This window comes from Novosphingobium sediminis (assembly GCF_007991615.1).
Classification (GTDB): Bacteria; Pseudomonadota; Alphaproteobacteria; order Sphingomonadales; family Sphingomonadaceae; genus Novosphingobium; species Novosphingobium sediminis.
The window spans coordinates 1-56,034 of the sequence record NZ_BJYR01000015.1 but is presented as its reverse complement, the minus strand read 5'-3'; the positions used below and the strand labels follow the sequence as shown (position 1 = coordinate 56,034).

Sequence of the window (56,034 nt, the reverse complement as noted above, 5' to 3'; positions counted from 1 at the left end):
GGGCAAGCCCGCTCTTGCCGGTCAGGATCTGGACCATGTCCTTGCCCAGCGTCTGCGCGTGGCGCATCGTCCGGACGGGGTTGCCTGCGGTTTCGCGCAGCAGCAGCGCCACGGCGCCGACAAAATCTTCACGCGCGAGGCCGACAAGCGGGCCCAGCGCCGTGGTGGACTGAGCAGCCTCATCAACGAGTGAGGCGGTTTCCTTTTTCATCGGTCTCTCCCCCGACCGGCGCTGATTCGCCCAGCGCTTCTGGAGAGGCAACGTATCGGAGCCGCGAAGTCCGTCAACAAAACTACCTATTTTGGGCAGGTGTGCGGCATGGGGCGGCTGAAAGCATGGCTATCGCGGGGTCAAACCCATCTCGCTGGTTATTGTCTATCGGTTTGGTAGAAATAATGCATCGACTCGGGAGCCCGACCTCGCATGAAGACCGCACTGATCATCCGCCACGTGCCGCGCGAAGGTGTCGCTGGATTTCGCGCGCCGATCGAGGCGGCGGGCTATGTGATCGACCGGGTGGACGTGGACGATCAGGATTTCCACGCGCTCGACCTCGTTTCGCCCGATCTCGTGGTGATGATGGGCGGGCCGATGGGCGTCTACGAGCGCGAGGCGCATCCGTGGATCACCTGCCAATTGAAGTTGCTTTCGCGGCGGCTTGCGGCGGACCGGCCTACGCTGGGCGTCTGCTTCGGCGCGCAGATGATCGCCGCCGCGCTGGGGGCGGAGGTCTATCCGGGGCCGGTCAAGGAGATCGGATTTTCCCCAGTGACCATCCACGACCGCGACGGGCCGCTGCGCCATCTGGCGCAGGTGCCCGTGCTGCATTGGCACGGCGATACCTTCACGCTGCCCGAGGGCGCAGAACTGCTCGCCTCAAGCGCAGCCTACCCGCATCAGGCGTTTCGCAAGGGCCGCAACGTGTTGGCGCTGCAATTCCATGCGGAGATGGGTGAGGACGAGCGCTTCGAGGACTGGATCGCGCAGGATTTCGACTATCTCACGGCAGCCGGGCACTCGGCGCAGGATCTGCGCAGCGCGCACGATGCGCATGGGCCGGGGGCGGTGGCAGCCGGTCGGGCCATGATCGCGGAGTGGCTGGCGGGGCTTTCCGCCTAAAGCCCAGCGCGCCAAGCGCTGAACCGAGCGACGGCATCTTCCAGCATCGCGGACGGCTTGCAATGGCAGAGCCGCACGATGGTGGTTGGCCCGCCTTCTCCTTCCCACAGCGCGGAAAGCGGGATCGAGGCAATGCCTGCCTCGCGCACCGCGCGTTCACTGAAAGTGCGGTCATCCAGCGCGATGCCGCTGGCCGGCAAATCGATGCAGGCGAACCATGTCGCGGCGCTCTCGAGCACCTTGAACCCGGCAGCGGCGAGGCCGCCCATCAGCACGCTGCGCGAGGCCGACCATTCCGTATGGAGCGCTGCTGTGATCGCCGGATCGGCAAGGCCCTCGGCAGCGGCCCATTGCAGCATCGGCGGGGTGGTGAAGGTGAGGAACTGGTGCGCCTTGGCGAGAACTGCGGCAAGCGCGGCATCGCCGACCATCCAGCCGACTTTCCACCCTGTCGCGCCGAAGATCTTGCCGGCCGAGCCGATCTTGATGGTGCGCTCCGCCATACCCGGCTCGCTCAGCAGCGAACGGTGCGAGCGGCCATCGAAGCGTACCGCTTCCCACACTTCGTCGCAGATCGCGACGAGATCGTGCTCGCAGGCGATGCGGGTGAGGAGCGCGAGGTCTGCGGCGCTGGCGACCGAGCCGGTGGGGTTGAGCGGATCGTTGAGGATCAGCGCGCGGGTGCGCGGTGTGATCGCGGTGCGGATTGCAGCTTCATCATAGCCCCAAGAAGGCGGGGCGAGGGGGATGAACACCGGTACGCCGCCCGCGCGGCGCACGAGCGGTGCATAGGCATCATAGGCGGGGGAGAACAGCAGGACTTCATCGCCGACCCCGACCACGGCGAGAATCGCGGCGGCAATCGCCTCCGTCGCGCCTGACGTGACCACCACTTGTTCGCGGGTGAGGTTCAGCCCCTGCTCGCGCGCGTAGAATGCGGCGACAGCATCGCGCAGTTCGGGCAGGCCCATGCTCGGCGGATACTGCTGCGAGCGCGTTTCCATCGCGCGCATTGCGGCGGCGGTGAGCGCGGCGGGCGGCGGCGTATCGGGAAAGCCCTGCCCGAGATTGATCGCACCGAGCGTGCGGGCAAGGCCCGACATGTGCTCGAACACGGTGACGGGCATTTCGGCGTAGATCGGGTTGAGGCGCAGGTGGGTCATCGCCTGCTACGCTAGCGCGGTGTTTGCGGCCTGCCCACCCCCGACCCCTCGCGCAAGCGGGAGGGGAGAAGAAGGAGGAGAGACAGACGGCGCGCTTTAAGCCCCTCCCGCCTGCGGGAGGGGTTTGGGGTGGGCCGGCGGCAAAGTACCTGACAAATGAAGAGGACTGGCTGGGGCGGGAGGATTCGAACCTCCGAATGCCGGTACCAAAAACCGGTGCCTTACCACTTGGCGACGCCCCATCAGGGTGGCGCGCTTATAGCGGCGGGTTTTCTCAGGACAAGGGGCGGATGGGGCAGGAATGCGCCCCACCCGCCCTGACCTTCAGAGCGTGCCTTCCGGCAACGCAGCAAAGTCTGCCGCGCTGTGGCGTTCGAGGATGCCCTTGTTGGTGTTGACCAGACGGCCGCGCTTGGCGCCCGGGCGCGCGTCGATTTCGGCGACCCAGCGGCCGACGGCTTCGTATTCGTGCATCGAGAGGAACGTCGCCGCATCGCCATAGGCTTCACCGCGGTAGATATTGCCGAGCCACGGATAGGCCGCCATGTCGGCGATGGTATATTCATCGCCGCCAAGGAAGCGGGTTTCCTTCAGGCGGTTGTTCGCCACATCGAACAGGCGCTTGGTTTCCATCGAATAGCGGTCGATCGCATATTCGATCTTGAACGGCGCGTAGGCGTAGAAGTGGCCGAAGCCGCCGCCCATGAACGGCGCGGAGCCGACCTGCCAGAACAGCCACGAGAGCACTTCGGCGCGGGCCGGACCAGAGGCGGGGAGGAACTTGCCGAACTTCTCCGCGAGATGAACCAGCATTGCGCCCGATTCGAACAGCCGGAACGGCTCCGGTCCGCTGCGGTCGACCATCGCGGGGATCTTGGAGTTCGGGTTGATATCGACAAAGCCGCTGCCGAACTGGTCGCCTTCGAAAATCTTGATCAGCCAGGCATCATATTCCGCTTCCTTGATCCCGAGCTCGAGCAGTTCCTCGAGCAGGATCGTGACCTTCTGGCCATTGGGCGTGCCAAGCGAATAGAGCTGGAACGGGTGTTCGCCGACCGGCAGCTCCTGCTCGCGCTGGGCACCGGCGGTGGGGCGGTTGACGCCGGCGAAGGCGCCGCCGTTGGACTTGTCCCAGACCCAGACCTTGGGGGGCACGTATTCTTCGGACATGAAATTCTCCTTGGGGTCGCTGCCGCTTGCCCCAAGAGTGGCGCTGCGTCGCGCGGATGGCAAGGCGGGCATAGCGCGCAGATATTCTGCGCGGGCCCCACCTTTTTCTATCGAACCAGGTTTTCCAGCGCGGTGACGAGCTCATCGAAGTGGTCGATCACCGCATCGGCGCCCAGTTCGTCTGCCGGCAGATCATTGAACCCGAAACGGACGGCAACGACCGGCAGGCCAGCCGCGCGCGCTGCGCCCACGTCGAAGGTGGTGTCGCCGACGAACGCCGCCGCGCCGCCGCCGCAGCGCGCGACCATTTCGTGCAGCATGTCAGGCGCGGGCTTGGCGCGGCCCGGTCCCAGCGTGTTGCCGCCGATGATCGTGGCAAAGCGCGGCGTCAGGCCCAGTTCGTCGAACAGGCGGCGGGCAAGATCCTCGCGCTTGTTGGTGGCGATGGCGAGGTGGATACCGCGCGCGGCGAGTGCGTCCATCATCGCTTCCCCGCCGGGGAACAAGGCGGTGTGCTGGGCGATGTTCTCGGCATAGAAGCCGAGCAGGCGTTCCTGCAGGGCGGGGAAATCGATCCCGTCCATCCCGCCGCTGGCATTGAGCGCATTGTGCAGCATCTGCGCGCTGCCGCCGCCGATGAAGCGCCGCGCTTCATCCAGCGGGACGAGCGGGCGGCCGACATGGGCGAGCGCGTGATTGAGCGCATTGCCGATGTCATAAGCGGTATCGAGCAAGGTGCCATCGAGGTCGAAGCCGACGATCTGGAAGGGAAAATTCGACATGCCGCGCTCCGTGGCGGCGCGTTCTGGAAACTGCAAGGAAATGCTGGCAAGGAACGCGCATGACTGATGGCTCATCCCCCCTCGCTCTTGTCGTTCTTGCCGCCGGCAAGGGCACCCGCATGAAAAGCGACCTCCACAAAGTGCTGCACCCGATCGCCGGGCGGCCGATGCTGATGCACCTGCTGGCAAGCGCGGATGCGCTCGAACCGCAGCGCAAGGTCGTCGTCGTGGGCGCAGGGCGCGAACAGCTGGCCAAGGCGCTGGGGGAAAGCGCTGAACTGGCCGTGCAGGACCCGCAGCTGGGCACCGGCCATGCGGTGCAGCAGGCCGAGGGGGCGCTGGCGGGCTTCGCGGGTGACGTGCTGATTCTTTATGGCGACGTGCCGTTCGTGCGGACCGAAACGATGCGCGCGATGCTGGAACGCCTCCACGGGGATGACAATCCGGCGGTGGTCGTGCTCGGCTTCGAGCCCGAGGACGCGCTGCAGTATGGCCGCGTGATTGCCCGCGATGGCGTCGTGCAGAAGATGGTCGAGCACAAGGACGCCAGCGCCGAGGAGCGCGCGTGCCGTTTGTGCAACTCGGGCCTGATGGCGGTGCGCGGGAGCGACCTGTTCGGCCTGCTCGCGCGGGTCGGCAATGATAACGCGCAGGGCGAGTATTACCTCACCGATATCGTCAACGTGGCGAACGGCGATGGCCGCGTCTGCGCCGTGGTGGTGACGGACGATCCGGATGAAGTCGCCGGCATCAACAGCCGTGCCGAACTCGCCGAGGCCGAAGCGCGCTGGCAGAATAAGCGGCGACTGCAGGCGATGGCCGATGGCGCCAGCCTCGTCGCGCCGGAGACGGTGTGGTTCGCGTGGGACACGCAGCTTGGCCGCGATGTGACAGTGGAGCAGAACGTGGTGTTCGGCCCGGGCGTGACGGTGGCGGACGGCGTCGTCATCCACGCGTTCTGCCATATCGAAGGCGCGCGGCTGGAAACCGGCACCTCGGTTGGCCCCTTCGCGCGGCTGCGGCCGGGCGCAGTGCTCGAAGAGAAGGCTCGCGTCGGCAACTTCGTCGAAGTGAAGAACGCGGTGCTTCATGCAGGTGCCAAGGCCAACCACCTGACCTACCTCGGCGATGCCGATGTGGGCGCGGGCGCGAACATCGGCGCGGGCACGATTACCTGCAACTACGATGGCTACTTCAAGTACCGCACGGTGATCGGCGAGCGCGCCTTCATCGGCTCCAACTCCGCGCTGATTGCCCCGGTAAAGATCGGTGCGGATGCCATCGTCGCGGCGGGCAGCGCGGTGAGCCGCGATGTCGCGGATGGCGAACTGCGGCTGGTGCGCGCCGAACAACTGGTCAAGCCGGGCTGGGCCGACCGCTTCCATGATGCGATGAAGCGCAAGAAGGCTGAGCGGAAGTGATCGTCATCGCTTCGGCTGGGTCGGAGCACCTCGATGGCTGGGCGCTGCTGCGCCACGTCTTGTGGGACGAGGTTTCGGTGGCCGAGCACCGCGCCGAAGCGGAGGAGCAACTGGCGGAGCCGGAGCGCTTCCTCAATCTGGTCGCGCTGGACGGGGATGCCGTGGCCGGCTTTGCCGAAGCTTCGATCAGGCACGAATATGTGAACGGCTGCGAGGATTCTCCGGTGCTGTTCCTTGAAGGCATCTGCGTGGCGCCAGATGCGCGGCGGCGGGGCATTGCGCGGAAGTTGGTCGCGGCAGTGGCCGATTGGGGCCGGGCGCAGGGTATCCGCGAGTTTGCCTCCGACACTTGGCACGATGATCTCGAAAGCCATGCCTTCCATCTCGCCGCCGGGTTCGCCGAGACCGAGCGCGTGGTCTATTTCCGGCAGGAGCTTTGACCTTGCCGATTGCCCAGCTCAACGTCGCCCGCTTCCGCCGCCCCAAGGCCGATCCCGCCAACCAGACCTTCATGGACGCACTGGACCATGTGAACGCGCAGGCGGATGCGGCGGACGGGTTCATCTGGCGGCTGGTTGGTGAAGGCGATGCCAATGATGCGACGGCGATCGAGGCCGTGGCGGGTGATGCCGATTTCATCGTCAACCTCTCGGTCTGGCGCGACGTGGCCTCGCTCGAAGCCTTCGCCTATCGTCAGGCCGATCACCGCACCGTGCTGGCGCGGCGCAGCGACTGGTTCGATGCGATGGAGCCTTCGCTGGCGCTGTGGGAAGTGCCGGAAGGCCATATCCCGAGCGTGACGGAAGCGCTCGGCAAGCTGGCCGAACTGGGCCGCGACGGACCGAGCGCCGCCGTCTTCACTTTCCGCTGGTGGCGCGAGAACCGCTAGTAGTAGCGCGCCGCGAAGCGATCGAGAAAGGCGACGAGATTGGGCGTCTGGCCGATGGCGCGGCGCACTTCGCTTTCGAGCGGAGCGCGCCAGATGTTGACCAGTTGCGCATAGACGATGGCGTCGGTCGAGCTGGGTTCCGCGCCGAAGAACCATTCCTGATCGCCGAGGATCGCGGCGAGCGCATTCACGTCGCGGCGGCCGATGGTGGCGATTTCGGCGGCCGTATGGATGCCCATCCCGTGCCCTGCGAGCTGCTTCTTCACCCCGCGCCGCGCGACGGGGCCAAGCAGGCGGCGCGCCGGGACGCTCAGCCCGCCGAGCACGACATCGCGAAATTGGCGCCAGTTCGCCTCGTTCATCCAGCGATCATGGACCATCGTCCAGTAGAGGTTCTCGTCGATCAGGCGCTGGATCGCCACGGCCGTGCCACGTTGGGCCGGGGTGAGATGAGCATCGGGATCGACCCCGAACCGCGCTGCAAGGTGCGCCACGATAAAGGTTGAATCGCCCAGTTTCTGCCCATCAAGCTCGATCCACGGAGCCTTGCCCTTTGGTCCGGCAAACGGGGTGGACGCGGTGATGGCTTCGTGGGCGATCCCGGTCATGCGCAGCCAGGCATCGAGCTTGAGGCAGAACGGGCTGACCGTTGGCAGGCCCCAAGCGCCGGGCAGGTGATAGACCTTGAGGGTGGAAGCGTCGGCCATCTGGGATCCCCTTTCCCGCATCGGCTGTACGGACTTGTTTACTCCTTGAGACTAACGTGCAGCGAAGGGGAGGCAAGCCCCCCAAACCGCTTGACATGATATCATGATATGATATCGCGATATCACTATGACGCGCATCCTCGCCGACCTTCCCGACGAAGACATTCGCTGGCTCGATGCCCGCGCGGCTGAGCAAGGAAAGTCGCGCGCATCGGTGCTGCGCGACGCGGTGGCGAGCTACAAGGCGCAGGCGCCATCCCATGAAACCGATTGGATCGATATCGGGTTCGGTCTGTGGAAAGACCGTGCAGATATCGGCGATTCCGTTGAATGGCAGCGGCGCGAGCGGGCCTCCTCGACACGGCCGTGGGACGATGACTACGAAGCCGCGAAAGCCGAATTCCCGGACCTGTTCGACGCCGAGGATGATCGCCAACGCGCGCTCTACCTCGCCATGCGCAGTGCAGCTTCCACACGCGGAGATGACGCGGCGTGAGCGACTACGCGTTCGACAGCAATATCGTGATCGACGCGCTGCTGGGTTTCGATCCGGCGCGGGCCGAACTCAAGCGCGCAACTTCCGGGGGAAGGCGTCTATGGCTCAGCCGGATGGCCTGGATCGAGATTCTTTCGAAGGGCGATGGCGAGACCGTGCGGGCGACGCAATCGTTTCTCGACCGGTTCGCGATTGACGAAATCGACATGGAAATCGCCTCGCGCGCAGCAGCATTGCGGCGCGAACGTCCGCGCCTGAAGTCTCCCGATGCGATCATTCTGGCGACCGCGCTGACACGCGGCCGGGTGCTCGTCACCCGCAACACCAAGGATTTTCCGGCCGAAATGCCGGGCATCCGCGTTCCCTACACTCTCTAGCGAAAGCTGCTCTCCCCATGTGCGGAATCATCGGAATTGTCGGCAAGGAACAAGTGGCGGACCGGTTGGTCGATGGCCTGCGCCGCATGGAATATCGCGGCTATGACAGCGCAGGCATCTGCCTTGTCGAAGACCACGCGCTGGTGCGCCGCCGCGCTGAGGGCAAGCTGAACAACCTCGTCCTCGAACTCGCGCGCAATCCCGCCTCGGGCCTGATCGGCATTGCCCACACACGTTGGGCGACCCACGGCGCACCCAACACCGCCAACGCGCATCCGCACGCGACGGGCGAAGTTGCGCTGGTCCACAATGGCATCATCGAAAACTTCAAGCCGCTGCGTGATGCGTTGATCGCGCGCGGACGCACGTTCGAGAGCGAGACCGACACCGAAGTCGTTGCGCATCTCGTATCGGAGCAAGTCGAGGCGGGGCTCAGCCCGCAGGATGCGGTCAAGGCCGTGCTGCCCACGCTGCGCGGCGCCTTCGCGCTGGCCATCGCGTTCCGCCAGCATGACGACATGCTGATCGGCGCGCGGCTCGGTTCGCCCTTGGTGGTGGGCTACGGCGAGGGTGAGACCTATCTGGGTTCGGACGCGCTGGCGCTGGCGCCGCTGACGCAGCGGATCACCTATCTCGAGGAGGGCGACTGGGTCGTCATCACCCGCGAAGGTGCGACGATCTACGACGTGAACAATGTGCAGGTCACGCGGCCTATCGTGGCATCGGGCGCAACGGCGGCGGCGATCGAGAAGGGCGAATTCCGCCACTTCATGCAGAAGGAAATATTCGAGCAGCCGACCGTGGTGGCGCAGACACTCCGCAGCTACCTCCGCCGGATCGACCAGACCGTGGCGCTGCCGCAGATCGATTTCGACCTCTCCAGCATTAGCCGCGTGACCATCGTCGCCTGCGGGACGAGCTTCTACGCCGGCATGGTCGCCAAATACTGGTTCGAGCAGTTCGCGCGCCTGCCGGTCGATATCGATGTGGCGAGCGAGTTCCGCTACCGCGATCCCGTCCTTGAGCCGGGCGGCCTTGCGCTGTTCATCTCGCAGAGCGGTGAGACGGCGGACACGCTGGCGGCGCTGCGCCACTGCAAGGCCGAAGGGCAGACCATCGCGGTCGTCGTCAACGTGCCGACCAGCTCGATGGCGCGCGAGGCGGACCTGCTGCTGCCGACCCATGCGGGGCCGGAAATCGGCGTCGCCTCAACCAAGGCGTTCACCTGCCAGCTTGCCGTGCTCGCCGCACTTGCCGCGCACCTCGCGGTGAAGCGCGGGCGGCTGAGCCGTGAGGAAGAGGCCGATATCGTTAACCAGCTGGCCGAAACGCCCGCCGCATTGAACGCTGCGCTGAGCCATGACGACGAGATCGCCGCGATGGCGCACCTTATCGCTCCGGCACGCGACGTGCTCTATCTGGGGCGTGGTCCTGACTACCCGCTGGCGCTGGAAGGCGCGCTGAAACTCAAGGAAATCAGCTACATCCACGCGGAAGGCTATGCTTCGGGCGAAATGAAGCACGGGCCGATCGCGCTGATCGACGAGGCGGTCCCGGTGATCGTGCTCGCGCCCTCGGGTCCGCTGTTCGAAAAGACCGTGAGCAACATGCAGGAAGTGCGCGCGCGCGGCGGCAAGGTCGTGCTCATTTCCGATCGGGCAGGCATCGAGGAAGCGGGCGAGGGCTGCCTCGCCACCATTGAAATGCCCAAGGTCCACCCGCTGATCGCACCGCTGGTCTATGCCGTGCCGGTGCAACTGCTCGCCTATCATGTCGCCGTGGCCAAGGGGACGGACGTCGATCAGCCGCGCAATCTGGCGAAGTCGGTCACCGTCGAATGACCGCAGCGCCCGCGCGGCACGCGGATGGCGGCTGGGCTGGCGCGCTCCTGAGGGAGGCGCCGGTCCTGTTGTTCATCACCGCGTGCTCGCTGCTTGTGCGTATCTGGTGGATCGACAATCCGGTCGTTGACCACGACGAGCAATTCTATTCCTACGTCGCGACCGCCATGCTCGACGGGCAGATCCCCTATGTCGACGTGTGGGATCGCAAGCCGCTCGGGCTGTTCCTGCTGTATGAAGGCGCCCATGCGCTGTTGGGGCGCGGGGCCTTTGCCTATCTCGCGATGGCAAACCTGTTTGCCTGCGTGGGTGCATGGCTTGCCTATCGCATGGCTGCGGTGCTGGCCGATCGCCGCACCGGGTGGGTAGCGGCGCTGCTTTATCTGCTGGCGATGACGGTGTTCGGCTGCCGGGGTGCGCAGAGCGAACTGCTGTTCGCGCCGCTGTGCATGGGCATGATGCTCCTCGCGATGCTCTACCCGGGCTCGCTGCGGGCGATGCTTGCGGCAATGCTGCTCGGCGGGCTCGCGCTGCAGATCAAGTATACCGCCGCGCCGTTCTGCGCGGTGTTCGCTCTGTTCGTGCTGATCGAGGACTACCGCCGCGCTCCCGCGCTGGTGCCACTTGCGGGGCGGGCGGCCCTCTACGCGCTGACCGGCCTTGCACCGACGATTGCCTTCGCTGCCTGGTATGCGGCGGCAGGGCATTTCGATGATTTCGTCTACGCGAACTTCGTCTCGATCTTCGAACGCAAGACGAGCATTGGCCGCTTTCATCCCAAGACTCTGACGGTGATCGCTCCGTTCCTGCTGATGATCGCGGCAGGCACTTGGGCGCGGTTCCGCCTCGGCCAGACTTATCCGCGCCGCGCGAGCCTGCTGGTTGTGGTGATGACCGTGGGCGCGCTCGCCTCGATCTACTTTCCGAGCAATGTGCTGGCCTATTACTACGCCTTCCTCGCCCCGTTCGCGGTCCTGCTCGCTGTGCCGTTCTACGATCTGCGCCAGCGTGCAGGGTGGTTCGGCGCCAGCGTGCTGGTCGCGGCGCTTGTCGTCACCGGCAATTTTCCGGCCAATATCGCAGCGGGCCGCGCGGATGTGGCGCAGTTCCATGCGCTCGTGGACCGGATCAAGGCAGGCGGTGCCGCGCGGACACTATACGTCTTTTCGGGGCCGACAGCTGCCTATGCCGCGACCGGCACGCGGCCACGGGCGAAGTATCCGTTCCCGTTCCACAGCGCCGAATACATGGAGCATGGTGCGGTCGGACGGCCGCAGGAACAGATCGTCGAGGAGTTCCTCGCCAGACGCCCGATGTTCATCCTCACGCGTTCGGACATGACCATCTACGAAACCTCGTTCACCGCGCCGATGGTGATGAACGAGGTCCATGCGCATTATGTGCCGGTCGGGCAGTACCTGATCCTCGGCGATGGGCTGATGCTGTGGCAGCGCCGGCCGGACAACGCATCCTAGCCTGCGCTTGCTCGCAGCGCGGCGATATGTTCCGGGCCGATCCCGCAGCAGCCGCCAAGGATCGAAGCGCCAGCGGTGCTCCACGCTGCGGCGAAGCGGCCATAACCGTCCGGCGTCAGGTCTTCGCGGATCGGGCAAAGCGCACTGTTGGCTTCGGCATCGGCAGCCATTGGCGGGAAGGCATTGGCGTAGACGCCGAGCCTGATCGCGCTCTCCGGGCCGAGCTCTTCCTTCGCGGCGCGAATGGCGGCCTCCATCACTTCGGGCTGGCTGCAATTGAACAGCAGGGCCGCTGCGCCGAGTTCTGCTGCAAGGCGGGCCGCCTCGCGCACGCTCTCGCCCGAGCGCAAGGCAGGCTCGGCGGTAGGCGTCTCATCCTCCAGAGTGAAGGATAGCCACAGCGGCTTGCCAATCGGCGCGGTGAGCGAGGCGGCCAGCCGGGCTTCGACGAGCGAGGACAGCGTTTCGGCCAGCCAGTGATCGACGTTCGGTGCAAGCGCCGCGACGAGGACTTCGAGCACCGGGCGGGTGCGGTCGAGGTCGACGAGATCGGGGCGATACGATCCGCAGACCGGCGGCAGCGATCCGGCAACGTGGACTTTCCGGCCTGCCGCGTCGGCCACTTCGCGCGCCAGCGTTCCGGCCAGCGCCGCGAGCGCCGCGCCTTGTTGTGCAAAGCGTTCCTCGCCAATGTGGAAGGGGACGACAGCATAGGAATTGGTGGTGATGACGTCCGCCCCGGCCGCGACATAGGCACGGTGGACGGCGCTGACGAACTGAGGCCCCTCGATGAGCGCAAGGGCCGACCATTCGGGCTGGCGAAACGGCGCGCCGCTGCGGGCAAGTTCGCGGCCGGTGCCGCCGTCGAGGATCAGAGGGGAGGCAGTCATGGTCGTCACGCGGCTCTCGTCAGTGGTCTTTCCGGGGCGCTAGCACGGCCTCTCGCAAAGCGGCAGAGGCAAGCTGCTACCGGTGGGTAGAACGCGGTAAATAAATTGCTGAAGAATTTGCTACCGTCCAAGCTTGTTGGTCTCTTTTCAGCACCTTGCAAAACATCCGGAACGGCAGTGAAAGGGGCCGAATTTTCCAATCGCTTACCATTGCGCAAGGTTTCTCCACTAAGCCGCGAAGTGTGACGCGAACGACCGATCAAACCATGCCCGCCCTGCCGCGGGAGCTGCCGGCCTTGGCCGTGCTCGGCCTCTCCGATTCGGCCGAGGGTGATTGGGGACGGTTGCGCGGACTGCAATATTCCGGTCTCGCGCGGCTGACCCGGCCGCGGCTTGTCGCCCATGGGCTGGCGGCGATGCTCGTCGTGCAGGCGCTGTGGGGTGCGGTCCACATCGCTGCGCTGCTCGGCTGGGCCGCGGTGCTCGCCGGGGTGCTGATCTGGGGTGCGAACTTCGATCACACGCTGGAAGATGCCGATCGCCGCCGGATGACCCGCCAGGAGATCCACCGCCATACGGTCTGCACCGTTGCTGCGAGTGTTCTGTGGGTGATCCCTATCCTTGTGCTGGCGCCCTTCGCCTCGCCCGAGCAGCGGCTGCTGGTCTGGTCGATCATGGCGATGCTGATGGCTGGTACTGCGCTGGCTTTTGCCGCCGTCCCGCTTGGCGCGGTGCTCTTCAACGCCATTCTCGGCGGCGCGAGCGTCCTGGCGTTCCTGTTCTTCGGTAAGGTGACGGCTGCTGCTGCAGCGGCCACTTTCGTGATATTCCTGTGGGTCGGCAGTCTTGAAGCGGCGCGTATGTTCCTTGCCGGCAAGGTCGCCGAAGCGGGCGTCGCCGAAAAGAGCGAGGTCGTTTCGCTGCTGCTGCGCGAGTTCGAGGAAGGCGAGGCCGACTGGCTGTGGCAGACCGATTCCACTCGCCGCGTGCGCGCCGCGAGCCCGCGTTTTGCCTTCGCGCTCGGTGAGGATCCCGAGGATATCGACGGCAAGCCGCTGATCCAGTTGATTGCGGGTACGGCCTGGGAAAGCGGACATTTCCATTCCTCGCTGCACGATCTTGCGGAACGGTTGAAGCGGCGGGAGAGCTTTTCGAACCTGCTCGTCCACGTGACGCTGCATGGCAGCAACCGCTGGTGGGAACTTTCTGCTTCCCCGCGGTTTGACGACAATGGCAACTTCATCGGGTTCCGCGGCGTCGGTTCGGATGTGACCGAGCAGCGCGAGAGCGCCGACAAGATCGCCTACCTCGCCCGCTATGACACGCTGACGGGCCTGCCGAACCGCCTGATGCTGACCGAGACGCTGGGCGATGCGATGCGCGAGGCGGATCGCTGGCGGATGCGCTGCGGGTTCATGATGATCGATCTCGACCGGTTCAAGGCGGTGAACGATACGCTTGGCCATCTCGTCGGCGATCAGCTGCTGGCCAAGGTTTCCGACCGCTTGAAATCGCTGATGAGCGAGAACGAGCTCTGCGGCCGGCTGGGCGGGGACGAGTTCGCGATCGTGGTGCGCGATACGGGCGATGGCTCGCGGATCCGCGAAGTGGCTTACGCTGTCATCACGGCGCTTTCGCAGCCCTACGAGATCGACCACCACACGCTCTATGTCGGCGCCAGCGTCGGTTCGGCGATCGGGCCGCGGGATGGGGCGACGGTCGAGACGCTGATGCGCAATGCCGACCTCGCGCTCTACCGCGCCAAGGACGAAGGCGGCGGGCTGCATTTCGATTACGAGCCGGCGCTGCATGCCCATGCCGAAGAGCGCCGCAAGCTTGAGTTTTCACTGCGCCACGCGCTGGAACGCGGCGAGTTCAAGCTGGCCTATCAGCCGGTAGTCGATGCGATTACCGAGGAGCCGGTGAGCTTCGAGGCGCTGCTGCGCTGGAATTCGGAAGAGCATGGTTCGGTGAGCCCGGTGAAGTTCATCCCGCTCGCCGAGGACACCCGGCTGATCGTGCCGATCGGCGAATGGGTGCTGCGCACCGCGTGCTTCGAGGCGACGAACTGGCCCGATCCGATCAAGGTGGCGGTCAACGTTTCGGGTGAGCAACTGCTCGATCCGAGCTTCGCCGAAGTGGTCGTTTCCGCGCTGGCCGCGAGCGGTCTGCCGCCGCACCGGCTGGAGATCGAAGTCACCGAAAGCATCTTCGTCCGCGACGGAACGGCGGCGCAGCAGACGCTGGAGCGGATCATGTCGCTGGGCTGCGGCGTGGCGCTCGATGACTTCGGGACGGGTTATTCGTCGCTCGGATACCTGCGGAAGCTGCGCTTCTCGACGATCAAGGTGGACCGCAGCTTCGTGCAGGGTGCGGCGAAGGACAATCCCGAGAGCCTGGCGATCGTGCGCGCCGTGGTGGCGATGGCCGACAGCCTCGAGATGTCGACCACGGCGGAAGGCGTTGAAACGGAAGAAGAATTGGCCGTGATCCGCCGCCTCGGCTGCAAGAAGATCCAGGGCTATTACTTCGGCCGCCCGATGACCGCACACGATGCCAGTGCGTTGTTTGACCGCATCGAGTGGCGCCGCGAGGCCTGAGGATCAGGCGGCGACGCCGAGGCCTGCCAGCACGCTTTCGAATAAGGCACGGCCATCGCTGCCGCCCTGCGCGGGTTCGATCATGCGTTCGGGGTGCGGCATCATGCCGAGTACGTTGCCCGCATCGTTGAGGACACCGGCGATATCGCGCTGCGAGCCGTTGACGGGTTCTGCATAGCGGAACGCGATGCGGCCTTCGCCCTCGAGGCGGTCCAGCGTCTCGGCATCGGCGAAGTAGTTGCCATCGTGGTGCGCCACGGGGATCGTGATGTTCTGGCCGGCGGTGTAGCGCGCGGTGAACAGCGACTGGTTGTTTTCAACCACCAGCGGGACATCGCGGCAGACGAAGCGGATGCCGGCGTTGCGCATCAGCGCGCCGGGGAGGAGGCCTGCTTCGGTGAGGACCTGAAAGCCGTTGCACACGCCAAGCACGGTGACGCCCCGGTTCGCGGCGGCGACGACCGCCTGCATGACCGGCGAGCGTGCGGCCATTGCGCCCGAGCGCAGATAATCACCGTAGGAGAAGCCGCCCGGCAGCGCGATGAAATCGAGGCCAGAGGGTAGTTCTGCATCGCCGTGCCACACGCGGTGGACGGTGCCGCCGGTGATCTGCTCGATCGCCACGGCCATGTCGCGATCGCAGTTGGAGCCGGGGAAGGTGATGACGGCAGCGGTAAAGGCCATGGCGACGTGCTCCTCAGGCGACCTTTTCGATGCGGAAGTTCTCGATCACCTGATTGGCGAGGAGCTTGCGGCACATCTCGTCGAGCGCGGCGTCGGTGGTGGTGTCTGCCACGTCCATTTCGATCAGCCGGCCAGCGCGGACATCGTTGACGCCCTGGAAGCCGAGGCCTTCGAGCGCGTGGTGAATGGCGCGGCCCTGCGGATCGAGCACGCCGTTCTTGAGGCTGACGTGGACACGAATCTTCATGGGTGACGGGCCTTTCCGGGCAGCTTGGGGGAGACTCGGGAGCGCCTATGCTCCGGTCGGCGCGCGAGCGCAAGTTGGCCGCAAGTTCGAGCCGAGGTTGACGCGGTTGACACAGTCCTGAGCGAAATCGGCGTGGCCCGGAGCGGCCGCCGGTTGCGCGGCGAACGGGACAGCGAAAGGGCACAAATCCGGGGCATTCGGCGGTCCTAGCAGATCACGGCAGAGTAGGAAAATCGCCGCCCGGCGCATCATCGCCATTTTAAATAACAGACGCGTCTGTTATTTATTCGCGCATGGCACGAGTCACTCCTCCCGACCGACTGGACCGCATCCTCGATGCCGCCCGCGAAGCCTTTGCCACGCGCGGGTTTGCCGCAACGACAATGGAGGACATCGCGCAGCGGGTGGGGATCAGCCGCAGCGCGATCTACAGCCGGTTCGATAGCAAGGAGACGCTGTTTCGCGGGCTGGTCGAAGGCCTGATTGCCGACGTGCTGCCCGAAGCGATGCCGCCGCTGGGCAATGTACCGGCGCCCGATGCACTGCGGCGGTTCATCCAGGTGGTGATGGTGCGGCTGGGCAGCGGCAATATCGCGTTCCTGCCCCGCCTGATTATCGGCGAAGGGCAGGCCTTTCCCGATCTTGTGAAGTTCTATCACGATCACGCGATCACCCGCGTGCTGGGGGCGATCGAGGCGATTATCCGCCACGGCGTGACGCGCGGGGAGTTTACCTGCGCGAACCCGGCGCTGGCCGCGCGCAGCGTGGCGGGGGGCATGATTTTTTCCGCACTTTGGCGGATCGTGTTCGAGCCGGTGGGCGCCGAGCCGCTCTACATCGAGGCCATGGCGGTGAGCCACGCCGAGGTGCTGCTGAAGGGGCTGACGGCCCGAGGAGAACTCGCATGACCATGCGCCAGCGGCTGCCGATCCTGCTGGTGCTGGCCGTGCTGGCAGGCGCCGCGATCTGGTTCCTGACCCGGCCGACCGCGCCCGATCCGTGGCTCGGCTATGTCGAGGGCGAAGCGCTCTATGTGGCGGCGCCGGTTTCCGGAACGCTTGCAAGCCGCCCGGTCGAGCGCGGCGGGCGGGTGAGCGCAGGCGCGGCGCTATTCGCGCTCGATCCGCGCACGGCGGATGCAAGCGCGGCGCAGGCGGCGGCGCAAGTGGCGGGGGCCGAGGCTTCGCTCAGCGACCTTGGCGCAGCGCGCGAACGGACACCGGAAATCGACGTGGCGCGGGCGGCGGAAGCTGCGGCGCGGGCGCAACTGGTCAAGGCGGAGGCTGATTACCGGCGCTTTGCCGATCTGGCGGCGAAGGGTTTTGCCAGCCGCACGCAGCTGGACGCAGCGCAGGCGGCGCGGGACAGCGCGGCGGCAAGCGTGCGCCAAGCGCAGGCGCAGCAGCGCAGCGGCGAGCTGACGGTGGGCCGCAGCGCGCAGCAAGCAGCGGCGGCGGCGCAGGTGCAGGGGGCCAAGGCGGCGCTGGCGGCGGAAGCACGGCGGCGGCAGGAAATCGCGCCAGTATCCCCGGCAGCGGGGCAAGTGGAGCAGACCTATTTCAATCCGGGCGAATGGGTGCCGGCGAACCAGCCGGTCGTTTCGATCATTCCGGATGACAAGCGCAAGATCCGCTTCTTCGTGCCGCAGGACCGGGTGGCGGCTTTGCGCATGGGGCAGGCGGTGAAGTTCACCTGCGATGGCTGCGGCGCGGAGCGGACGGCGACCGTGCGCTATATCGCGCCGCGCGCCGAATATACGCCGCCGGTGATTTACAGCGAACATGCGCGGGCGAAGCTGGTGTTCATGGTGGAAGCGATGTTGCCCGCAGACAAGCCGCTGCCGTTGGGATTGCCGGTGGCTGTGCTGCCGTGACCGACGATCTCGTCATCGATGTGCGGGGGCTGACGAAGCGGTTCGGCGGGCGGACCGTGGTCGATGCGGTCGATCTGGGGGTGGCGCGCGGGCGGATCTGCGGGTTTCTTGGGCCGAATGGTTCGGGCAAGACGACGACCCTGCGGATGATCTGCGGGCTGCTGATTCCCGATGCGGGCGAGGGGACGGTGCTGGGGCAGGACCTCAAGACCCGGCGCAGCGCGATCAAGGCGCGCGTGGGATATATGACGCAGAAGTTCGGGCTGTTTTCCGATCTGACGATTGCGGAGAATCTGGAGTTCTTTGCGCGGGTGCATGGGCTGCCGCGGCGGCGCGAGCGGGTGGCGGAAGCGCTGGAGAAGCTGGGGCTGGCGACGCGGAGCGACCAGCTGGCGGGCAAGCTATCGGGCGGGTGGAAGCAGCGGCTGGCGCTGGCGGCCTGCGTGCTCCACGATCCGGAAATCCTGCTGCTGGACGAGCCGACTGCCGGTGTCGACCCGCAGGCGCGGCGTGAGTTCTGGGACCAGATTCATGGGCTGGCAGCGGACGGGATGACCGTGCTCGTCTCCACACACTACATGGACGAGGCCGAGCGCTGCCACGAGATTGCCTATATCGCCTATGGCCGGATGCTGGCGCGGGGGAGCATTGCCGAAGTTGTGGCGGGCTCCGGGCTGAAGGCGTTGCAGGGTGAAGGCCACCTCCCTGATGGAACGGGTGCGGACCGGCTCGCGGCGGCGATCGAGGCGCGGCCGGGGGTGGCGATGGCGGCGCCGTTCGGCACGGCGCTGCATGTCTGCGGGCCGGATATGGCGGCGCTGCATGAAGCGGTCGCGCCGTGGGCGGATACGATCCACTTCCGCGAGGCGAGCCCGAGCCTGGAGGACGTGTTTATCCACCTGATGCGCGGGGCCGAGGACAACTCGGTGGTGGTGCATCAATGAGCGCGACCCCCCTCCAGCGCATTGGCGCGATGGTGTTCAAGGAAGTGCGGCAGATGCTGCGCGACCGGGGCACGGTGGGCATGATGCTGGTCATGCCGCTGATGCAGCTGATGATCTTCGGCTATGCCATCAACAACGATCCGCGCGGGCTGCCGATGGCGATCGAGCGCGGGGACAATTCGGTGTTTGCCCGGTCTATCGACGCGGCGCTGCGGAACACGACCTATTTCAAGGTGACTGAACTGGTGGAGACGCCGGGCGCGGGGGACGAGCTGCTCCAGAACGGCAAGGTGCAGTTCGTGGTGACGATCCCGGCGGATTTCGGGCGCGATTTGGTGCGGGGGCGGCGGCCGCAATTGCTGGTGACGGCGGATGCGACCGATCCTGCCGCGACGGGCCCGGCGCTGAGCGCCATCGGCGATGCGGTGGGAACGGCGCTGGGGCATGATCTGATCGGGCCATTGGCGGCCCGTGCGGCGGGGCAGAGCCCGGTCGAGCTGGTGCTGCACCGGAGCTACAATCCGGAAGGGATCACCAGCCACAATGTGGTGCCGGGGTTGCTCGCCATCGTGCTTTCGATGACGATGGTGATGCTGACCGCGCTCTCCGTGACGCGCGAGGTGGAGCAGGGGACGATGGAGAACCTGCTGGCGACGCCGCTGCGCCCGTTCGAGGTGATGGTGGGCAAGATCGTCCCCTATCTCGGCATCGGGGTGGTGCAGCTGACGGTGATCCTGCTGGCGGCGCGGTTTCTGTTTCAGGTGCCGTTTGCCGGGCCGCTGCCGCTGCTGCTGGGATCGACGCTGCTGTTCATGATAACCAGCCTGGGCCTTGGCTTCACGCTATCGACGCTGGCGCAGAGCCAGCTTCAGGCGATGCAGATGAGCTTTTTCTACATCCTGCCATCGGTGCTGCTTTCAGGCTTTGCCTTTCCCTATCGCGGCATGCCGGTGTGGGCGCAGACGCTGGCCGAAGTGCTGCCGACGACGCATTTTATCCGGCTGGTGCGCGGGGTGATGCTGAAAGGCTGGGGGTTGATCGACGCGCTGCCCGAGATGGGCGTGCTCGCGGGGATGCTGGTGGTGCTGGGGATACTTGCAGTGCGACGTTACCAGGATACTGTGGCCTAAGCGCAGCAGCCACCGGAGAATCTCATGGCGGGTGAGTATCGCAAGACCAGCGGCAGATTCCTGATCGACTACATGAGGGATACTGCTGAAGGAAATGAGGCGCTGCGGGTTCGTCTTGCCTTGGCCGGAGACGTTTACATCAAGCAGTGGAGCTTCGCTCTCCTCAACAAGATATGCCTGATCCTGGCGTTGATCCTCAGCGCGCTTGTGCTGATGTGGCCAGTGGTCGGGACGAAGATTGCCACGCAATTCGTCTTGGCGGATTCGAGCGTCCTGCAAACAGCGATCACCACCGCAGCCGCCGCGTCCATCTATGGTTACCAGTATTACAAGCGGCGGCAGGCCGCGACCGAGAACCTGCTGCGCGCGATTGTCTTCGGCGCGCAGGATGTTCGCGCACTGGCCAAGGCAGTGATCGCCGAGATGGGCAGGATCGATACCGGCTTCGACTTCAAGGCCCAGAGTGAAGCTGAAGAACCCGACGAGGACGCCAAGACGGGCTGACGTCCGCTAGGTCAGTTCTTCTGGGGGAGCAGGTAGGCCATCGAGAGGCTGCTGGGGCTGCCGGTGAAATCGACGCTGAGGCGGGCGGTTTCGCTGGTCGACTGGTTGCGGATCATCGCGATCTGGCCGGGGCCATAGGCGTGCTGGAAGCTGGCGCCGGGGGCGACAGTGGCGATCAGCACTTCGGGCGAGGAGCCATCCGTCACGGCGAGGACGGTGATCGTGGTCTGGCCGGTGTTGCGGCCGGAGACGACCATGTCTGCCTTCTGCTCGCCGCCGAGGAGGAAGGTGTCGGCGGGCGGGACTTCGAGCTCGCTGTGGCCAGCCATGGCGGCAGTGGGGACGAGCGCGAGCGCGAGCGCGGCGGCGGCGAGTGCGAGGCGGGTGAGCATGGCGGATGGTCCCTCCGGCGGGCGTGGTGCCTGCAAACGGAAGGCTACGCCTAATCGCGCAAAGGCCCATCCTCCCTAACGGGCAGGGGCGGGGGCGCCTTCGGGCAGGACAAGCGCGACGACGGCCTGATCGGGCGCGAGGTAGCGTTTGGCGAGGGCTTGCAGATCGGCGGCGGTAAGCGCGTCGAGGCGTTCGCGCGCTTTCTGGAATCGGTCGAGCCGGTCGGGCTGGCTCTGTGCGCGGTCGATCAGGGCGAGCCAGCCGGCGTTGGTCTTGAGCAGGCTGTCGATCCTCTCGCGCATCGGGGCGCGGGCGCGGGCGAGGATATCGGCGTCCACCGGCTTGGCGCGCAGATCGGCGATGGTGCTTTCGATGGCGCTGCGGGTGGCGGCGACATCGGCGACATCGACCGAGGCGTTGACGGTGAACGTGCCCCAGCCGCGCCAGACCCGGCTGAGCGAGGACGACGCGCCGGGGGAATAGGCCTTGCCGAGCGCCTCGCGCACGGTGTCGAGCACTTCGATGCCGGTGACTTCCTGCAGGAGTTCGAGGCCGATGCTGGTCACGGGGTCGCTATCATCGGTGGTGGGCCAGACATAGCGGACGATGGCCTGATTGGCCGCGCCCTTGTGGCGGATCACGGTGAGGCCGCGCTTGGGCGTAAAGCTGCGCTCGCGGGCATCCGCGTAGGGGCGGAAATCAGGCTCGCGCGCCGGGAGCGCGCCGAGGGTGCGGGCGACCATGGGAATCGCGGCGTCTGGATCGAAATCGCCGACGAGGGTGAGCTCGATGGCGCCGTGGGCCAGCCGATCGCCGATATCGGCCTTGAGGCGGGCCATGGTGAGTGTCTGATAGGTTTCGGGGCTCTGGACGGTGAAGCGCGGATCGCCGGCGGACAGTATGCCGGGCAGCGTGTTGGCGAGCGCGGAGGCGGGGGTCGCATCGAGCCGCGCGAAGAAGTTCGTCATCGTCTGGTGGTAGAGCTCGTCCGCTTCGGTGCGCCAGCCGGGATCGCTGACCAGCGCGGCGAGGAGCTGGAGCTGGAGTTCGGCATCGCGCCGCGTGGTCCCGCCGCCGAGCACGAAGGCATCGCCGACCGAGTTGATGCTGAAGCTGACCGATTGGCCGGCAAGCAGGCTCTGCAACTCGTCGATGCTGTGCTTTCCGAGCCCGCCGGTGGGGAGCATCGAGGTCATCTCGGTGGCAGTGGGATTGGCTTTGGTATCGAGCAGTTCGCCGCCATCGAGGGCGAGCCGCACGAGGATGCGATCCGTTTCGAGATCGGTGCGCTTGAGGTTTAGCCGTACGCCATTGGCGAAGCGGAGCTGGCGGATGCCGAGGTCTGCGCGTGTCACATCGCTGGCGACGGTGCCTGGGGCGCCGAAATCGGTGTAGCCGAAACTGCCGGATTTCACATCGACCTGGCTGCGCAATGGCGCGCGCAGGGCCTGTTCCCAAGCGGCGCGCAGGGCTGGTTCGCCGCCTGCCGGTGCAGTGCGGCCCTGAAAGCGGATCAGCGGATTGGTGAGCGGGATCGCATCGGCGCGCAGCGCGGCGAGGACGGCGGCGGGGGTGAACGAAGCGGCGTGGCGGTTGAAGCGTTCGAGCGCGGAGGCGGGTGTGGTCGGCACCTTTTCATCGCGCAGGAGGAGCAGCGCCGCGCCGACCAATGCATCGTTGCTGCGCGTATCGGCAGAGGCCGCAGCGTTTTCGATGCCGCTGCGCACGCCTGCGACCTGTTCGGCCACTTCGGCTTCGGTAAAGCCCTTGGCCAAGGCTTCGCGGTAGACCTGCGTTGCGGCGACGAGGCCATCTCGCCAGCCCTTGTCCGGCGTATCGACGATGAGGTTGGTGGTGCGCCCGATGTGGAACACCTCGCTGGTGCCGAGCCCTGCGCCGCGGAATGGGGGCTTGGGCAAGCGGCTGAGGCGCTGCATGCGGCGATTGATGACGCCGTAGCCGAGTTGGCGCAGGAGATTGACGCGGCGGCTTTCCTCGGTGTCTGGCTCGCGGCGCCAGCGGCCATGGCGCGAGACGGTGACGCGTTCGGACAGCGCGGGATCGAGGTGAATGCGGCTCATCCCTTGCTGATCGACGAGGACACGGCCCTGATCGGGGCGCTTGGCGGGTTTGCGGGCGGGCCAATCGGCGAAGCGGGCCTTGATTGCTGCTTCCACCGCATCGGCGTCAAGATCGCCGATCACGATGAGGGTGGCTTTGGCGGGCACATATTCCCGCGCCCAGAAGGCCCTGAGGGCGGCTGCGGTCGCAGCCTTGAGCGAGTCCACGGTGCCGATGGGGAGCCGGTCCCGGTAGTGCGCCTGCGGGTAGAGGAAGGCCATCTGGTCCTTGCTGTTCTCCAACGCATAGCCTTGCCCGTCGCGCAGTTCGGAGAGGACGACGCCGCGCTCGCGCTCCACCGCCGAGGGATCGAAGCTGAGTTCGCTCGCCGTCTCGCGCATCAGCATCAGCGCGGTATCGAGGAGGCGCGGCTCGCCCCGGGGGAGGCTGAGCAGGTACATCGTCTGCTCGAAGCTGGTCTGCGCATTGGTATCGGCGCCGAAGGCGAGGCCTTCGCGTTCGAGCAGCTTGACCATTTCGCCCTCGGGCACATGCGTGCTGCCGTTAAAGGCCATGTGTTCGACGAAATGGGCAAAGCCGCGCTCGCTGTCCCGTTCGTCGAGCGAGCCGGTATCGATCTGGAGGCGGACTTCGGCGGTGCCCTTGGGCGTGGCATTGTGGCGGATGACGTAGCGCATCCCGTTGGGCAGACGGCCGAAGCGGAAGGCAGGATCGGGCGCGAGATCGCTGCGTTCGAAGGCCCAATGTTCAAGGGCCTTGGCGGGGGCAGGCTTGGCCCGTGCTGGGGCCACTGCCGGGGACAGCGGCAGCGCGGCGATGAGGAGCAGGGCGAAGAAACGGACAAAAGCGCGGATGAGCATCACCGGCGGTTGTGGCGGCTGCTGCGTGAATGCGCAATGACGCTTGGCACAAGTCCCGCGGGTGGTAAGCTCGCCTTGTTTTGGCGAGGGGGAATTGCATGACGAAGCTGCGCGCGGGTCTGGCTCTTGGGCTTTTGCTGGCGAGTGCCGGGACGGTGTGGGCGGCGCCCGCCAAGGGGCCGGTCTATGACGAGCGGCCCACGACGATCACGCAGCCGGTGGCGGCGCGGGACTATGAGCGGCGCGCGGTGGAAATCCCGATGCGCGACGGGGTGAAGCTGCACACCGTCATCATGATTCCGAAGGGGGCGAAGGGTGCCGCCCAGAAACCGGCAATGCTGCTCACCCGCACGCCTTACAACGCGGAAGAAATGACCAGCCAGCATGGCTCGCCGATCATGGCGGTGGCGCTAGATGGCTATGACCATGCGCCCGATGTGGTGACGGGCGGCGGCTATATCCGCGTGGTGCAGGATGTGCGGGGCAAGTATGGCTCCGAAGGGACGTACGTGATGAACCGGCCCTTCGTGGGCACGTCGCTCAATCCGACCAAGACCGACCACGCGACCGACACGTACGACACGATCGACTGGCTGGTGAAGAACGTGCCCGAAAGCAACGGGCGCGTGGGGATCATCGGGATCAGCTATGACGGGTTTACCGCGCTGGCGGCGCTGGTGAACCCGCATCCGGCGCTGAAAGTGGCGGTGCCGATGAACCCGATGGTCGATGGCTGGCGCGGCGACGACTGGTTCCACAACGGCGCGTTCCGCCAGATCGGGATCAGCTACATCTGGGAACAGGTGGCGACGCGGGACAATGCCAACAAGTATGAAGTGGCCGAGGCGGACGCCTATGCGCACTTCATGAAATATGGCTCGGCAGGCGCGCTGGCGAGCGCGCAGGGGCTGGATCAGATCGGGTTCTGGCAGAAGCTGAAGGCGCATCAGGCGTGGGACAGCTTCTGGCAGGAACAGGCGATGGACAAGGTGTTGGCCAAGGCGCCGCTGAAGGTGCCGACGCTGTTGGTCCATTCGCTGTGGGATCAGGAGGATATCTACGGCGCGCCGGCGGTGTGGAAGGCGCTCAAGCCGCAGGACAAGGACGGCCTGCTGCATATGTCGATCGGGCCATGGTATCACGGGCAGGCCATCGAGAAGGCCGATACGCTCGGTGCGATCAAGTGGGATGCGGATACCGGCAAGTGGTGGCGGATGAACGTGCTGGCGCCGTTCCTCGCGCATTATCTCTATGACAAGCCGATGGATGTGCCGACCGTGACGGCGTTCCAGAGCGGCACGAACGAGTGGCAGAAGCTGGGCGGCTGGCCTGCAGCCAAGGCTGAGAAGAAGCTCTACCTGCTGCCGGGCGAGGGGCTGGGTTTCGCGCCCGCAGCCGAGGCGGGGACGGTGGACTATGTCTCCGACCCGGCCAAGCCGGTTACCTATTACCCGCGCCCGAACCAGCAGGAAGGCTATGACGGCAATCCGTGGCCGACATGGCTGGTGGGCGACCAGCGCGCGGTTTCGGGGCGGCCCGATGTGCTGGCGTTCGTCGGCCCGGTGCTCGACAAGCCGGTGACGATTGCGGGCGCGCCGGTGGTGCACCTGACGGCATCGACCAGCGGGACCGACAGCGACTGGGTGGTGAAGCTGATCGACGTTTACCCCGATGCCGTGGCGGGCGACCGGGCGATGGGCGGATACGAGCTGGCGGTGGGCATGGACATCTTCCGCGGCCGCTTCCGCGAGACGCTGAGCGAGGCGCGGCCTTTGAAGGCGAACACGCCGCTGGGCTATGTGTTTGAACTGCCGCAGGCGAACCATGTGTTTCTGCCCGGGCACCGGATCATGGTGCAGGTGCAGTCCAGCTGGTTCCCGCTTTACGACCGCAATCCGCAGACGTTTGTGCCTTCGATCCTCGATGCGAAGCCGGGGGATTACGTGAAGGCCACGCAGAAGGTGAGCGTGGGCGGGGCGGACGGGAGCTACATTGCGCTGCCGGTGGTGGAGTAGGGGGGCGCGGGCCCACCTCCGACCCCTCCCGCAAGCGGGAGGGAGGGATACGAGTTAGCCCGCCGCTGCGCGGTGCGGCGCTTCACCGGCGAGGCGGGTGATCAGGGCCGGGACGGCGCCATCGGGCACGGGGCGGCTGACGAGGTAGCCCTGGATCAGGTCGCAGCCTTCGCGTTGCAGGGCTTCCATGGTGGATTCGAGTTCGACGCCTTCGGCCAGGGTCTCGATGCCGAGCGCGGCGGCGAGGGTGGTGATGGCGCGGATGATGGCGCCGGCGCTGGCGTCGCGGCCGAGATCGCGGACGAAGCTCTGGTCGATCTTGAGCTTGTCGAACGGGAAGCTGCGCAAGTAGCTGAGCGATGAGTAGCCGGTGCCGAAATCATCGAGCGCGATGCGCACGCCGAGGCCGCGCAGGCTGTGGAGCATGGCGAGTGTGCGCTCGACATTGCCGATGAAGATGCTCTCGGTGATTTCGAGTTCGAGCCGGTTCGCGGGGAGGCCGGAGGCGGCGAGCGCCTGCACGATGGTCTGCGCGAGGACGGGGCTGGTGAACTGGCGCGGCGAGATGTTGACCGCGACCGAGAGGTGGCCGGGCCACGCGGCGGCGCGGGCGCAGGCATCGCGGATCACCCATTCGCCGATCTGGACGATGAGGCCGGTTTCTTCGGCGAGCGGGATGAACTCTGCCGGGCTGACGAGGCCGCGCTCCGGGTGGTTCCAGCGGATGAGGGCCTCGAAGCCCTTGAGGCGCTGCTCGGCCATCGAATAGAGCGGCTGGAAGTGCAGCTCGAAGCCGCCTTCGCGCACGGCGCTGCGCAAATCGAGCTCGAGCTGGCGGCGGCGGCGGGCTTCTTCATCGAGCGCGGCCTCGAAGAAGTGGTAGGTGCCCTTGCCCTCGCTCTTGGCGCGGTAGAGCGCGAGATCGGCGTTCTTGAGGATCTCGTCGCTGGTCGCGCCGTCAGAGGGGCCGACAGCGACGCCGAAGCTGGCGCTGAGCTGGACGGTGCGGCCGCCGATATCGACCTCGTCGTTGAGCGCGGCGTGGATGGTGCGGGCCATCGAGGCGGGATCGGCACTTTCGCCGAGGCCGGTGACGAGGAGGCCGAATTCATCGCCGCCGAAGCGAGCAACCATGTGATCGGGGAAGCGTTCCTGCAGGCGCTGGCCGGCCTGGCGCAGCAGCGCATCGCCGGCGGGGTGGCCGAGCGTGTCGTTGATGATCTTGAAATTGTCGAGATCGACGAAGACGACCATCGTGCGGCTGGTGGGCATCTGGCGGGCGACGGCGCGGTCCAGCTTTTCGATGAAGAAGCGGCGGTTGGGGAGCGTGGTGAGGCCATCGTGCAGCGCGCTGTGGACGATCTGGCGCTCGCGCTCCTCGATGGCGTCGACCATCGCGTTGAAGCTCTGCGCGAGATCGGCGACTTCGGCATCACCGGTGACGGGAACCTTGGAAACGGTGCCGCCGGCATAGCGCTGGGCGGCGCCGGCAAGCTGGCTGAGCGGGCGGCTGATGCTGCGCGCGATGCGCAGCGCGAGCCAGAGGCCGGCGAGCGTGCCGACGAGGGCGATGCCCATCAGCACGGCGTTGAGCGCGCGGTAGGCCTCCATCGCCTGATCGAGCGAATGGCTGAGGATGAGGCGCGGCTCGATCCCGCGCTGGAGGCTGGGGAGCGCGGAGAGGCGGACGAGCTGGCGGCCCTGCGGCGTTTCCAGTTCGCCGATGCGGCCAAGGCCGAGATCGCGCTGCGCCGGGGCGAGCGTGGTGGCGGGGGCGACCGAGGCCTTGATCGGCACGGCGGAGAGGCGGCCCAAGGCTTCGAGATCGCGGGTGCCGAGCGGCTGGGCGAGGATAAGCCACCCCGCGAGATCGGGAATCTCGATCGGGGCGGCGACGGCGAGGCCGAGTTTGCCCTTGAGATCGATCACGCCGCTGCCCTGCCCGGCATCGAGCGCGGGGAGGAGCGCCTTGCCATCGAGCGCGGGGGCGCCGGGGCTGGTGACGACGGTGCCATCGAGCATGACGACGGCGGCGACTTCGGCGCCGCTGCGTTCGCCGAGGCTGGCAAGCGCGGAGCCGAGCGTGGCGCGGTCGTTCGTGGCGAAGGCCTCGCGGAAGCCGAAATCGCGCGCGACGACCGAGGCGGCATCGCGCAATTGCCCGGCGCGGCTGGCGATCAGCTGTTCGAACACGCGGGCGTTGGCCGACATGTCGCGTTCGGCGACGGCGTGGGCGAACAGGCTGACCCCGCTGCCCGCGACGCCGACGGTGACTGCCATGACGCCCGCGAGCAGCGCCATGAACAGCGCGGCGATGCGCGCGCGCAGGGTGCGGGGGCGGAAAGCGGACAGGCGGGCGATGATGCGGCCATTGATGCTGGCGGGGAGGGCGTTGGGCATGAGGTCAGCGCAGCTCTATCGTGAGGCGGGCCGGATTGCCGGACGCGATGGTGAGGGTCTGGACGGTCTCGTTGCCGCTGCCGCGCAGGCGCGGGTGCCACACGGTGACGCGGTGGGTGCCGGGAGCGAGGCCATCGATCTGGCCGCGCCCGTTGAGATCGGTGGCGGCCGCGTAGGGCGTCGAGACGACGCGGATATAGCCGCGCATCTTGTCGTGGATATTGCACCCGAGCGCGACGGTGCCGGTGATCGGGAAACGCTGCGAGCGCGTCTGGTCGCGGCCGTAGAGTTCGATCTGGAAGCGCGCGGGCTTGGAAAAGCTGTAGATGCTGTGGCGCACCGTATCGAGATTGGGGAACGCGACGGACGAGCCCTGCGGCACGATCAGAGTGCCGGGAACGAAGGTCTGGTTGCGCTGGGCCATGGCATTGCGCCACGGGAAGGTGACGGCGCGCGTGCTGCCCGGCGGGGGCGGAATTTCGATCACCGCGCCTTCGACCGGGAGGCCGCGCTGGTCGAAGACCTGAACCACCGAGGTCTGCGGACCGCTTGCCGACACCCCCGTCAGGCACAGGAGCCCAAGGGGCAACCGAGTCACGAACCGCTTCAGCATGTACGCGGTTTCGCAGGATTTTCCTAAGAACTGGTCAATCGTTCGGTGCGCTGCCTTTACCATTCTGCAAGGGGAATTAGCTAACGAGAGGGAATGCGAAAAAGCCCCGTTTTTCCTGCCCTGGCCTGCGTGCTGGGGGCGCTGGTTTCGGCCGCTCCGGCAGCGGCCCGCGACCTTGTCAGCTTCGACAGCGGCAAGCTGATCCTGACCAACGGGATCACCACGATCGAGGGCAGCGGCGGCGGCGGCCTTGCCACGTGGGCGACGATTTCCGGCATGGGCACGGACCGCGCGGTGGGCATCTCGGCGCATGTGACGGGGGTGGAACTACCCGATTTCCGGCTCGATACGCATGGCATTGCGGCGGGCATCCGCGACCGGGTCGAGCTGGCCTATGCGCGGCAGAACTTCAACACACGCAACGTGGGCGCGGCGCTGGGGCTGGGGCGTGGGTTTCAGTTCAATCAGGACATCTTCTCGGCCAAGGTGCGGCTGGCGGGCGATCTTGTCTATGGGCCGGGCTGGCTGCCGCAGGTGAGCGTGGGGGTGGAGCACAAGCGCAGCCTCGATGCCGCCGTGGTGCGCGCGGTGGGGGCGAAGGCTTCGGCGGGCACCGACTTCACGGTGAGCGCGACCAAGCTGTTTCTGGGCGCGAGCGTGCTGGCCAACGCGACCGTGCGGTGGACCAAGGCCAACCAGTTTGGCCTGCTCGGCTTCGGCGGAGACAAGCGTGCGGGTCGCAGCGTGCAGTTTGAAGGATCGCTGGGGTACATGGTGACCTCAAGGCTGGTCGTTGGCGGCGAATGGCGCACGCGGCCGGACAACCTTGGCATTGCGCGCGAGGATGATGCCAAGGACTTGTTCGCGGCCTGGGCGGTGGCCCGGCACGTGACGGTGACGGCGGCCTATGTCGATGTCGGCTCGGTCGCGACGTTCAAGAACCAGCGCGGCGGGCTGCTTTCGCTGCAACTGGCCTACTGAGGGAGCCGAGGATGATGTTTCTGCTGCCCCTGCTGATGGCCGCTGCTCCGGTGGCCGAGCCGCCTGTCGAACCTGCGCCGACGACAACGGAAGCGCCCGTCGATTGGGACAAGGAATTCGGCGTCGTGCGCAAGGAGCGCGATCCGGTGACGGGGGAGATTCCGGTCGATCCCTATGTGCAGAGCGCTGCCAATGCTGGCGCGAAGCCGTACTCTGGCGAGGGGCTGGCGAAGGCGTTCGGCGGGCAGGCGGGCATTCGCCGCATCACCGACCGCGCGCTTGAATTGAGCGAGGCGGATCCGAGGATCAAGGCGATCTTCGAGGAACATGACATGGTGCGGCTGCGGCGCACGCTGTTTGAACAGGTGTGCTACGTGCTGAACGCCGGGTGCAGCTATACCGGCCGCGACATGAAGACCGCGCACAAGGGGCTGGGCACGACGCGCGCCGATCTCAATGCGCTGGTCGAGAACCTGCAGCGCTCGATGCGCGAGGCGCATGTTGCGTTTGCGGCGCAGAACCGGCTGCTGGCGAAGCTGGCGCCGATGAGTGGGGATGTGACGGAGCGGTAGGGGCGGGGGCTTTGCCGCTTGCCCACCCCCGACCCCTCCCGCAAGCGGGAGGGGGGAAGAAGATTGGGCCTCCCGCGAGCGGGAGGGGAGATGGGGCGCGTTACTTCTTGCCGCGGAGCTTGCGGTGGGCGCCGAGGTCGAACACTTCGCTCGGGCCGCCGTCGTTTTCCAGCAGGCCGAGGCGGCGGGCGACTTCCTGGTAGGCTTCTTCTTCGCCGCCAAGATCACGGCGGAAGCGGTCCTTGTCCAGCTTTTCGCCGGTGACCATGTCCCACAGGCGGCAGCCGTCGGGGCTGATTTCGTCGGCGAGGATCACGCGGCTGTAGTCGCCGTCCCAGATGCGGCCGAACTCGAGCTTGAAATCGACGAGGCGGATGTTGATCGCGGCGAACATGCCGACCATGAAGTCGTTCACGCGGATCGCCATCGAGGAAATGTCCTGCATTTCCTCGTTGCTGGCCCAGCCGAAGCAGGCGATGTGCTCTTCGGCGACCATCGGATCGCCCAGCGCATCGTCCTTGTAGTAGTATTCGATCAGGGTGTGGGGCAGCGGCTCACCCTCAGGAATGCCGAGGCGCTTGCTGATCGAGCCGGCGGCGACATTGCGCACCACGACTTCGATCGGGATGATTTCCACCTGACGCACCAACTGCTCGCGCATGTTGAGGCGGCGAATGAAGTGCGTGGGGATGCCGATGTGGGCGAGGCGCGTGAACACGTACTCGCTGATGCGGTTATTGATCACGCCCTTGCCGTTGATCGTGCCGCGCTTCTGCGCGTTGAAGGCGGTGGCATCATCCTTGAAATACTGGATGATGGTGCCGGGTTCGGGGCCTTCGTAGAGGATCTTGGCCTTGCCTTCGTAGATCTGGCGGCGACGGGACATGGGCGGTTCTTTCACTGGCGCTGGCACAAAGATAGGCCCGGCGCGGTAAATCAAAAGCCCCGGCGTGGCGGGAATTTCACCGATGGGCGAAAAACCTGCTCTGGGCCGGGGCGGTCGGCACGGCCCATAGGACAAAACGCGCGTCCACGCAAATGGACACATCTGGGACCGTTTGTTCGATAAACCTGAACAATGAACACGATTTTATCCGGCTGAACCGGAGCATTCTCCAGCGGTAGACAGGCTTCAGACAACGGCGGCGGGCGCGATTCGGCCCTCCGCGCAACGCAAAGGATATCTCCGATGGCAAAGGTTCTGGTGCTCTATCATTCGGCTTATGGCCACGTTGAAACCATGGCGAACGCGATCGCCGAAGGTGCGCGCGCGGCGGGCGCCGAAGTGGATGTGAAGCGCGTGCCCGAGACGGTGCCGGAGGAAGCGGCCAAGGCCCATCACTTCAAGCTCGATCAGGCCGCGCCCATCGCGACGGTGGCGGAACTCGAAAACTATGACGCGATCGTGGTCGGCACCGGCACGCGGTTTGGCCGGATTTCCAGCCAGATGGCCTCGTTCCTCGATCAGGCCGGCGGCCTGTGGGCGCGCGGCGCGCTGAACGGCAAGGTCGGCGCGGCGTTCGTTTCGACCGCGACGCAGCACGGCGGGCAGGAAACGACGCTGTTTTCGGTCATCACCAACCTGCTGCACTTCGGCATGACGATCGTGGGGCTGGACTATGGCCATCAGGGCCAGATGCGGAATGACGAAGTGGTCGGCGGTGCGCCTTATGGCGCCACGACGATTGCGGGCGGCGACGGCAGCCGCCAGCCGAGCGAGACCGAACTGGAAGGCGCGCGCTATCTTGGTGCGCGGGTCGCGACGACTGCGGCGAAGCTGTTCGGGTGATGCATCGGGAGGGGTGCCGGTGGGTGCCCCTCCTTTTGCCTGCAATCGTCACCCTGAACTTGTTTCAGGGTCCATGGTGCCGCCAGCATGGAACTCTCGGTGCTGATACCACGCCGCGGCAAGGTCGCTTTCGTTCTGAAGTGGCCGTTCGGGCTGAGCAATGGACCCTGAAACAAGTTCAGGGTGACGGCGGTTTGGAACGAGGGCTTTGGGCGTCTTTGCATGCGGATTTTGTATGGGGCGTCGACTGGCGCGGACCGGGCGGTTTCGCTAGGGGGCGGGCAAAGGAGACCCGCTCATGGCCCGTGCCGAAACGATTGCCCTGCTGACCCGCTATTATGCCGCGTTCAATGCGGGCGATTGGCAGGGGATGCTCGATTGCCTCGCGGACGATGTTGCCCACGATGTGAACCAGGGCGAGCGCGTGATCGGCAAGGACAAGTTCGCGGCGTTCCTTGGCCACATGGAGCGCTGCTACAAGGAAGAGCTCAAGGACATCGTGCTGATGGCGACCGATGATGGTTCCCGCGCGGCGGCGGAGTTCGTGGTCCACGGCGCCTACCTCGCGACCGACGAGGGGCTGCCCGAAGCTGATGGCCAGACCTATGTGCTGCCGGCGGGCGCGTTCATCGCGGTGGACGGCGGGAAGATCACGCGGCTGACGATGTACTACAACCTCGCGGACTGGACCGCTCAGGTAGTCGGTTGAGGTTTCGGGGATGACCGTCACCGTCCGCCCGCTGACCGGCGCGGAAATCGGCGCTGCGCTGGAGGATCTGGCGCGGCTGCGGATCAAGGTCTTTGCGGCGTACCCTTACCTCTACGACGGCGATGCGGCCTATGAGGCCGAGTATCTGGCCGAATATGCGGCGGCGGCCGATGCTGTGCTGGTCGCGGCGTTTGACGGGACGCGCATCGTGGGGGCTGCGACGGCGGCGCCGATGATCCACCAGAAGGCCGAGTTCAGGGAACCGTTCGCGGCGCGCGGGCTAGATGTGGACCGGCTGTTCTACTTTGGCGAAAGCGTGCTGCTGCCGGAATATCGCGGGCAACGGATCGGCCATGCGTTCTTCGATCACCGCGAGGCGCAGGCGAAGGCTTGCGGTGCGAATGCGGCGTGTTTTGCGGCGGTGATCCGGGAGGAGGACCATCCGGCGAAGCCTGCGGGATATGTGCCGCACGATGCGTTCTGGACCAAGCGCGGCTATGCCGTGGTGCCGGGGCTGGTGACGGAGCTGGCGTGGAAGGAGCACGGCGAGGAGGGCGAGAGCCTGAAGGCCATGCAGTATTGGCTGAAGCGTTGGGCATGACCGCTTGCCCACCCCCGACCCCTCCCGCAAGCGGGAGGGGAGAAGAAGGCGCAGCGCGGAAAGCCCCTCCCGCTTGCGGGAGGGGTTTGGGGTGGGCATGGAGCTACACATGACCCGCTACACCATCGCCGCCGCGCAGTATCCGATCGAGCAGCTGGCTGACTGGGCGGCCTACGAAGCGAAGCTGACGCGTTGGGTGGAATCTGCGGCGGAGAGCGGCGCGGCGCTGGCGGTGTTTCCCGAATATGGCGGGATGGAATTGGCGAGCCTTGAGCCGGAGACGATGGGCGATCTGGCCGGGTCGCTGGCGAGCGTGGCGGGCATGATCGCGCGCGTCGATGCGCTGCACGGCGAACTGGCGGCGCGGTTTGGGCTACATATCCTGGCGGCGAGCCTGCCGCGGCTTGATGCCGATGGGCGCTATCGCAATGCCGCGCGGCTGTTTGCGCCGAATGGCAAGGCGGGGGTTCAGGACAAGCTGGTGATGACCCGCTTCGAGCGCGAGCAGTGGTTCGTTTCGGCGGGAGTGGACGGCCTGACGCTGTTCGAGACCGCGCTGGGCAAGATCGCGGTGCTGATCTGCTATGACAGCGAGTTTCCGCTGCTGGCGCGGGCGGCGGTCGATGCCGGGGCTGAGGTGCTGCTGGTGCCGAGCTGCACGGACAGTCTGCATGGCTATTGGCGGGTGCGGCTGGGCGCGCAGGCGCGGGCGCTGGAAGGGCAGTGCTATGCGGTGCAATCGCCGACGGTGGGTGTGGCCGACTGGTCGCCGGCAGTGGATGTGAACCGGGGCGCGGCGGGGGTCTATGGGCCGCCGGATCGCGGTATGCCCGAGGACGGGGTGATCGCGATCGGCGCCGAGGGTGAGAGCCAGTGGGTCTTCGCCGAAGTTGATCTGGCGCGTGTGGCGGAACTCAGGGCTGATGGCGGCGTGCTCAATGCGCGCGATTGGCGCGATCAGCCGGGGGCGGGTCGGCTGCCGGCCTTGCGGGTGGTGTCGCTGCTCTGATGCTGCTGCGCCTTGCCCTTGGTGTTCTGCTGCTGGGGATGGCCATGCCGGTTGATGCCAAACCGTTGATTTTCGCACATCGGGGCGCTTCGGCGCTGCGGCCGGAGGAAACGCTGGCGGCTTATGAGCGCGCGATTGCGGGCGGGGCCGATTTCATCGAGCCGGACCTCGTGCCGACCAAGGACGGCGTGCTGGTGGCGCGGCATGAAAGCAATATCAGCGAGACGACTGATGTTGCCGCGCATCCGGAGTTCGCCGCGCGCAAGGTGGTGAAGGTGATCGACGGGCGGGCGCAGGAGGGCTGGTTTACCGAGGACTTCACGCTGGCGGAACTGAAGACGCTGCGCGCGAAGGAGCGGCTGGGCGCGTTGCGGCCGGAGAGCATGGGCTTTGACGGCAAGTTCGAGATCGCGACGTTTGATGAGATCGTGGCGCTGGCGGCGCGGAGCAAGCGGCCGGTCGGGCTGATCCCGGAGTTGAAGCATCCGACGTATTTCGCCGGGCTGGGGTTTGATACGCCGGGCAAGCTGGTCGCCGCGATCAGGGGTTCGGCGTTCCTGCGCACAGCGCCGGTCATCGTGCAGTGCTTCGAGATCGCTACGCTCAAGCGGCTGCACAAGGAACTGGCGGGGCGGCGCAATGTGGCGCTGCTGCAGTTGATCCAGTCGAGCGATGTGAAGCAGCCAGCTGATGTGGTCGCGGCGGGCGGGTCGCTGACGTTTGATGATATGGTGACGCCGCGGGGTCTGGCCGAGATCGCGACCTATGCGCAGTGGATATCGCCGCCGCTGCGGCGTGTTATCCCGCTCGATGCGGCGGGCAATGCGGGTGCGCCTGCCAGGTTGATCGCGGATGCGCACCGGGCGGGGCTGAAGGTGAGCGTGTTCACGTTCCGGCCGGAAAACCAGTTCCTGCCGAAGGACTTGCAGCATGGTGATGCCAATGCGCGCTGGGATGCGGGCATGGTGGACGATGTGCGGGCCTTTGTGGCGGCGGGGGTGGACGGGTTCTTTACAGACGATCCGGCGCTGGGGCGGGCGGCGGTGGAGAGGCCCTGAACGGAGGGGATTTCCCTTGCGCTGACCGGCGACTTTGCCATCCTTTCGAAGATGGCGGCTGAAGAGGGAGCCGAGGCATGGCGCGCCGCTTTGTGACACGCATCCTGATACTGTGGGTCTGCCTCGGGCTGGCGGGCGAGGCGGCAGCTTGCACCCCGGCGCGGCACGCTCGGCTCGAGACAAATCTCGAACTGGTCGCGCGGGCACCGACGATCCTGATCGGCCGGGTGGTACGGTGGGACCGCAAGAAGGTGCCGGAAAATCAATACTATGAGGAATCGAGCATTCTCGTCGAACCCGTCGAGATCTTGAAGGGCGAAGGGCCGCAGGCACCGTTCCGGTTGGATGATATGCTTGCAATGACTGAAGGTCTGGCTTCACCGGCCGACAGCCAACCGAGCGCCTATGACGAATTCCGCGAGCCACATGTGAACGCCTATATGGGCGGCTGTATCCGCTACAACTTCGTGATCGGGCAACTGGTGGTGTTCCTGCTCGCAACAGAAAAAGGAATGTGGGTTCCGTCAGCGAGCATATTTTCGCGCTGGGCTGAGGATGTGCCTTCGGTGGATGGCCCGTGGGTCAAGCTGGTGCGGATCTACGTACAGGCTTCGCAATTGCCGAAGGGGCAACGCCGCAAGTTTCTGCGGGCCGAGCGGGACAAGCTGCTGGCGGGTGACCTGGGCCGTATCGAGCGGTTGATGGCGGACGATATCGATCGGCAGATCAAGCGCAGGCCGTGAGCTTTGCAGATCAAGGCACGGAGAGGCACCCGAGCCGGTCCTCAAGGGGTGACGCCCTGCGTACCTTTCGCTAGTGGGTGACAGATGATCACGAATGAAACTGGTCCGCGCTGATGGACGCCGCACAGCAGGTTCATGAGCAGTTTGTCGCCGCGCTGGAAGCGGGGACGTTGCAGCGCAGAAGCAATCTGGGTCTGAGCGCGGTGGGGCTGGACCCCAAGCGCGCGGCGGCGATCCTGCATAGCCAGATGGTCAGCCGGCAGCTCGACCGGCTGAGCCGCAAGCTGCAGGCGCGGGGCGAGGGGTTTTATACCATCGGCTCGTCAGGCCACGAGGGGAACGCCGCGCTGGCCGAGGCGCTGCGCGTGGATGACGTGGCGTTTCTGCATTACCGGGATGCCGCGTTCCAGATCCACCGCGCGAACCGCGTGCCGGGCGAGAACCCGATGTGGGACATGCTGCTTTCGTTCACCGCAAGCGCGGACGACCCGATTTCGGGCGGTCGGCACAAGGTGCTGGGCTCGAAGCGGCTGATGATCCCACCGCAGACTTCGACCATCGCGAGCCATCTGCCCAAGGCGGTGGGTGCGGCGTTTTCCATCGGGATCGCGCGGCGGATGGGGCTTGAGGAGACGGTGTTCGCCAAGGACGGCGTGGTGCTGTGCTCGTTCGGCGATGCTTCGGCCAACCATTCGACGGCGGTGGGCGCGCTGAACACGGCGGCGTGGGCGGCGTTTCAGGGGACGCCGATGCCGATCGTGTTCCTGTGCGAGGACAACGGGATCGGCATTTCGACCAAGACGCCGATGGGCTGGATCGAGGCGAACTGGTCGACACGGGCGGGGCTGCATTACATCCAGTGCGATGGCTGCGATCTGGCCGATGCGTGGCGCGGGGCGGCGGAGGCTGTCGATATTGCGCGGCGGCAAAGGAAGCCCGTGTTCCTGCACATGAAGACGGTGCGGCTCTATGGCCATGCCGGGAATGACGTGCAGGGCGTGTACCTCAGCAAGGACGAGATCGCGGCGGACAATGCGCGCGATCCGCTGCTGGCATCGGCGGCGCTGCTGATCGAAGAGGGCGTGATGACCGCCGCCGATGTGCGGCGCGAGTACGATGCCATCGAGGCGCAATTGCTGCGGCAGGTGGAACTGGCGATAAAGCGCCCGAAGCTGCCCGATGCGGCGGCGGTGATGGAAAGCATCGTGCCGCCCAAGCGCGTTGGGGTGGAGCGGCCGCTGGCGAGCGCCGAGGCGCGCGCGGCGGTGTTTGCCGATGAAGCAGCGGTGATGGAAAAGCCGCAGCACATGGCGCGGCTGATCTCGTGGGCGATGGCGGACCTGCTGCTGCAATATCCGAACGCGATTGTCTGCGGCGAGGATGTGGGGCCGAAGGGCGGCGTTTATAATGCGACGGCGCGGCTCCATGCGCGGTTCGGTTCGGCGCGGGTCATCAACACGCTGCTCGATGAGCAGGCGATTCTGGGGCTGGCGATCGGCGCGGGGCATAATGGCTTGCTGCCGATGCCGGAGATCCAGTTCCTTGCCTATGTGCACAATGCCGAGGATCAGATCCGCGGCGAGGCGGCGACTTTGTCGTTCTTCTCGAACGGCCAATATACCAATCCGATGGTCGTGCGGATTGCCGGCTTGCCCTATCAGAAGGGCTTTGGCGGGCACTTCCACAACGACAACAGTCTGGCCGTGTTCCGCGACATTCCGGGGCTGGTGATCGCGGTGCCATCGTGCGGGCGCGAGGCGGTGCTGATGCTGCGCGAATGCGTGCGGCTGGCGCATGAGGAGCAGCGGGTCGTGATCTTCGTCGAGCCGATTGCGCTTTACATGACGCGCGATCTCCATGCCGAGGGGGATGGGCTGTGGACTTCGGTTTATGAAGCGCCGGGGGTGAGTGAAATCCGCGTGGGCGAGGTGGGCGTGCATGGCGAGGGGACCGACCTTGCCATCGTGACTTATGGCAACGGCGTGTACCTTTCGCTGCAGGCACAGAAGCTGCTGGCGGAGCAAGGCGTGAACGTACGGGTGATCGATTTGCGCTGGATTGCGCCGCTGGCGGAGGACGCGCTGCTGGAGGCGGTGGGGCCGTGCGGGCGCGTGCTGGTGGTTGATGAATGCCGCGAGACGGGTTCGCAGAGCGAGGCGCTGCTTGCGCTCATGGCCTTGAGGGCGCCGGAGAAGGTGCTGGGCGTGCTGGCGGCGACGGACAGCTTCATCCCGCTGGCGCGCGCTGCGACGCATACCTTGCCGAGCCGCGACGGGATCGTCGCCAAGGCGCTGGAGATGGTGCGTGGCTAAGGAGACTGTGGTCGTCGTGTGCCCGGGGCGGGGGACGTATAATGCGCCGGAGCTGGGCTATCTGGCGCGGCATCATGCCGGATCGCCGTGGCTGGCGTATTTCGATGCGGTGCGGAGCGCGGCGGGGAAGCCGACGCTGACCGAACTGGACGGGGCGAAGAAGTTTGACGCGAAGCTGCATCCGCGCGGGGATGTGGCGGCGCCGCTGATCCATGCCTGCGCTTTCCTCGATTTCCTGACGCTGGACCGGGAGCGGTTCGAGGTTGTCGCCGTGACCGGTAATTCGATGGGCTGGTATACGGCGCTGGCCTGCGCGGGCGCCGTATCGGGCGAGCATGGGTTTGCGATTGCCGATGCGATGGGGGTGAATTCGCAGAAGCACGCGGCCGGCGGGCAGGCGGTGATCGTGATGGCGGGCGAGGACTGGCGCGTCGATCCGGAGACGGAGCGCGCGGTGGAGGCGGCTTGCGGGCGTGTGGGGGTGCTGCCTTCGATCCGGCTAGGCGGGATGCTGGTGGTGGCGGGGCCTGAAGCCGCGCTCGATGCACTGAATGCGCACTTGCCGCCCTTGCCAAGGCCGCCGCTGCGGCTGGCGGGGCATGGGCCGTTTCACACGCCCCTGATGCAGGCCAGCGCGGATGCGGCGCGGGGGCAGCTGCCTGCGGACTGGTTCAGCACGCCCGATGTGCCGCTGATCGACGGGCGCGGCAAGGTGTGGCGGCGCTTCGAGACCGACGCGGCGGCGCTGTGGGACTATACTTTCGGGCACCAGATTCTGGAGGCCTACGACTTCACGGCGGCGATCACCGTCGCGCTTCGAGAGTTCGCGCCGGACCGCGTGGTGCTGCTTGGCCCGGGCGAAACGCTGGGCGGCGCCATTGGGCAAGCCATCGTTGCGCAACGATGGCTGGACATTGACAGCAAATCCGTGTTTTCACTTAGGCAGGAAGAGGATCCGTTTCTCGTCGCGATGGGCCGCGAAGCCCAGCGGCGTATCATCGCCATCTGACCCATGGGGCCTCTCGTGAGCCAGCCGTCCGTCCTGTTCGTGTGCCTCGGCAATATCTGTCGCTCTCCGTTGGCGGAGGCCGCACTGCGCGCTGAAGCGGTTGCGGCGGGGCTGGCGGTGTCCATCGATTCCGCTGGGACCGGGGGCTGGCACGCCGGTGATCCGCCCGATCCACGCGCGGTTGCCGAGGCGGCCCGCCACGGGATCGACATTTCCGGCTATCGCGCGCGGCAAGTGCGGCGCGAGGACTTCCAGCGGTTCAGCACGATCTATGCGCTGGACCAGCAGAACCTGCGCGATTTGCGGCGGATCCAGCCGAAGGGCTTCATGGGGCGGCCCATCGCGGGGCCCAGCGCGCGGCTGAGCCTGCTGATGGACCTTGTGCCCGGGCGCGAGGGGACGGCGGTGATCGATCCCTATGGCGGGACCGCGGAGGACTTCGCGACGACCTGGGAGGATGTGACCTTGGCGGCGCGTGAGATCGTGACGCGGCTGCGGCGCTAAGCCGATCCGGCTTTTTCCCGCCGCTCGGCATCGAGCAGGGCGCGCTTGCGATCCAGCCCCCAGCGGTAGCCGCCGAGGCTGCCATCGGCGCGCAAGGCGCGGTGGCATGGGATAAGCACTGCGATGCGATTGGCCGCGCAGGCCGAAGCGGCGGCGCGAATGGCGCGGGGTTTGCCGGCGCCCTCGGCGAGTTCGGAATAGCTCACCACATCGCCCGGTTTCACCGACATCAGGAAACGCCAGACGCTGATCTGAAACGCGGTGCCGCGCAGATCGAGCGGGAGATCGGGGCGCGGGGCGGCGTTCTCCAGATGGGCGGCGAGGGCGGCCATCCACGCATCGAGCGGGGCAGCGGCGGCCAGTGCGGCGCGCACCAGATGGGCCTTGGGAAATTCGGCGGCGAGACCGGCGAGCAGGGCTTCCTCGCTTTCCCCGAACTGCACGAAGCAGACGCCGCGCGGCGTGGCGGCCATCATCAGCGGGCCGAGCATGGTGGCGCGCGTGGCATGGGTGATGACTTCGCCTGCGCCGCCTGCGCGGTAGGCGCTGGGCGTCATGCCGAGGCTGCCGTCCGCGAGATCGTAGATGCGGCTGGTGGAGCCGAAGCCCGCATCGAGCCCGGCTTCGAGCACCCCTTCGCCATCGCGCAAGGCTTGCTTGAAGCGGATGAGTCGCTGTGCGGCCTGGTATTCGCGCGGGGAAACGCCGAGCGCGGCCTTGAAGGCGCGCTGGAAATGCGTGGGCGCCATTCCGGCTTGTTCTGCGAGGTGGGCGAGGGTGAGGGGCTCCTCCGCATGGCTGGCAATGTAGGCGGCCATGGCCTGCATCAGCGAAGCGGCGGGTTCCTGCGCGGCTGCGGGGTGGCAGCGGCGGCAGGGACGGAATCCGGCGGCTTCGGCTGCGGCGGGCGTTTCATGGAAGCTGACGTTGGCGCGGTTTGCCTGCCGCGAGGGGCAGGAGGGGCGGCAATAGACGCCCGTGGTCTTCACCGCATAGACGAACGTGCCGTCCGCGCTGCGATCGCGCGCAGTGACGTGCAGCCAGCGGGCTTCGTCGAGGGGATCGGGTGTTGCCACGGTCTTCGCGTAGCGCGTGGGGGCGGGGATTGCCATGTGCGGTCTCCTGAATTGTCAGGAGCGGGATAGGCCCCATAGCGCGGGCGCGCGCTCCGGGGCTTGCGGTGCAATCGGATCAGGCGAGTGCCATCAGGCTGGCGTTGCCGCCCGCTGCGGTTGTGTTGACCGAGAGGGTGACTTCCTCAAGCAGCAGGTGAAGCGGGGCATTGGTGTGGAGCGGGACGATCGCGCCATCGCGCTCTGCAAGCTGGCGGGTTTGGGCGGCGATGCGATCGGCCGGGCCTTCTGCGAGCATGGCGGCGAGATCGGGGATGCGGGTGAGGTCTTCACCGGTCCATTCGACGCGGGCGGCGAGCGCGGCGGGGAAACCGGCGGGGCGGGTGGCGATGGGGCTTGGTGCGACGATCACCGCGGTGTTGCCGGTGGCGAGGACGGCGGCGACCTGGTTCCACAACGCTTCGACGCTGGTGGCGGAGCAGGCGATCCGGCCGCGCGGGGCGAGGCGGTATTCGTTGCGCTCTCCGACCGGGCCGGGAAGCTGGATGGTATAGCCGAGGGGGGAGGCCTTGGCGGCATCCCACGCGGCTTTGGCGGTGGCGGCGAGGCCTTGCGCCGAGGCCCACTGGGCGAAGGTGGCCAGCGCTGCGTCAGGCTGTGCGGCGGCGGGAAGGGTGGGCGCGGCGCCGGGGGCGAAGCGGGTGAGGTAGAGCGGGCCGCCGGCCTTGGGTCCAGTGCCGGAAAGGCCGCGCCCGCCGAAGGGCTGCACGCCGACGACCGCGCCGATCATGTTGCGGTTCACGTAGAGATTGCCCGCCTCGATACGGCTCGTCACGCGCTCTACGGTCTGATCGATGCGGGTGTGGAGGCCGAAGGTGAGGCCGTAGCCCGAGGCGTTGATGGCCTCGATCAGCGCATCCATCTCATCGGCGCGGAAGCGGACGACGTGGAGGACGGGGCCGAAGACTTCGGCCTTGAGATCGCGCGGATCGGTGAGTTCGATCAGGGTGGGGGCGATGAACGTGCCGTGGGCGGTTTCCGCGCTGAGGGGCATTTCGGTGACCGGGAACCCTGCGGCGCGCATGGCGGCGACATGGGCGGCGATGCCGGTGCGGGCGCGTTCGGAAATGACCGGGCCGACATCGGTGGCGAGCGCGGCGGGGTTGCCCACGGCGAGCTCGGCCATGGCGGCTTTGAGCATGGTAAGCGCGCGGTCTGCCACGTCTTCCTGCAGGCAGAGCAGGCGCAGCGCGGAGCAGCGCTGGCCCGCGCTGTCGAACGCGGAGGCGAGGACATCGGCCACGACTTGTTCGGCGAGCGCGGAGCTATCGACCACCATGGCGTTGAGGCCGCCGGTTTCGGCGATGAGCGGGATGGGCTGGCCGTGCTGGTTCAGGCGTCCTGCGAGGGATCGCTGGATGGCGCGGGCGGTTGCGGTGGAACCGGTGAAGACGACGCCTTGGACTTCGGGCACGGCGACGAGGGCAGCGCCGATATCGCCGCCGCCTGGGAGGAAATGCAGCGCATCGGCAGGCACGCCCGCCGCGTGGAGCAGGCGCACGGCCTCTGCGGCAACGAGCGGGGTTTCGGGCGCGGGCTTCGCGAGGACGGGATTGCCGGCGGCGAGCGCGGCGGCGATCTGGCCGGTGAAGATGGCGAGCGGGAAGTTCCACGGGCTGATGCAGACGACCGGGCCGAGCGGGGTGGCGGTTTGGGGTAGGCTGCGGCCATGCACGGCGTAGTAGCGCAGGAAATCGACCGCTTCACGCACTTCGGCGAGGGCGTTTGCGGCGCTCTTGCCGGCTTCGCGGATCAGGAGTGCGATGAGGGGGATGCGGGCGGCTTCCATCGCATCGGCGGCGTGTTCGAGGGCGGCGGCGCGGGTTTCAGCGGGGGTGTTTTGCCAGCTTGAGGCTGCGGCCTGAACGGCGGCGCGGGCGGCGTCTTCGGGCAGTGCGGCATGGACGTGGCCCACGACATCGCGGTGATCAGCGGGGTTGAGGACGGGCTGTGCGGGCCGTGCGGGATCGCCTGCGCGGTGATCCTGTGCGGCGCTGGCGGTGAGGGCTTCGGCGAGCGCGGCAAGGGTCGGTTCGTCGGCGAGGTCGAGGCCCTTGGCGTTTGCGCGGTCTTCGAAAAGGGCCTCAGGCAGCGCGATGGCTTCGTGCGGGGCGCCGGGCTGCGGCTCGGCGGCGAGGGCGGCGGCGGGGTCTTCGATCAGCGCGTCGATGCGTACCTCCGGATCGGCAATGCGGTTGACGAAGGAGGAGTTCGCGCCGTTTTCAAGGAGGCGGCGGACGAGGTAGGCGAGCAGCGTCTCGTGCGTGCCGACAGGGGCGTAGACGCGGCACGGGCGGGCGAGCTTTTCGGGGCCGACCACTTCTTCGTAGAGCGGCTCGCCCATGCCGTGGAGGCACTGGAACTCGTAGTCGCCGGGGGTGAAATCGGGGCCAGCCAAGTGCAGCACGTTGGCGAGCGTTTGCGCGTTGTGCGTGGCGAACTGCGGGAACACGGCATCGCGCGCGGCGAGGAGTTTGCGGGCGCAGGCGAAGTAGGCAAGATCGGTGTGGACCTTGCGGGTGTAGACCGGGAAATCGGCGAGCCCGGCTTCTTGCGCACGCTTGATCTCAGCATCCCAGTAGGCGCCCTTGACGAGGCGGACCATGATGCGGCGGCCCGCGCTGCGGGCAAGGTCGACGATCCAGTCGATCACCATGGGGCAGCGCTTCTGGTAGGCTTGGATGACGAAGCCGAGGCCCTGCCAGCCCGCGAGGCTGGGCGCGCGGGCGAGGCCTTCAAGGATATCGAGCGAGAGTTCGAGGCGGTCGGTTTCCTCCGCATCGATGTTGAAGCCGATGTCGTAGCTCTTCGCGAGTTCGGCCAGCATGAGCACGCGGGGGGCAAGCTCGGTCATCACCCGGTGCGCCTGCGTGCGGGTGTAGCGGGGGTGGAGCGCAGAGAGCTTGATCGAGATGCCGGGGCCGGCGAACACGCCGCGGCCTGCGCTGGCCGTGCCGATGGCGTGGATGGCGGCGGTGTAGGCTTCTAGGTAGCGGGCCGCGTCCTCAGCCGTGGCAGCGGCTTCGCCCAGCATGTCGTAGCTGAAGGCGAAGCCCTGCGCTTCGCGGCGGCGGGCGCGGGCGAGCGCGTCTTCGATCGTTTCGCCCATCACGAACTGTTCGCCCATCATGCGCATGGCGGTATCGACGCCGCGCCGGATGACGGGTTCGCCGAGGCGGTGGACCATGCGGGTGAGCGCGTGGCCGAGCCCGGCGGCATCGACGCTGGCGGTCAGCTTGCCGGTGATGACGAGGCCCCAGGTGGCAGCGTTGACGAACAGCGGCTTGTCGCCGCCGAGGTGAGCGGCCCAGTTGCCGGTGGCGAGCTTGTCGCGGATCAGCGCATCGCGGGTGGCGTCGTCGGGGATGCGCAGCAGCGCTTCGGCGAGGCACATCAGCGCGACGCCTTCGTGGCTGGAGAGCGCGAATTCCTGCACCAGCGCCTGCACGCCGCCGGGGCGGGCCTTGGCGCGCAAGGCTTCGATGAGGGTGCGCGCGGTGTGGGCGATGCCCTGCTGGTCCGCTTCGGGGAGCGTGGCGGCGGCGAGGAGCGGGCGAATCGCCTCCGGCTCGGCAATGCGCGTGGCCGCCGTGATGGCGCGGCGCAGCGGGGTTTCGGGCGAGGGGCGCGGGGCGAAGGCGGGGAGGCTGGGCATGGCGTGAGAATACCAGAATCGGAACAGGCAGTTTGCCTGATTTGCGTTGTGCAGATGTACAGATTGGCCTAAATTTATCTCTATGGCAGGCAATATGAACACTGATGGCGCTGATGGCGGGCCACTAGACCGGTTTGACCGGGCGATTCTGGATATTCTAGCGGTTGATGGCCGCCTGCCGATCACCGAACTGGCGCAGCGCATCGGCCTTTCGAAATCACCGACGCAGGCGCGGCTGAAGCGGCTGCTGGCGGAGGGCTATATTCGCGGTTTTCGGGCGATCCTCGATCCGCGCAAGCTTGGGCTGGACCATGTTGCCTTCACAGAAGTGAAGCTTTCGGACACGCGGGAGGCGGCGCTGGAGGCATTCCGGCAGGCGGTGCTGCGCATTCCGGAGATCGAGGAATGCCACATGATCGCGTCGAGTTTCGATTACCTGCTCAAGGTGCGGACAGCCGATATCCGGCGCTACCGCGAAGTGCTGGGCGAAAGGATCTCGAGCCTGCCGCATGTGGCGAGCACCTCCACCTTCGTTGCGATGGAGACGGTGCGCGAGTCCCATGATTAAGGGCGGAAGATGATCACAATTTCGGAGGTTTGATGGGGATCTTGCGGCGGTTGGCTGTACGGCCGCGTATAATGTGATCACATTTTGATTGACGGAATCGGGGGGTAGGGTTAGGCAACGGGGGTACTTTTGCGAGTCCCATGCCATGAACGCCCAGACTGCAGACCGCGTGATCGACACTTTCTCCCCCGCCTCGCCCTATGCCGGGATGCCGACGTATTACGCGGCGAGCGCGAACCCGACGCCGCGTCGGCCGGAGCTGCTGGGCGAGGAAGTGGCTGACATCTGTGTGGTGGGCGCGGGCTTCACCGGCATGGGCGCGGCGCTGGAACTGGCCGAGCGCGGCTACAAGGTGATCGTCGTCGAGGGCGAGCGCGTGGGCTGGGGCGCTTCGGGGCGCAACGGCGGGCAGTTGGTCAACGGCTACAGTCGCCGGATGAAGGAGGTGCGCCAGCACTACGGCGCGGAGGCGGAGAAGGCGTTCGGCGCGATGGCGCTGGAAGGCCAAGGCATCATCCGCGAGCGCGTGGCGAAGTATGGCATCCAGTGCGATCTGCGCGCGGGCAACGCGATCATGGCGATGAGCAAGCCGCAGCTGAAGCTGATGGCCGAGCGCACCGAGGAATGGCACCGCCACGGGCACACGCAGATGTTCCTTGCGGAAGGCGCGGCAGCGCGCGAGCACATCAACACGGACCGCTATATCGGCGGAATGTTCGACCCCATCGGCGGGCACATGCATTCGCTGAACTATGTGCTGGGCGAAGCGGCGGCGTTCGAGAGCCTAGGCGGGCGGATCTTTGAAAACTCGCGCGTGACGCATGTGGACCGGGGCGCGGAGCCGGTGGTGCACACCGCCAAGGGCATGGTGCGCGCGAACAAGGTGCTGGTTTGCGGGAATGCCTATCTCGGCGATGCCGCGCCCGATCTTTCGGGGCGCATCCTGCCGGTTTCGAGCCAGGTGATCGCGACCGAAGTGCTGGGCGATGATCTGCTCGAGACGCTGTTTCCGACCAATTACTGCATCGAGGATATCCGCTATATCCCGGATTATTACCGGCGTACGGCCGATGGCCGACTGCTTTATGGCGGCGGCACGATCTATGGCGGGTTTGATCCGGCCTCGATCGAGGGCAAGATCTTGCCGCAGCTGCACCAGACCTTCCCGCAGCTCAAGGGCGTGAAGGTGGACTTCCAGTGGAGCGGCAATTTCGCGCTGACGATGACGCGCTATCCGCAAATGGGGCGCGTTTCGGACAGCGTCTATTTCTCGCAGGGCGACAGCGGCCACGGGGTGACGACAACGCAGATGCTGGGGCGCCGTCTGGCCGAGGCAATCGATGGCCAGATGACCAAATTCGACGTGTTTGCGTCGCTGCCGTACATCCCGTTCGTGGGCGGCAAGCTGTTTCGCGTGCCCTACTGCGTGGTTGGGGCGTGGTACTATGGGATGAGGGATCGTCTTGGAATCTAGGGATGAATCCCGAATCTAAAGTGAGCTTTAGGTCCGATTCCAGTTCCTGATTCCTTTCAATGGGTTGATTCACGCCGTTCGCGCTGGCGGGGGCTGTTCTGCCCGCTCTGGATTCCCGCCTTCGCGGGAATGACGAGGTGGGGGACTATCACTTTTCCGTCGCCCCGTGCTTGACACGGGGCTGGGCTGTTCGTCCGGCGCGGCGCTGACAAGAAAAGCCAAGGCCCGTGTCAAGCACAGGCCGACGATTACAAATGACGGTCCATAGCGGCGCCTACCTTGGCGATCAGGCCAGGTTTCCATTCCTCGGGCGCGCCGACGACCTCAGGTCGGTCTGAGCACCAGCCGATCAGCATCAGCGTGCGGACGAGCAGAAAAAGGCTTAGCTGTTCGAGCGCGCTGTCGGGGAGTGGTCGGCGCGCAGCATAGCCTGCGAGGAAGCGGTCCTGAAGGTCAGGGAAGCGGGGTTCGCTGCTCGCGCTCCACAGGCTGACGGCCATGTCGAAGACGGGCCAGCCCCATGCGCAGTCGTCGAAATCGATGAGGCCCAAGGCGTCGCCGCTGATGAGGACGTTGGCGGGGTGGGCGTCGGCGTGGATCAGGATCAGGGGATCGGTGAGTGCGGCGAGGCGGGCGGCGACAAGATCGCGGGCCTTGCCGAGCAGGGTGCGTTCGTCGGCGGTGAGGCAGGGCAGGTCCCAGAAGCGGCCCCAGAAGGGAGCTTCGCCGACGAGGCCTGCTGCATCGAGGTGGTGGCGGGTGAAACCGGCGGGCGGTGTCCAGCCTGCCGTGGCGTTGTGGAGATCGGCGAGCAGGGCGCCGGTGCGCTCGAACCAAAGCCATGTTTCGGGGCCGCGATCGTCGCCGATAAGGTCGGCGAGCGTCTGGCCGGGGTGCCAGAGCGTCATGCCGGCGAGGCGGGTGGCTTCGGGATCGGGCGTCGGGACTTCGGCATACCATGCGCCGTCCACGGTGCGTCGTCCGGTGGGGACGAGGAGGCCTTGCGCAGTCAGGTGCGCGGTCAGAGCGCGGTCGGATTCGAGCGCGGGGAGCGCGTGGTAGCCGGGGCGGTGGAGGCGCAGCGCCCATGTCGTGCCGTCTGGCGCGTCGGCGCGGAAGACGACGTTTTCGCTTTTGCCGATGGGGTGGGGTTCGATTTCGGGAAGGCCGAAGGCTGCGAGGGCGGCGCGGGCGGCGGGGAGGTATGCCTCGATTTCAGGCATGGGTGACGCGGTCGAAGGCATCGAGGAAGGCGAGCGCGTCGGCGCGGGGGAGAACGAGTGGGGGGCGGATCTTGACGCAGTTGTTGAAGGCGCCATCGACCGAGGTGAGGAAGCCTTCGCGGCGGAGCGCGCAGACGAGGCTGAAGGCGTGGGCGGCGTCCGGGTTGCCATCGGCATCGACGAATTCGGCGGCGAGGAACAGGCCTTTGCCGCGCACGTCGATTAGGCCGGGGGTGTTGCCGAGGCGCTGTTTCAGGCAGTCCTGGAGTTCGCCCCCGAGCGTGCGGCTGTGCTCGACGAGGCCTTCCTCCTCGATCACATCGAGCACGGCGAGGCCGACCGCGCCTTGCAGGGGGCTGGCGGCAAAAGTGTTGAAATAGCGGGTTTCGGCGCGGAATTGCTCGACCACTTCGCGCTTGGCGCAGGTGGCCGCGAGGGGGAGACCGGCGCCCATCGGCTTGCCGGTGACGACGATGTCGGGCGTGAGACCGACTTCGTCATAGCCCCACCATGTGCCGGTGCGGCCGTAGCCGGCCTGCACTTCATCGGCGATGATCAGGCCGCCCTCGGCGCTCACAAGCGCGGCGGCCTTGGCCATGAAGGTGGCGGGAATGTCCGGCAGGCCCTCGTTGGCGAAAATCGGGCAGAGGATGAGCGCGGCGAAGCCCTGGCCGGTGGATTTCAGCTCCTCGATCGCGGCTTTGAGGCGCGCGACATAGGCGTCCGCCAGTCCTTCGCCGGGGGCGAGGGGGCGCAGGGTTTCGGGGAAGGGGATCGAGCGGATATGCAGGTGGCGAGTGTCGCCTGCGGGGAGGTTGGTGAGCGCGCCGACGACGGTGTTGTTGCCGTGGTAGGTGTGGTTTGTGCAGACGATCCCGTGCTGGCCGGTGGCGAGCTGGGCCATGCGAAGGGCGATCTCGATGGCCTCGGTGCCGGAGCAGGAAAACACCCCGCTTTCCGTCACGCGCTGGAGCGCGGTCAGGCGTTCGGCCAGCGCAATCGCAGGTTCGCTGAGGTAGCGGCTGTGGGTGTTGAGCGTGGCCTGCTGGCGGGCCATCGCCTCGACGATCCGGGGGTGTGCGTGGCCGACGCAGGGTACGTTGTTGTACATGTCGACGTAGCGGCGGCCCTGCTTGTCGAACAGGCTGGCGCCTTCGCCGCCTACGAGGTGCAGCGGCTCATCATAAAACAGCTTGGCGCCGCGCCCGAAGGCGCGGTCGCGGCGCTGGAGCAGATCGCCATCAGGCGTTGCGGAGGTACCAGTCATAATCGAGCGCGGTGACCTCGCTGTAGAAGCGGTCCTGTTCGGTGCGCTTCACCGCGCAGTACATGTCGACGAAGGTGTCGCCGAGGTAGTCGCGCATGATCGGGGAAGCGTGGAGCGCATCGACGGCGGCGTACCAGTTGCCGGGGACCTGATAGGGCGAGTCTGCGGCGGCCTTGTAGCCATCGCCGACGACGGCCGGGCCGGGGTCGATCCGGTTCACCATGCCGTGGTGGACGCCCGCCAGCATCGCGGCGAGCGCGAGGTAGGGGTTGGCATCGGCCCCGGCAAAGCGGTGTTCGACATGGCGCGAGGCGGCGGGACCGGCGGGGATGCGCAGGGAGACCGAGCGGTTGTTGACGCCCCAGATTGGCGCGGTCGGCGCGTAGGAGTTGGCGCGGAAGCGGCGGTAGGAATTGGCGTTGGGGGCGAAGATGCCGAAGGCCTGGCTTTGCGTTTCGCGCAGGCCGCCGATGGCGTGGCGCATCTGCTCGGTGCCTTCGGGGTCTTCGCTGGCGAACACGTTCTTGCCGTCTGCGCCCGCCATGCTGAAGTGGAGGTGCATCGAGCTGCCGGCGGAGTGGCTGAACGGCTTGGCCATGAACGTGGCGGCCATCCCTTGCGTCTGCGCGACGCCCTTGGCGAGGCGCTTGTACATCTGCGCTTCGTCTCCGGCGCGAAGGGCATCGGGGCGGTGGTGGAGGGTGAGTTCGACCTGGCCTTGGGCGTATTCAGAGATGACGGCTTCGAGCGGGATGCCCTGCACATCGGCCTGCCGCCACAGTTCCTTGAAGAAAGGGGCGAAGTCCTGAATGTCGGTCAGGCTGAACACGTCGATGAGGTGGGGCTGTGCGGCGGTGTGCGGCGAGCGGGCGAGGTGGACTTCGCCGCGGGGGCCGCGCACCGGATCGACCAGGTAGTATTCGATTTCGCACGCGACGACGGGAGTGAGGCCCAAGGGCTTGAAGCGGTCGACCACGCGGGCGAGGACGTGGCGCGGATCGAGTTCGCAGGGGGTGCCGTCTGCGTAGTACATCGATGTGATCACTTGCGCGACGTCATCGCCCAGCCACGGCGCCTTGACGAGCGTGCCGGGGATGGGGCGCAGCATGTAGTCAGGATCGCCGTTGCCCCAGACGAGGCCGGTGTCTTCGCAGTCCTGCCCGGTGATATCCGCGACCAGCATCGAGCTGGGGTAGAGACGACCGTTTTCGTAGATCGGCAGCAGCTCGCTCTTGCGCACACGCTTGCCGCGCGGGACGCCGGAGATCGCGGTGAAGATCACTTCGATGAAGGCGATCTCCGGATTGGCGGCGAGGAAATCGCGCGCTTCGGCCGGATCGGCGATCATGCTGGCGGGGGTGGTCATTGGTCGGCACGGTCCTCGGGAGTAATGGTAAAAGGTGGTATGGAGCGGGGCGGGGGGTGTCAATCGCACTTGGCCTTCCCGCAAAAATGTGATCACATGGCGGCATGATGGCAACAGGTTCTTCGGCGGATGATGATGCGCGCACCTTGCACCAGCAGGTGCTGGCGCGGCTGCGCGAGAACATCCTGCTCGGGCGGATCGAGCCGGGGCAGGCGCTGACCATTCGCGGACTGGCGGCGGAGCTGGGTGTGAGCGCGCAGCCGGTGCGCGAGGCGCTGCGCCAACTGGTGGCGGAGCGCGCGCTGGAGCTGATGGACAACCGGCGCGTGCGCATTCCGCCGATGACGATCGAGCGTTTCGAGGACCTGATCGCGGCGCGCATCGTGCTGGAAGCCGAAGCGGCGGCGCGGGCCATGCCCTATGTGACGGAAAGCCTGATCGGGCGGCTGGAAGCGGAGGATGCGGCGGTCAACACGGCGGTGGCGGAGCGCGATTACGATCGTTGGATCGGCGCGAATTATGCTTTCCATTCGATGCTTTACGGGGCGGCGGGGCAATCTGCGTTCCTGCCGCTGATTGAATCGCTGTGGTTGCAGGTGGGGCCGTTCCTGCGCCGGGCCATTCGGACCATTTCGGGCCATTACACGGTGGACAGGCACAACGAGGCGCTGGCGGCGCTGCGGCGGCGCGATACCATGGCGCTGAGGATAGCGATCGAGGCCGATATCCGGGATGGCATTGCGCATATTGGCTCCACGCTGATCCGGAGCGAGGCCCTGGGAGCGGGGACGGGGGCGGACGCTGTGCGTGGCCCTTCGACAAGCTCAGGGCGAGCGGGTGTTGTGAGTGAGGCAGTCTAGAGCGGGGGATCTTATGGCATGAGCGAGCAGGGCGGCCATCAAGGCCTGGCGAAGGGCGCACTTTCGGCGCTGGAATCGACGATCATGGGGATCGCCGGAACATCGCCTGCCTTCACCGTCGCGGTGACGACCGGCACGATCTATGCCGCCATCGGTCCGCTTTCGGTGGGAAGCCTGCTCTACAGCGGCGTCATCATGCTGGGCATCATGTTCGCTTTCGCCAAGCTCAACCGGGTGATGCCTGACGCCGGCGCGGCTTTTGCGTGGGTGGGCAAGGTTTTCGGGCCGACCTGGGGGTTCTTCGCCGGGTGGGGGCTGATGGTCGCCTCGGTGGTGTTCATGGTCTCCGCCACGCTGCCTGCCGCGACCGCGACCTTGCTGCTGCTTGCGCCCGCAGAGGTCGAGAATACGCCGCTGGTGACGGCCATCGCGGCGGTGTGGCTGACGTTGGTGACGTGGATCGTGCTGCGCGGGATCAAGCATGCGAGCACGGCGCAGGTGATCGTGACCGTGATCGAGGCGGTGATCGTGGTGGCGCTGCTGGGGGCGGCGGTGGTGTGGTTCGGCGGGCACCCGGCGCACGTGCCCTCGGCGGCGTGGATCGCGCCCGGATCATTCACGTTCAAATCGTTCGCGGATGGGGCGATTGTCTCGGTGTTCTTCTACTGGGGCTGGGATGTGACGATGAACCTTGGCGAGGAGACCGAGCCGGAGGACGCATCAAAAGGTGCGTTCTGGGCGATGATAAACCTCATCGTGTTCTTCGTGATCCTGATGACGGTGGTGCTGATTGCCCTGTCCGACAAGGAAATCGCCGAGGCCAACACCAACGTGCTATATGCGATTTCGGCCAAGATCTTCCCGGCGCCGTGGAGCTATCTGGTGGTGCTGGCGACGGTGCTGAGCACGGTTGGCGCGCTGGAGACGCAGATCCTGCAGTTCAGCCGCAGCATGTTTTCGATGGCGCGCGCGGGGGTGCTCCATCCGCGTTATGCCGCCGTGCACCGCGAATGGCAGACACCGTGGGCGGCGACGCTGGTGATCTGGGGGCTGGGCCTCGTGCTGCTGTTCGCGGCTTCCTACATGCCCTCGGTCGCGGCGATCCTCGAGAGTTCGATCGAGGCGATCGGCCTCCAGATCTGCTTCTACATGGGGCTGACGGGCTATGCCTCGGCATGGCATTTCCGCGACCTGCTGCGGACGGACCTGCGCGAGGCGTTTACGCATGTGGTGATGCCGCTGATCGGCGCGCTGTTCATGACGAGTGTGGCGGCATGGGTGATCCCGACGTTCAGCCCGATCGTGCTGACGGTGGGGATCGGCGGTTTGGCGCTGGGGTTCATCCCGCTTTCGATCGGGTGGTGGCGCAACCGGCAAGGCGGGGTGGCGGCCGCTTAAGCCCTGCTGGAATGTAGGAAAATTCACCTAGGTGTTAACCGCATGTTCGCTCCGGACTGCTAGCCCCAGAGGCTGGAGACCGAAGTTTGAACGACGAATCCTTTACCATGCGGCCGGGGAAGGCGCTCCTTCCCGGAGCCGGCGAGGTTGATGCCAGCTTCGCCGTAACGCCTTGGCGTGCGTGGGATTCGCCGGAGGCGCGCGCAGCGTGGGATGCGCTCGCCGCGCGGGCGGGGACGCCCAATCCGTTTTTCGAGCCATGGTATCTGCTGCCGGGGCTGGCGCGGTTCGATCCGCTGGGGCGCATCGCGATCGGCGCGCTGATACGCGGGGATATGCCCGAGGCGCTGGTGCCGTTGCAGCGGGCGCGGCGTTATGGCCGGCATCCGCTGCCGCATCTGGCGGTGTGGCTTCATGCCAATGCCTTCCTTGGAGCGCCGCTGGTGGCCGAGGGGGCGGAAGAAGCCTTCTGGGAAGCGCTGTTCGATTGGGCGGACCACAACGCCGGGGCCGCCGCTTTCCTCCACGCCGCGGCGCTGCCGCTGGAAACGGCGCTGGCAGAGGCGCTGATGGCCGTCGGCGCGCGGCAGAACCGGCAGGTCGTGCTCGTCCACCGCGAGGAGCGGGCGATGCTTGCCAGCCCGCTCGCACCAGCGGCCTATCTCGAGCATGCGCTGCCGGGGAAGAAGCGCAAGGAACTGCGGCGGCAGCAGGCAAGGCTGGCGGAGCAGGGCGTGCTCACCATCGCTCGGCAGAGCAATGCCGAGGGCGTGGCGGCGTGGATCGAGGCCTTTCTCGAGCTGGAAGCACGCGGGTGGAAGGGCGGTGCGGGAAGCGCGCTCGCCTGCGCGGACGAGACGGCGGGGCTGTTTCGCGAGGCCATGACGGCGGCGGCGCAGCGCGGTTGCCTCGAGCGGCTGAGCCTTGAACTCGATGGCGCGCCAATTGCCATGCTGGCGACGCTGATCGTGGCGCCGGGAGCGTTTTCCTACAAGACCGCGTTTGACGAACGCTTTGCCCGCTTTTCGCCGGGGGTGCTGCTGCAGCTTGAAAACCTGGCGTTGCTGGAGAAACCGGGTGTGCGCTGGACTGACAGCTGCGCGGCTCCTGACCATCCGATGATCGATTCGCTGTGGCGCGAACGGCGCCCGATCGGCCGCCTTTCCATCGCCATCGGCGGCCAGATGCGGCGGGCGCTGTTCAGCCGCATCGCGCGCCTCGAGCTTTCTCGCAATCCACAAGGCCTGACATGAATTCCTGCGTTTTCGCGCCCGAGGCGCGCTCTGCCTTTGCTGCTGCCTATCCGGAAGTTCCCCATCGGCTGACGCATGATCTGCGCGGCCATCCGCTGCTGACGCTCGATGCGCTGGCAGAGCTTGCCGAGGCGCTGCCCAAGGCATCGCGCGAGTACAACCGCGCCGACCTGCCGGTGGGGCTCAACGGCATCGTGCCGCCGGGCAACGGCCTTGGCATTGGCGAGACGATCCGGCGCATCAACGAGACTGGCAGCTGGGCCGCGCTCAAGAACATCGAGCAGGTGCCGGCCTACCGCGAGTTGCTGCTGGCGCTGCTGGAGGAGCTGCGCCCGGCAATCGAGGCGCGCACCGGGGCGATGCTGCGGCCGCAGGGCTTTGTGTTCATCACCAGCCCGGGCGGGGTGACGCCTTACCATTTCGATCCCGAGCACAACATCCTGCTGCACCTTGCGGGCGTGAAGACGATGACGCTGTTTCCCCAAGGGAACCCGAAGTACGCGCCCGACGAGACCCACGAGACCTATCATACCGGCGGGGGGCGCGAGCTTTACTGGCAGGACGAACTTTCGCGCGGGGGCACGGAGTGGAAGCTGCGGCCGGGCGAGGCGCTCTACGTGCCGGTGATGGCGCCGCATTTCGTGCGCAACGGGCCGGCGAGCGCGATCTCGCTTTCGATCACGTGGCGGTCTGAATGGAGCTTTGCCGAAGCGGACGCGCGCGCATTCAACAGCGTGTTGCGCCGCATGGGGCTGCGTCCGCGCGCGCCGGGGCGCTGGCCGCACGACAACCGCGTGAAGGCAGCGGGCTGGCGCGTGCTGCGGCGGCTGCCGGGGGTTGGCTGACTCCTCGGGCGAACGCAGCTTTCCGTTGACGCAAACGTCAGGGTAAGCAATGCCGCCCGCCATGAGCGAAACACCCGAAGATTCCGATCCCGCAGCGCTGGTTGAAGGCCTGCTGCGCCTGCTTGATGTTGCCGATCAGGGAAATGACCACTTTGCCGGAGCGCGCAAGCCCGGCGGAGTGGGGCGCGTGTTCGGTGGGCAGGTGATCGGACAGGCGCTGGCGAGCGCCGAGCGCACCGTGCCCGAAGACCGGCCCGTTCATTCGCTGCACGCCTATTTCCTGCGCAGCGGCAATGAGGATTTCGGCATCGATTTCGAAGTGATGCGCGACCTTGATGGCGGCAGCTTTGCCAACCGGCGGGTGGTGGCGAGCCAGCAGGGCCCGGACGGTACTGCAAGGCCCATTCTCACGATGGTCGCCTCGTTCCACAAGCGTGAGCCGGGGGTGGAGCACGCCGAGGACATGCCGGAGGTTCCGGAACCAGAAGCGCTGCGCACCGAGGCGGATCTGCGCGCCGAATTTGCGCACAAGGCGCCCGAGCGGCTGCGCAAGCAGATGCTGACGCCGCGCCCGATCGAACTGCGCCCGGTGGAATCGCGGCACTGGATGGGCGGCCCTCCGCGCGAGCCGCTCTCGCACACATGGATGCGCGCGGTGGCGCCGCTGCCCGATGATCCCAAGTTGCACCGCGCTGTGCTGGCCTATGCCAGCGACATGACGCTGCTCGGCACCGCGACGCTGCCGCACGAGATCAGCTGGTCCAAGGGCAACATGATGGGGGCGAGCCTCGATCATGCAATCTGGTTCCACGATGATTTCCGCGCCGACGAGTGGATGCTCTATGTGTGCGACAGCCCGTGGGCAGGCCGCGCGCGCGGGTTCAACCGGGGGCGGATCTTCACGCGTGAGGGCAAGCTGATCGCCAACGTGGCGCAGGAAGGCCTGATCCGGCCGCTCAAGTAGTTTGCTCCGCTCACGCGGAGGCGGCACCGGCCCGCTCCCCCGCCCGGCCACCCATTCAGGGTACT

The 56,034-nt window shown here is 66.6% G+C and carries 51 protein-coding genes and 1 tRNA gene (1 of these 52 only partly in view); 33 read left to right on the top strand and 19 right to left on the bottom strand.

The features are described from left to right. Positions 1-211, bottom strand: partial view of a PHA/PHB synthase family protein gene (locus tag NSE01_RS11700; protein ID WP_147159811.1) — the start only. 1,487 nt of this gene lie to the left of the window's left edge; only the first 211 of its 1,698 coding nucleotides appear in the window; the start codon lies at positions 209-211; the stop codon falls past the left edge of the window. Between the two features lie 213 nt (positions 212-424). Between NSE01_RS11700 and NSE01_RS11695 the strand changes: the two genes are divergently transcribed. Then, complete coding sequence (locus tag NSE01_RS11695) at positions 425-1,120, top strand: glutamine amidotransferase (protein WP_147159809.1); 696 nt, start codon at positions 425-427, stop codon at positions 1,118-1,120. Here the strand turns inward: NSE01_RS11695 and NSE01_RS11690 are convergent. The 4 genes from NSE01_RS11690 to NSE01_RS11675 form a co-directional block, all read right to left on the bottom strand. Beyond that, positions 1,117-2,283 carry an aminotransferase gene (locus tag NSE01_RS11690; RefSeq protein WP_147159808.1) on the bottom strand — a complete coding sequence of 389 codons (1,167 nt, stop codon included), beginning with the start codon at positions 2,281-2,283 and terminating at the stop codon, positions 1,117-1,119. The two genes, NSE01_RS11695 and NSE01_RS11690, sit on opposite strands and share 4 nt — an antisense overlap. Before the next feature lie 167 nt (positions 2,284-2,450). After that, positions 2,451-2,525: transfer RNA gene (locus NSE01_RS11685), tRNA-Gln, on the bottom strand. An 82-nt stretch (positions 2,526-2,607) separates the two neighbouring features. Further along, on the bottom strand, positions 2,608-3,453 hold the full coding sequence (yghU, locus tag NSE01_RS11680; RefSeq protein WP_147159806.1) for a glutathione-dependent disulfide-bond oxidoreductase: 846 nt from the start codon (positions 3,451-3,453) through the stop codon (positions 2,608-2,610). A 107-nt stretch (positions 3,454-3,560) separates the two neighbouring features. Continuing rightward, positions 3,561-4,235: an HAD-IA family hydrolase gene (locus NSE01_RS11675; protein WP_147159805.1), complete on the bottom strand. Its 675-nt coding sequence runs from the start codon at positions 4,233-4,235 to the stop codon at positions 3,561-3,563. Positions 4,236-4,294: 59 nt separating this feature from the next. Here NSE01_RS11675 and glmU point away from each other — a divergent pair, with 59 nt between their 5' ends. From glmU to NSE01_RS11660, 3 genes are read left to right on the top strand one after another with little or no spacing between them, the layout of a single operon-like run. After that, positions 4,295-5,656: a bifunctional UDP-N-acetylglucosamine diphosphorylase/glucosamine-1-phosphate N-acetyltransferase GlmU gene (glmU, locus tag NSE01_RS11670; RefSeq protein ID WP_147159803.1), complete on the top strand. Its 1,362-nt coding sequence runs from the start codon at positions 4,295-4,297 to the stop codon at positions 5,654-5,656. Further along, positions 5,653-6,096: an aminoglycoside 6'-N-acetyltransferase gene (aac(6'), locus tag NSE01_RS11665; protein ID WP_246135179.1), complete on the top strand. Its 444-nt coding sequence runs from the start codon at positions 5,653-5,655 to the stop codon at positions 6,094-6,096. Before glmU ends, aac(6') begins: the two co-directional genes overlap by 4 nt. A gap of 2 nt (positions 6,097-6,098) precedes the next feature. After that, complete coding sequence (locus NSE01_RS11660) at positions 6,099-6,545, top strand: DUF3291 domain-containing protein (RefSeq protein WP_147159801.1); 447 nt, start codon at positions 6,099-6,101, stop codon at positions 6,543-6,545. On the opposite strand, the gene NSE01_RS11655 is transcribed toward NSE01_RS11660, so the two are convergent. Next, entirely contained in the window at positions 6,542-7,252 is a 711-nt protein-coding gene (locus NSE01_RS11655; protein WP_170233823.1) for a glutathione S-transferase family protein, read from the bottom strand. The genes NSE01_RS11660 and NSE01_RS11655 overlap by 4 nt on opposite strands. A gap of 127 nt (positions 7,253-7,379) precedes the next feature. Between NSE01_RS11655 and NSE01_RS11650 the strand changes: the two genes are divergently transcribed. Genes NSE01_RS11650 through NSE01_RS11635 form a run of 4 tightly spaced genes read left to right on the top strand, consistent with a single transcriptional unit; the run spans position 7,380 to position 11,441 of the window. Continuing rightward, entirely contained in the window at positions 7,380-7,748 is a 369-nt protein-coding gene (locus NSE01_RS11650) for a ribbon-helix-helix protein, CopG family (RefSeq protein WP_147159799.1), read from the top strand. Continuing rightward, positions 7,745-8,125, top strand: coding sequence for a type II toxin-antitoxin system VapC family toxin (locus tag NSE01_RS11645; protein WP_147159797.1), 381 nt, complete (start codon positions 7,745-7,747; stop codon positions 8,123-8,125). Before NSE01_RS11650 ends, NSE01_RS11645 begins: the two co-directional genes overlap by 4 nt. Positions 8,126-8,142: 17 nt before the next feature. Continuing rightward, positions 8,143-9,966: a glutamine--fructose-6-phosphate transaminase (isomerizing) gene (gene glmS / locus NSE01_RS11640; protein ID WP_147159796.1), complete on the top strand. Its 1,824-nt coding sequence runs from the start codon at positions 8,143-8,145 to the stop codon at positions 9,964-9,966. Further along, entirely contained in the window at positions 9,963-11,441 is a 1,479-nt protein-coding gene (locus tag NSE01_RS11635; protein ID WP_147159794.1) for an ArnT family glycosyltransferase, read from the top strand. Before glmS ends, NSE01_RS11635 begins: the two co-directional genes overlap by 4 nt. On the opposite strand, the gene NSE01_RS11630 is transcribed toward NSE01_RS11635, so the two are convergent. Beyond that, a complete protein-coding gene (locus NSE01_RS11630) occupies positions 11,438-12,331 on the bottom strand; it encodes a homocysteine S-methyltransferase family protein (protein WP_147159906.1) in 894 nt (297 codons plus the stop codon). The genes NSE01_RS11635 and NSE01_RS11630 overlap by 4 nt on opposite strands. 266 nt (positions 12,332-12,597) lie before the next feature. Between NSE01_RS11630 and NSE01_RS11625 the strand changes: the two genes are divergently transcribed. Beyond that, positions 12,598-14,931, top strand: a complete 2,334-nt coding sequence (locus NSE01_RS11625; RefSeq protein ID WP_147159792.1) for a putative bifunctional diguanylate cyclase/phosphodiesterase — start codon at positions 12,598-12,600, stop codon at positions 14,929-14,931. 3 nt (positions 14,932-14,934) lie between these two features. Here the strand turns inward: NSE01_RS11625 and purQ are convergent, their stop codons facing one another. Together purQ and purS are read right to left on the bottom strand one after the other, a co-directional pair. Further along, the gene (gene purQ, locus NSE01_RS11620; RefSeq protein ID WP_147159790.1) at positions 14,935-15,615 is read right to left on the bottom strand and encodes a phosphoribosylformylglycinamidine synthase subunit PurQ; all 681 of its coding nucleotides are present in this window, start codon (positions 15,613-15,615) and stop codon (positions 14,935-14,937) included. Positions 15,616-15,628: 13 nt separating this feature from the next. Further along, the gene (gene purS / locus NSE01_RS11615; protein ID WP_147159788.1) at positions 15,629-15,862 is read right to left on the bottom strand and encodes a phosphoribosylformylglycinamidine synthase subunit PurS; all 234 of its coding nucleotides are present in this window, start codon (positions 15,860-15,862) and stop codon (positions 15,629-15,631) included. A 293-nt stretch (positions 15,863-16,155) separates the two neighbouring features. Between purS and NSE01_RS11610 the strand changes: the two genes are divergently transcribed. The 5 genes from NSE01_RS11610 to NSE01_RS11590 are packed head-to-tail and all read left to right on the top strand — an operon-like array spanning position 16,156 to position 20,313. After that, on the top strand, positions 16,156-16,770 hold the full coding sequence (locus NSE01_RS11610) for a TetR/AcrR family transcriptional regulator (RefSeq protein WP_147159787.1): 615 nt from the start codon (positions 16,156-16,158) through the stop codon (positions 16,768-16,770). Continuing rightward, positions 16,767-17,735 carry an HlyD family secretion protein gene (locus NSE01_RS11605; RefSeq protein WP_147159785.1) on the top strand — a complete coding sequence of 323 codons (969 nt, stop codon included), beginning with the start codon at positions 16,767-16,769 and terminating at the stop codon, positions 17,733-17,735. The genes NSE01_RS11610 and NSE01_RS11605 overlap by 4 nt, the downstream gene beginning before the upstream one ends. Continuing rightward, a complete protein-coding gene (locus NSE01_RS11600; protein ID WP_147159783.1) occupies positions 17,732-18,679 on the top strand; it encodes an ABC transporter ATP-binding protein in 948 nt (315 codons plus the stop codon). Before NSE01_RS11605 ends, NSE01_RS11600 begins: the two co-directional genes overlap by 4 nt. Further along, the gene (locus NSE01_RS11595) at positions 18,676-19,809 is read left to right on the top strand and encodes an ABC transporter permease (RefSeq protein WP_147159782.1); all 1,134 of its coding nucleotides are present in this window, start codon (positions 18,676-18,678) and stop codon (positions 19,807-19,809) included. Before NSE01_RS11600 ends, NSE01_RS11595 begins: the two co-directional genes overlap by 4 nt. Before the next feature lie 24 nt (positions 19,810-19,833). Further along, positions 19,834-20,313, top strand: a complete 480-nt coding sequence (locus NSE01_RS11590) for a hypothetical protein (protein ID WP_147159780.1) — start codon at positions 19,834-19,836, stop codon at positions 20,311-20,313. 11 nt (positions 20,314-20,324) lie between these two features. Here the strand turns inward: NSE01_RS11590 and NSE01_RS11585 are convergent, their stop codons facing one another. Both NSE01_RS11585 and NSE01_RS11580 read right to left on the bottom strand, forming a co-directional pair. Next, a complete protein-coding gene (locus NSE01_RS11585) occupies positions 20,325-20,705 on the bottom strand; it encodes a hypothetical protein (protein WP_147159778.1) in 381 nt (126 codons plus the stop codon). Positions 20,706-20,780: 75 nt separating this feature from the next. Then, positions 20,781-23,648, bottom strand: coding sequence for a M16 family metallopeptidase (locus NSE01_RS11580; protein ID WP_147159777.1), 2,868 nt, complete (start codon positions 23,646-23,648; stop codon positions 20,781-20,783). Between the two features lie 98 nt (positions 23,649-23,746). On the opposite strand from NSE01_RS11580, the gene NSE01_RS11575 reads away from it, so the two are divergent. Continuing rightward, positions 23,747-25,663 (top strand): CocE/NonD family hydrolase, encoded by a 1,917-nt coding sequence (locus NSE01_RS11575; protein ID WP_147159776.1) that lies wholly within the window; start codon positions 23,747-23,749, stop codon positions 25,661-25,663. A gap of 54 nt (positions 25,664-25,717) precedes the next feature. On the opposite strand, the gene NSE01_RS11570 is transcribed toward NSE01_RS11575, so the two are convergent. Next, complete coding sequence (locus tag NSE01_RS11570; RefSeq protein ID WP_147159774.1) at positions 25,718-28,063, bottom strand: putative bifunctional diguanylate cyclase/phosphodiesterase; 2,346 nt, start codon at positions 28,061-28,063, stop codon at positions 25,718-25,720. Positions 28,064-28,067: 4 nt separating this feature from the next. Next, complete coding sequence (locus NSE01_RS11565; RefSeq protein ID WP_147159773.1) at positions 28,068-28,661, bottom strand: carboxypeptidase regulatory-like domain-containing protein; 594 nt, start codon at positions 28,659-28,661, stop codon at positions 28,068-28,070. Positions 28,662-28,769: 108 nt separating this feature from the next. Here NSE01_RS11565 and NSE01_RS11560 point away from each other — a divergent pair, with 108 nt between their 5' ends. Together NSE01_RS11560 and NSE01_RS11555 are read left to right on the top strand one after the other, a co-directional pair. Beyond that, entirely contained in the window at positions 28,770-29,657 is an 888-nt protein-coding gene (locus NSE01_RS11560) for a DUF3034 family protein (protein ID WP_147159771.1), read from the top strand. Between the two features lie 11 nt (positions 29,658-29,668). Beyond that, complete coding sequence (locus tag NSE01_RS11555) at positions 29,669-30,229, top strand: group I truncated hemoglobin (protein ID WP_246135178.1); 561 nt, start codon at positions 29,669-29,671, stop codon at positions 30,227-30,229. A gap of 100 nt (positions 30,230-30,329) precedes the next feature. Here the strand turns inward: NSE01_RS11555 and purC are convergent, their stop codons facing one another. Next, entirely contained in the window at positions 30,330-31,115 is a 786-nt protein-coding gene (purC, locus tag NSE01_RS11550) for a phosphoribosylaminoimidazolesuccinocarboxamide synthase (RefSeq protein WP_054120732.1), read from the bottom strand. A gap of 303 nt (positions 31,116-31,418) precedes the next feature. Here purC and wrbA point away from each other — a divergent pair, with 303 nt between their 5' ends. The 9 genes from wrbA to NSE01_RS11505 all read left to right on the top strand — a co-directional run bounded on the left by wrbA (position 31,419) and on the right by NSE01_RS11505 (position 39,963). Continuing rightward, the gene (gene wrbA, locus NSE01_RS11545; RefSeq protein WP_147159770.1) at positions 31,419-32,018 is read left to right on the top strand and encodes an NAD(P)H:quinone oxidoreductase; all 600 of its coding nucleotides are present in this window, start codon (positions 31,419-31,421) and stop codon (positions 32,016-32,018) included. A gap of 298 nt (positions 32,019-32,316) precedes the next feature. Continuing rightward, positions 32,317-32,727 (top strand): ketosteroid isomerase-related protein, encoded by a 411-nt coding sequence (locus tag NSE01_RS11540; RefSeq protein ID WP_147159768.1) that lies wholly within the window; start codon positions 32,317-32,319, stop codon positions 32,725-32,727. Positions 32,728-32,737: 10 nt separating this feature from the next. Further along, positions 32,738-33,328, top strand: coding sequence for a GNAT family N-acetyltransferase (locus NSE01_RS11535; protein WP_147159767.1), 591 nt, complete (start codon positions 32,738-32,740; stop codon positions 33,326-33,328). A 109-nt stretch (positions 33,329-33,437) separates the two neighbouring features. After that, the gene (locus NSE01_RS11530) at positions 33,438-34,337 is read left to right on the top strand and encodes a carbon-nitrogen hydrolase family protein (protein ID WP_147159766.1); all 900 of its coding nucleotides are present in this window, start codon (positions 33,438-33,440) and stop codon (positions 34,335-34,337) included. Continuing rightward, a complete protein-coding gene (locus NSE01_RS11525) occupies positions 34,337-35,395 on the top strand; it encodes a glycerophosphodiester phosphodiesterase family protein (RefSeq protein ID WP_147159765.1) in 1,059 nt (352 codons plus the stop codon). Before NSE01_RS11530 ends, NSE01_RS11525 begins: the two co-directional genes overlap by 1 nt. Before the next feature lie 77 nt (positions 35,396-35,472). Continuing rightward, positions 35,473-36,138, top strand: a complete 666-nt coding sequence (locus tag NSE01_RS11520; RefSeq protein WP_147159763.1) for a hypothetical protein — start codon at positions 35,473-35,475, stop codon at positions 36,136-36,138. 113 nt (positions 36,139-36,251) lie between these two features. Beyond that, the gene (locus NSE01_RS11515; protein WP_147159762.1) at positions 36,252-38,450 is read left to right on the top strand and encodes a dehydrogenase E1 component subunit alpha/beta; all 2,199 of its coding nucleotides are present in this window, start codon (positions 36,252-36,254) and stop codon (positions 38,448-38,450) included. Further along, positions 38,443-39,459, top strand: a complete 1,017-nt coding sequence (locus tag NSE01_RS11510; protein ID WP_147159761.1) for an ACP S-malonyltransferase — start codon at positions 38,443-38,445, stop codon at positions 39,457-39,459. Before NSE01_RS11515 ends, NSE01_RS11510 begins: the two co-directional genes overlap by 8 nt. A gap of 15 nt (positions 39,460-39,474) precedes the next feature. Next, the gene (locus NSE01_RS11505) at positions 39,475-39,963 is read left to right on the top strand and encodes a low molecular weight protein-tyrosine-phosphatase (RefSeq protein WP_246135177.1); all 489 of its coding nucleotides are present in this window, start codon (positions 39,475-39,477) and stop codon (positions 39,961-39,963) included. Here the strand turns inward: NSE01_RS11505 and ada are convergent. Further along, on the bottom strand, positions 39,960-41,075 hold the full coding sequence (gene ada, locus NSE01_RS11500) for a bifunctional DNA-binding transcriptional regulator/O6-methylguanine-DNA methyltransferase Ada (RefSeq protein ID WP_147159758.1): 1,116 nt from the start codon (positions 41,073-41,075) through the stop codon (positions 39,960-39,962). The genes NSE01_RS11505 and ada overlap by 4 nt on opposite strands. 79 nt (positions 41,076-41,154) lie before the next feature. Further along, positions 41,155-44,751 (bottom strand): bifunctional proline dehydrogenase/L-glutamate gamma-semialdehyde dehydrogenase PutA, encoded by a 3,597-nt coding sequence (gene putA, locus NSE01_RS11495; RefSeq protein WP_147159757.1) that lies wholly within the window; start codon positions 44,749-44,751, stop codon positions 41,155-41,157. Between the two features lie 94 nt (positions 44,752-44,845). On the opposite strand from putA, the gene NSE01_RS11490 reads away from it, so the two are divergent. Beyond that, entirely contained in the window at positions 44,846-45,319 is a 474-nt protein-coding gene (locus NSE01_RS11490) for an Lrp/AsnC family transcriptional regulator (RefSeq protein WP_147159755.1), read from the top strand. A 145-nt stretch (positions 45,320-45,464) separates the two neighbouring features. Further along, positions 45,465-46,793 (top strand): NAD(P)/FAD-dependent oxidoreductase, encoded by a 1,329-nt coding sequence (locus NSE01_RS11485; RefSeq protein ID WP_147159754.1) that lies wholly within the window; start codon positions 45,465-45,467, stop codon positions 46,791-46,793. Between the two features lie 248 nt (positions 46,794-47,041). On the opposite strand, the gene NSE01_RS11480 is transcribed toward NSE01_RS11485, so the two are convergent. The 3 genes from NSE01_RS11480 to NSE01_RS11470 are packed head-to-tail and all read right to left on the bottom strand — an operon-like array spanning position 47,042 to position 50,649. Then, complete coding sequence (locus tag NSE01_RS11480; RefSeq protein WP_170233822.1) at positions 47,042-48,016, bottom strand: phosphotransferase enzyme family protein; 975 nt, start codon at positions 48,014-48,016, stop codon at positions 47,042-47,044. Beyond that, positions 48,009-49,283: an aspartate aminotransferase family protein gene (locus NSE01_RS11475; RefSeq protein WP_147159752.1), complete on the bottom strand. Its 1,275-nt coding sequence runs from the start codon at positions 49,281-49,283 to the stop codon at positions 48,009-48,011. The genes NSE01_RS11480 and NSE01_RS11475 overlap by 8 nt, the downstream gene beginning before the upstream one ends. Next, positions 49,258-50,649 carry a glutamine synthetase family protein gene (locus NSE01_RS11470; RefSeq protein ID WP_147159751.1) on the bottom strand — a complete coding sequence of 464 codons (1,392 nt, stop codon included), beginning with the start codon at positions 50,647-50,649 and terminating at the stop codon, positions 49,258-49,260. Before NSE01_RS11470 ends, NSE01_RS11475 begins: the two co-directional genes overlap by 26 nt. Positions 50,650-50,753: 104 nt before the next feature. Between NSE01_RS11470 and NSE01_RS11465 the strand changes: the two genes are divergently transcribed. The 5 genes from NSE01_RS11465 (at position 50,754) to NSE01_RS11445 (ending at position 55,969) form a co-directional block, all read left to right on the top strand. Next, positions 50,754-51,509 carry a GntR family transcriptional regulator gene (locus NSE01_RS11465; protein WP_147159750.1) on the top strand — a complete coding sequence of 252 codons (756 nt, stop codon included), beginning with the start codon at positions 50,754-50,756 and terminating at the stop codon, positions 51,507-51,509. An 18-nt stretch (positions 51,510-51,527) separates the two neighbouring features. Then, on the top strand, positions 51,528-52,907 hold the full coding sequence (locus tag NSE01_RS11460; protein ID WP_147159749.1) for an APC family permease: 1,380 nt from the start codon (positions 51,528-51,530) through the stop codon (positions 52,905-52,907). An 86-nt stretch (positions 52,908-52,993) separates the two neighbouring features. Next, positions 52,994-54,160 carry a GNAT family N-acetyltransferase gene (locus NSE01_RS11455; protein ID WP_246135176.1) on the top strand — a complete coding sequence of 389 codons (1,167 nt, stop codon included), beginning with the start codon at positions 52,994-52,996 and terminating at the stop codon, positions 54,158-54,160. Beyond that, on the top strand, positions 54,157-55,005 hold the full coding sequence (locus NSE01_RS11450; protein WP_147159748.1) for a cupin domain-containing protein: 849 nt from the start codon (positions 54,157-54,159) through the stop codon (positions 55,003-55,005). The genes NSE01_RS11455 and NSE01_RS11450 overlap by 4 nt, the downstream gene beginning before the upstream one ends. 61 nt (positions 55,006-55,066) lie before the next feature. After that, complete coding sequence (locus NSE01_RS11445) at positions 55,067-55,969, top strand: acyl-CoA thioesterase (protein ID WP_147159747.1); 903 nt, start codon at positions 55,067-55,069, stop codon at positions 55,967-55,969. Positions 55,970-56,034 lie beyond the last annotated feature (65 nt).

What these genes read in the sequence shown, in the direction of transcription:
- NSE01_RS11695 (WP_147159809.1), top strand. Translation starts at nt 425, where the DNA reads ATGAAGACCGCACTGATCATCCGCCACGTGCCGCGCGAAGGTGTCGCT.
- NSE01_RS11690 (WP_147159808.1), bottom strand. Translation starts at nt 2,283, where the DNA reads ATGACCCACCTGCGCCTCAACCCGATCTACGCCGAAATGCCCGTCACC.
- yghU (WP_147159806.1), bottom strand. Translation starts at nt 3,453, where the DNA reads ATGTCCGAAGAATACGTGCCCCCCAAGGTCTGGGTCTGGGACAAGTCC.
- NSE01_RS11675 (WP_147159805.1), bottom strand. Translation starts at nt 4,235, where the DNA reads ATGTCGAATTTTCCCTTCCAGATCGTCGGCTTCGACCTCGATGGCACC.
- glmU (WP_147159803.1), top strand. Translation starts at nt 4,295, where the DNA reads ATGACTGATGGCTCATCCCCCCTCGCTCTTGTCGTTCTTGCCGCCGGC.
- NSE01_RS11655 (WP_170233823.1), bottom strand. Translation starts at nt 7,252, where the DNA reads ATGGCCGACGCTTCCACCCTCAAGGTCTATCACCTGCCCGGCGCTTGG.
- NSE01_RS11650 (WP_147159799.1), top strand. Translation starts at nt 7,380, where the DNA reads ATGACGCGCATCCTCGCCGACCTTCCCGACGAAGACATTCGCTGGCTC.
- glmS (WP_147159796.1), top strand. Translation starts at nt 8,143, where the DNA reads ATGTGCGGAATCATCGGAATTGTCGGCAAGGAACAAGTGGCGGACCGG.
- NSE01_RS11635 (WP_147159794.1), top strand. Translation starts at nt 9,963, where the DNA reads ATGACCGCAGCGCCCGCGCGGCACGCGGATGGCGGCTGGGCTGGCGCG.
- NSE01_RS11630 (WP_147159906.1), bottom strand. Translation starts at nt 12,331, where the DNA reads ATGACTGCCTCCCCTCTGATCCTCGACGGCGGCACCGGCCGCGAACTT.
- NSE01_RS11625 (WP_147159792.1), top strand. Translation starts at nt 12,598, where the DNA reads ATGCCCGCCCTGCCGCGGGAGCTGCCGGCCTTGGCCGTGCTCGGCCTC.
- purQ (WP_147159790.1), bottom strand. Translation starts at nt 15,615, where the DNA reads ATGGCCTTTACCGCTGCCGTCATCACCTTCCCCGGCTCCAACTGCGAT.
- purS (WP_147159788.1), bottom strand. Translation starts at nt 15,862, where the DNA reads ATGAAGATTCGTGTCCACGTCAGCCTCAAGAACGGCGTGCTCGATCCG.
- NSE01_RS11610 (WP_147159787.1), top strand. Translation starts at nt 16,156, where the DNA reads ATGGCACGAGTCACTCCTCCCGACCGACTGGACCGCATCCTCGATGCC.
- NSE01_RS11605 (WP_147159785.1), top strand. Translation starts at nt 16,767, where the DNA reads ATGACCATGCGCCAGCGGCTGCCGATCCTGCTGGTGCTGGCCGTGCTG.
- NSE01_RS11595 (WP_147159782.1), top strand. Translation starts at nt 18,676, where the DNA reads ATGAGCGCGACCCCCCTCCAGCGCATTGGCGCGATGGTGTTCAAGGAA.
- NSE01_RS11590 (WP_147159780.1), top strand. Translation starts at nt 19,834, where the DNA reads ATGGCGGGTGAGTATCGCAAGACCAGCGGCAGATTCCTGATCGACTAC.
- NSE01_RS11585 (WP_147159778.1), bottom strand. Translation starts at nt 20,705, where the DNA reads ATGCTCACCCGCCTCGCACTCGCCGCCGCCGCGCTCGCGCTCGCGCTC.
- NSE01_RS11580 (WP_147159777.1), bottom strand. Translation starts at nt 23,648, where the DNA reads ATGCTCATCCGCGCTTTTGTCCGTTTCTTCGCCCTGCTCCTCATCGCC.
- NSE01_RS11575 (WP_147159776.1), top strand. Translation starts at nt 23,747, where the DNA reads ATGACGAAGCTGCGCGCGGGTCTGGCTCTTGGGCTTTTGCTGGCGAGT.
- NSE01_RS11570 (WP_147159774.1), bottom strand. Translation starts at nt 28,063, where the DNA reads ATGCCCAACGCCCTCCCCGCCAGCATCAATGGCCGCATCATCGCCCGC.
- NSE01_RS11560 (WP_147159771.1), top strand. Translation starts at nt 28,770, where the DNA reads ATGCGAAAAAGCCCCGTTTTTCCTGCCCTGGCCTGCGTGCTGGGGGCG.
- NSE01_RS11555 (WP_246135178.1), top strand. Translation starts at nt 29,669, where the DNA reads ATGATGTTTCTGCTGCCCCTGCTGATGGCCGCTGCTCCGGTGGCCGAG.
- purC (WP_054120732.1), bottom strand. Translation starts at nt 31,115, where the DNA reads ATGTCCCGTCGCCGCCAGATCTACGAAGGCAAGGCCAAGATCCTCTAC.
- wrbA (WP_147159770.1), top strand. Translation starts at nt 31,419, where the DNA reads ATGGCAAAGGTTCTGGTGCTCTATCATTCGGCTTATGGCCACGTTGAA.
- NSE01_RS11540 (WP_147159768.1), top strand. Translation starts at nt 32,317, where the DNA reads ATGGCCCGTGCCGAAACGATTGCCCTGCTGACCCGCTATTATGCCGCG.
- NSE01_RS11535 (WP_147159767.1), top strand. Translation starts at nt 32,738, where the DNA reads ATGACCGTCACCGTCCGCCCGCTGACCGGCGCGGAAATCGGCGCTGCG.
- NSE01_RS11530 (WP_147159766.1), top strand. Translation starts at nt 33,438, where the DNA reads ATGACCCGCTACACCATCGCCGCCGCGCAGTATCCGATCGAGCAGCTG.
- NSE01_RS11525 (WP_147159765.1), top strand. Translation starts at nt 34,337, where the DNA reads ATGCTGCTGCGCCTTGCCCTTGGTGTTCTGCTGCTGGGGATGGCCATG.
- NSE01_RS11520 (WP_147159763.1), top strand. Translation starts at nt 35,473, where the DNA reads ATGGCGCGCCGCTTTGTGACACGCATCCTGATACTGTGGGTCTGCCTC.
- NSE01_RS11515 (WP_147159762.1), top strand. Translation starts at nt 36,252, where the DNA reads ATGGACGCCGCACAGCAGGTTCATGAGCAGTTTGTCGCCGCGCTGGAA.
- ada (WP_147159758.1), bottom strand. Translation starts at nt 41,075, where the DNA reads ATGGCAATCCCCGCCCCCACGCGCTACGCGAAGACCGTGGCAACACCC.
- putA (WP_147159757.1), bottom strand. Translation starts at nt 44,751, where the DNA reads ATGCCCAGCCTCCCCGCCTTCGCCCCGCGCCCCTCGCCCGAAACCCCG.
- NSE01_RS11490 (WP_147159755.1), top strand. Translation starts at nt 44,846, where the DNA reads ATGAACACTGATGGCGCTGATGGCGGGCCACTAGACCGGTTTGACCGG.
- NSE01_RS11485 (WP_147159754.1), top strand. Translation starts at nt 45,465, where the DNA reads ATGAACGCCCAGACTGCAGACCGCGTGATCGACACTTTCTCCCCCGCC.
- NSE01_RS11480 (WP_170233822.1), bottom strand. Translation starts at nt 48,016, where the DNA reads ATGCCTGAAATCGAGGCATACCTCCCCGCCGCCCGCGCCGCCCTCGCA.
- NSE01_RS11475 (WP_147159752.1), bottom strand. Translation starts at nt 49,283, where the DNA reads ATGACTGGTACCTCCGCAACGCCTGATGGCGATCTGCTCCAGCGCCGC.
- NSE01_RS11470 (WP_147159751.1), bottom strand. Translation starts at nt 50,649, where the DNA reads ATGACCACCCCCGCCAGCATGATCGCCGATCCGGCCGAAGCGCGCGAT.
- NSE01_RS11465 (WP_147159750.1), top strand. Translation starts at nt 50,754, where the DNA reads ATGATGGCAACAGGTTCTTCGGCGGATGATGATGCGCGCACCTTGCAC.
- NSE01_RS11460 (WP_147159749.1), top strand. Translation starts at nt 51,528, where the DNA reads ATGAGCGAGCAGGGCGGCCATCAAGGCCTGGCGAAGGGCGCACTTTCG.
- NSE01_RS11450 (WP_147159748.1), top strand. Translation starts at nt 54,157, where the DNA reads ATGAATTCCTGCGTTTTCGCGCCCGAGGCGCGCTCTGCCTTTGCTGCT.
- NSE01_RS11445 (WP_147159747.1), top strand. Translation starts at nt 55,067, where the DNA reads ATGAGCGAAACACCCGAAGATTCCGATCCCGCAGCGCTGGTTGAAGGC.